The sequence below is a fragment of the Mycobacterium palustre genome (assembly GCF_002101785.1).
GTDB lineage: Bacteria > Actinomycetota > Actinomycetes > Mycobacteriales > Mycobacteriaceae > Mycobacterium > Mycobacterium palustre.
Genome location: NZ_LQPJ01000024.1, coordinates 1 through 56,477 on the forward strand (window position 1 = coordinate 1; position 56,477 = coordinate 56,477).

Genomic DNA, 56,477 nt, shown 5'->3' on the forward strand with positions numbered 1-56,477 from the left:
AAAATCCCAACGCACCGCGAAGGGGGGGCCAAAACTAGCCGTCACACTGGGGCCACTTCAAGTTGACATTGCCACCCGTGCGGGCGGTGGCGATCACCATGGCCACATCCTGAGCCACCAGTTGATGCACCACTAACGCCGACAGGTCGTCGAGCAGGTGGGCGTCGTCGATCACGACCAGCAGCGGCGCGCTGCCCGCACCGCCGCGCAACGCTTTCAGGACCTGGCGCGCCATGGCCAGCGGGGTGGCGTCGAAGTCATCGATCCACGCGGCGAACGCGCCCAGCGGCACCGCTTGCCCGATCGCCGTTGCGGCCACCCGGCTAACCGCCCAACCCGACGCGGCCATCACGTCAGCGGCCTCACGGGCCAGCCTGGTCTTACCTACGCCGGGTCGGCCGGCGATGACCACCCCCTTGCGCTCACCATCGGTGAGCGCTTCACGGATCATCCGTAGCTCTTCCCCCCGGCCCGTCAGGAGCCAGCGGTCGCCCATGGCCGAAATGTTAGCCAGACCCGCCAGTCGGAAGTTACGGCTTGGGGAATTTCTGTAGTTCTGCGTCCAACTTCTGTCTGGCCAATTCCAGCACGCTGTCGAGACCCTCCGGTTCGATCTGCAGGTACTGGCAGATCACCTCATCGGCGACACCGGCCCCGCGCAGCCGCAAAGCCAGCGAATGCGCATCGGGAAGCCGGCGCAACGCCGCCTCATAGCGCAGTGCGGCGTCGTCGAAAGCGCTCATGGCTGCCCTCGCCGGTTCGTTCGACCGCCGCCCGACTGCGTCATGGCGCGCACACCGTCGTCGCCCCCGACTCACCGACGTCACCGCCGCGATGCCGTGGCGACCACCGCGTCTGCCCGGCGATCGTGTCGTCCCGCAGCCGACACGCCTTCATCGCCGTGTCACCGTGTGCGCCCGCGTTGGTCATGTCGGTGCGCGGTAGGTCAATGTCGGCCTCCTTTGGCCGTGCGGTCGTCGCTTGACTCGCCGCGCCGGCGCAGACCCACCGCCGCGGCCACAAGCCATTCTGGGCGGCCCGGCGGTGCGCGGTACCCGTGTTCGACTACCTGATTCGGGCAACCAACCTCAACCGACTACGCGCGATCCGACCGCTTGCGCGCTCCCGCTACGCACACGCGCAGTCGCGGCCGACCACGGCGGCCACGGGCCGACACGAATTCTTTTAACTCCCTCGTGTTCGTTGGTGATCCGATCGCTTCGGGCGATCCGTTGGTTCGGGCGCCGGGTCGTTGTGGGTAGTTGCGGCGCGGCGCTGAGTAATCGGCGCGACCGTCGCGCCGAATTGCAGGTAGTACAGCACGGGTCCCGCACCAGCTCGGCGGGCCGACGATAGCCCTAAGCAGGGTGGCCGCCCCGCGCACCACCTTCGCCCCGCGACCTTTAGCGCAAACCTGTATGGGAGGAGTCTCATGCGAGCTATCAGTCGTCCACAACGCCCCGTTATCCGCGTGGCGGCCGCCGCAGCGGCGGGCGCGCTGGCTATCGGGATGGCCCCCGTCGCACGTGCCGACGACACCTGGGGCGCCATCGCCATCTCACCAGACAGCACGCGGTGGGGATTGTCGAATGGGCAACAAGACCAGGGATCGGCCAGAACCGTTGCAGCGTACAAGTGTATGGGCAACGGCCCGGGCTGCAACGGAAACGTCACCACCTTCACCGACTGTGGTGTGCTGTTCCGAAACGGCAACAGCCTGTTCACCGCGACCGGGGCCACCAAAGAGGACGCCGAATCCGCGGCCCAGAAGCAAACACCCGGCAGCACCGAAGTCAGCTGGGCATGCAACAACCCGCCGGCCTCGGGCCCGACCAGCTACCGGGGTTGACACCGCCAGTGATCGGCGGCCAGCCTGACACCCGGTTCACGGCCGGACAAATGCTCGGGCGCCCAGCAACGGTTCCAGCCTGGCCTGCGTCCTCAGCGGTTTTTGGCGACGACGTTCACAGCATCGGCTGACTCGAATATCAACCTGTCAGGAGGACCTACCCCCATGGCTATTGGACGGGCGGTTACCGTCGTCGCCATTTCTGCCGCCGTCGCCGTCGGAATAGCCGGTTGCGCGCGGGCCGGCGGCCCCCGGAATCCCGGGGCAGCCTCTCCGCCCGGCGGAACATCACCGGCCGTGGTGACCGCGAACCAGATGAGCGGCCGCTTCACGGCTGTCGAACAAGGGGATCCACCCGCGGTGTGGACGTTCACTTCGTGTGGCAATGGATGCGCCGAAGTCAAGTTCGCGGACGGCCGAACCGCGGTGGCAACCCTGGACAACGGCCAATGGACACTGGACGAACTCGACAACCCCACGGCAATTAAGTGCACCGCCGACGGCTCCGAGAAGCCCGGCACCGCCCACTATTCCTGGGATCCGACCACTTTGACCGGCCAAACCTGGGCCACCGACGACAGCGGAGCATGCGGGGCGGTGCGCGGAATCGACACGGCCGGCGTGCCATTCAGCTTGACACCGGTGAGGTGATCAATCCAGGTTGTGGTGGCGCGATTGAGTCCATCAGGAAACGCACCCGGATTATTGCGAAACATCGTGGGCCCGATTCCCGCCGGGAAGCTCCCCGGTCGTGGCGGAAATGCAAACTCGCACAAGAGCGTACAAGCGGCGGGCGGCGCCTTTTCGAAACACTGCGGCTTTCACCGGCTGGGCCCAAGCCTGCGAAGCTAGCTGAGGCGAAAGCTGCTGTAGTCGTTTGGTGCTCGGTGAGGGTCAGGTCGTCAGGATCGTCGCCGCCGCGGTGCCCGGCGCCCCGTAGAGCTGGGTGAAGCCGACCTTCGGATTGCCGGGGACCTGCCGGTCGCCCGCCTCGCCGCGGAGTTGACGAACGATTTCGTGAATCTGGCGCAGGCCGGACGCACCGATCGGCTCACCGTTGGCGATCAGTCCCCCGTCGGTGTTGACCGGCATCGCGCCGCCGATCTCGGTGGCGCCGTCGGCCAGCAGCTTCTCCTGGTCGCCGTGCGCGCAGAACCCGCATTCGGCCATGTGGATGATCTCGGCGCCCGCGTCGGTGTCCTGGAGCTGGATCACGTCGACGTCGTCGGGCGCCACCCCGGCCCTTTCGAATGCGGCTCGCGCGGCGTACACGGTCGGCGCGACGTCCTCGTCGACCGGCGCGAAGGTGGTGTTCACCTCGTAGGCGCCGTAGCGGCGGGTGCGGACCTCGACCGCCCGCAGGTAGACGGGCTTGGAGGTGTAGCGGTGTGCGATATCGGCCCTGCACATCACCGCGGCCGCGGCGCCCTCGTCGGGTGCGCAGAACATGTACTGGGTCAGCGGGTAGTTGAGCACCGGCGAATTCAAAATCTGGTCCTCGGGGATCGTCTTGCGGCGGAACGCGTTCGGATTCAGCGAACCGTTTCGGAAGTTCTTCGCGGCAACTTTGGCGAGCGTCGCGGTGGAGATGTTGTGCTCGTGCAGATAGCGATTCGCCTTCATGCCGAAAAACTTGGTGGTCAAATACTGCCCGTTCTCCGCATACCAGCTCGGCATGCCCACCAGCGCCGGGTCTTCGGTGAAAGCCCCGCGCGGGTGCTTGTCCAGGCCGATGGCGATGCCAATGTCATAGTCGCCCAACCGGATTCCGTCGGCACCGGCCTTGACCGCGCTGGCCGCGGTCGCGCACGCGTTGAACACGTTGGTAAACGGGATGCCCGTCAGGCCCACCATGCCGACGATCGCGTCGGGGTTGGCCACCGTCCAGCTGCCACCGGTGGCGAATTGGATGTCCTGCCACGCGACACCGGCGTCGGCGACCGCGGCGAAGATCGCGTCGACGCCCATCTGCATCGCCGACTTGCCCTCGAAGCGGCCGAACGGGTGCAGACCCACCCCGATGATGGCGACGTCGTTGGTCATCGGTCTGTCTCCTTGTTCTCGGGCGGCGCTAACGCCGGCGCACCAGCTGTGCCCGCCGAAGGGCCGCAGGTCGGTGTTGATCCTGGTGTCGCCGCGTGGCGAGCAGCGCTCCGCGGCGCGCGTTGGCGGCGCCGATACCGGTGCCGGTCAAGCGACGGCCCCCGAGTCCTTCAGCTCGGCGATGCGGTCCCAGTCCATGCCGAGCTCCATCAGCACGACCTCGGTGTGCTCGCTGGCCTGCGGCGCGCGGGTGGTCACCAGCGGCTCGTGATTGAACTGGACGGGGCCGCGCACCACGCGGAACGGCTTTCCGCCGCTCGCCAGCTCGACCTCGGCGATCATGTCGTTGGCGATGGCCTGCTCGTCGTCGACGAGATCGAGGAGGCTCTGGAAGGGCGCCCACTGGCCCTTCATCGTCTTGAGGTGCTGGCGCCAGTACGCAAAGGGCTTGGCAGCGAACGCCTTCGCGATCAGTTCGGCTGCCGCGTCTGCGTTTTGGATCAGCGAGAGCACGTCGGAAAAGCGGGGGTCGTCGGCGGCCTCGGGGATGCCGAGGTGCTCGAAGGTGTCGCGGATCAAGCCGGTCGGGCTGATGATGCAGAGGTTGATGGTGCCGCCGTCGGAGGTTTCGTAATTGCCCATGAACGGATTTACCGACGGGTTCCCCGAACCCGGCATCGGCGTGCGCATCACCTCTCCGGTCTCCATGCCCTGGGTGAGGCTGGCCCCCGCCGCCCACCATGCCGTGCTCAGCAACGACACATCGAGCTCGACGGCTTCGCCGGTGCGCTCGCGGTGCAGCAACGCGGCCGAGATGCCGCCGGCGATGAACATGCCACCGATGGAATCACCGAACGCCGGGATGCCCTGTCCCAGTGCGCCGCCCAGCTCCTCCGGTGTCAGCGCATAGCCGATGCCGCTGCGCGTCCAGAACGCCGTCCCGTCGTAGCCGCCGACGTCACGCTCGGCACCCTTGTCGCCGTACGCCGAACCCCGCGCGTAGACGATGTTCGGGTTCACCTCGCGGATGTGCTCCACGTCGAACTTGTGCTTCTGCCGCTGCGCGGGCAGGTAGTTGGTCAAGAACACGTCCGAGACCTTGGCCAGTTCGTAGATCACCTCCTGGCCGCCGGGTGTGGACACGTCGATCCCGACGCTGCGCTTGCCGCGGTTGGGATGCTCCATCAGCGGGTGCCGGTCCGGATCGACCTGGATGCCGCCCATGTTGAGGAAGCCGCGTTGGGTGTCACCGCGCAGCGGGTGCTCGACCTTGATGACGTCGGCGCCCCAATCGGCGAGGATGGCCCCGGCCGCGGGGACGAACGTGAACTGCGCGAGCTCGAGGACGCGAAAGCCCTCCATTACCTTGATCATTTTCGGACCCTACTTCTCGTCGAACGTCACCGGAAGCGCCGTCGGCGAACGGAACGGCTGCCCGTGGATGTGCGGATCTTGGACGTCTCCGTCCATCTCCAGCCGGAGGTTGGTCAACCGTTTGATCAGGCATTCGAGGGCGACCCGGGTTTCCAGCCGGGCCAGGTGTAGGCCCAGGCAGGTGTGCTCACCGGCGGCGAAGGAGATGTGCGGCAGGTGCTTGCGGAAGATGTCGAATTCTTCCGAACGCTCCCAGCGCCGTTCGTCCCGGTTGGCCGAGCCGATGCACACCCCGACCACCGAACGGGCCGGAATCTCAACGCCTTCCAGCTCGGTGTCCTCGGTCGTGAAGCGCTGCACCGTCGTCAGCGGTGTCTCGAAGCGCAGGCCCTCCTCGATCGCAGGACCGATCAGCCCGGGGTCTGCCTGCACGGCGGCGAACTGGTCGGCATGCGTGAGCAGCAGGTAAAGCAGGTTGCCCGACGACCGATAGGTCGTCTCCAGGCCGGCGGGCAGCAGCAGCCGCAGGAACGAGTAAATCGCCTCGTCGCTGAGCTTTTCGCCGTCGATCTCCGCGGTGACCAGGTCACCGATGATGTCCTGGGTCGGCTTGGATCGGCGCTGCTCGATCTGCTCGAGGAAGTAGTCTTTGAGCGCCGCCGACGCCTCGAAGGCGCGCTCGTAGTTGATGTGGTAGCTGATCAGCTCCTCGGCGCGCTTGCGGAACAGCGGCAGGTCGTCGGCCGGCAGTCCCAACAATCGGGCGATGATGCGGGTGGGGAATTCGAACGTGAATTGCCGGACCAAATCGGCGTGCCCGCTGCCGATGAACTCGTCGATCAACGCGTCGCAGACCGGCCGCACGATGGTGGGTTCCCACCGCGTCAGCGCCTTGGACTTGAACGCCGCCGACACCAGGTTGCGATGGTCGCGGTGCTGCTGCCCCTGCATCGCGAGGATCGTTGGCCCCATGAACAGCCCGATCGTTTGGTCGTAGGGCTTGGAGCTGAACACCCGCCCGTCGCGGAACACCTTGTTGACCGCGTCGAAGGACATCGCGGAGTACTCGCGCTTGGGCACCAGGGACTCCGGTGTCTTGGAGTAGTCCATGACCGACCCGCGAAACGCGCCCGACTGTCGGCGCTTGCGGGCGAAGAACGGGTAAGGGTCGCGCAGATCGACGGCCTGGTCGCCGGTGTGCACATCGGTCGTCACCTAGGCCTCCAGCATCGTCGGCGAAACGGGGCGGTCCTCGCGTAAGATCGTACTGTAATTCTTACAGTAGACAACATGGTCGCGAGGTCGCGGCCGCGCGGCTCAGCGACCGGCGTCGACGGTGGTCACCCGTTGACCGCCTGCTCGCGGGCCCACCGGTAGTCGGCCTTGCCCGATGGGCTGCGCTCGATGGCGCTGCGGAATACGACCGCCTTGGGAAGCTTGTAACGGGCCAACGATTTCGCGGCGTGCGCGACCAGCTCGTCGGCGTCCGCGTGGGCCCCAACCGCGAGCGCGACCACCGCGACCACCTCCTGGCCCCAGCGTTCGCTCGGCCGCCCGGCGACCACCACGTCGGCCACCGCGGGGTGCGAGGCGATCGCCGTCTCGACCTCCTCGACGAAAATCTTCTCCCCGCCCGAATTGATGGTCACCGAGTCACGGCCCAGCAATTCGATGACGCCGTCGGCGCGGTGGCGCGCGCGGTCGCCGGGCACGGCGTAGCGCACCCCGTCGATCACCGGAAATGTCTTGGCGGTCTTGGCCGCATCGCCCTTGTAGCCCAAGGGGACATAGCCCCGTTGCGCCAGCCAGCCCATCCCGTCGTGACCCGGTTGCAGGATGGCGCTCAAATCCTCGGATGCCACGAAGGTATCGGGTCCGGCGTTGAAGGTGCCGGTGGACACCGCCCCCGGCGTCGACATGTGGTGCATCTGCGCGCCCGTCTCCGACGAGCCGACGCCGTCGACGACGACGGCGTGGGGCAGGGCTTCTATCAAGCGTTGCTTCACGTGCGGGGTGAGCAGGGCGCCGCCGTTGGCGACCACGCCCACGGACGACACGTCGGCGACACCCTTTTCGATCGCCGCGAGCAGGGGGCGGGCCATCGCATCGCCGACCACGGTCACCACCGGCACCCGCTCCCGCTCGATCGTGCGCACCACGTCCTCGGCGTCCAGGTGGTCGACGACGGAAGGAAAGACGACCGACTGCCCGGTGGTGATCGCGGTCATCACGCTCCACTGTGCCGCGCCGTGGATCAGCGGCGGCAGGATCAGCACTTTGGCGCCGGGTCCGGCCGGCAACCTCGCGACGATTTCCTCGACGGAGCCGGACGGCTCGCCGGTCATCAGGTTCCGCCCACCGAAGGACGTCATGAAGATGTCGTGCTGGCGCCACAGCACGCCCTTCGGCATCCCCGTGGTGCCGCCGGTGTACAGGACGTACAAGTCGTCGGGCGAGTGCCGCACCGGCGGTGGTTGCGGCGCGCTGGAGGCCAGGACCGTCTCGTAATCGACCGCGCCGTAAAGCAAGTCGTGGCCCGAGTCGTCGGCGATCTGGATCAGCACGCGCAGTCGCGGCAGGTCCGGCAGGATTTCGGCCACCCGCGGCGCGAAGGCTGCGTGGTAGACCAGGGCGGTCGCCCCGGCGTCCTTGAGCAGGTATTGCAGCTCGCTCTTGACATAGCGGAAGTTGACGTTGAAGGGCGCGACGCGCGCCAGGAAGCTGCCGAGCAGCGCCTCGACGAATTCGTTGCCGTTGTAGGCGTAGAGGCCCAGCAGGTCCTGGCCCACCTCGTGCCCGGCCAGTCCCGAGCGTTCGGTGTGACACCCGAGGCCCCGCGAGTGCAGGTACGCGGCGAGCCGGTTGGATCGCTCGAGGATTTGGGCGTAGCTGTAGCGCTTGTCGCCACGGATCACCAGTTCGCGGTCGGGGATCGCGGCGGCGACGGCCGTCGCGACCTCGGGAACGGTGAATTGCTTTGCGCTGTTCACTCTTTCCTTTCCGCCAACGGGGTGGGCGTCACGGTGCCGTCGGTAGCGGTCATGGTAGCGCCCACGCCCGGATCAGGTCGTCGGTGGTGGTGATGGTCGCGAGCAGCGACAGCGTGTTGGCGATGACGGCCTCTCCGTACTCGGTGGGTACGCCGGCGACGGCGTCGCGCGGCACGACGACACGATAGGCCGCGTTGACCGCGTCCATCACGACGTTGGGGATGGCGATGTTCAGCGAGACCCCCACCACCACGATGGTCGAGATCCCGAGGTTGCGCAGCACGGCGTCGAGGTCCGTGCCGCCCATCGGCCCGACGCCGTGCCAGCGGCTCAGCACCACATCGGTTGGCTCCGGGCCTAATTCGGGCAGCAGGGCCGCGCCCGCAGACCCCGGGGCGATGTCGACGGCACCGCCACCGATGGCGAAGATCTTTGCGTTGTGGTTGGAACCCAGGCCGTCGGGGCGTCGGTGCACCAGGCAGTGGACCACGCGCACGCCGGCCGTCCGCGCCGCCGGCAGCAGCCGCAAAATGTTGGGCAGCGCGACCCGACGCGCCTCTTCGGCGAGCACCGCCAGCCCCGCGTGCGGGCCGACGACCGCGCCCTGGCACTCCTGGGTGACTATCGCGGTGTGCGCGGGGGCCGCGAGGTTTTCGAGTGCCGTCACGCCGGCACTTCGTAGAACTGGGTGGCCCACTTACGCAGGGCCATATAGCCTTTCGCGTCGATCTTGGACAGCGGCGGATGCTCCACGTACTTCTGGTAGCGCCAGATCTCCAGGTCGTCGAACACGGTGGATAGGAACTGCTTTTCGATGCGCTCGCGCAGTTCGCCGGGCGGCACGTCCGAGTCGTCTCCGGGGATGCGCGGCCACCAGATGGAGTAGAACAGGTCCGAGCATTCGTCGTCGACCGGCGTGCAGGTGAAGATCAGCCGATGGTTCTGCGCGCCCTCGAAGACGCTGATCGCCCCGCCCAGGCCGAAGAGGTGGCTGTGAAAGCGCAAGGCGAGGTCCTCGGGGTCGTCGCTGCGCGCGTCGGGCCAGCCGGCGACGAATCGCCATTCGTGGCCGACGATCTTCCAGTCCAGCACCCGCGGGGTCACCGTGGCGCGGTGGACGTACTCGAAATGCGCGCTGTCGGGGGCGTTTTCCGCCACGATCTGCGGGTGCACCGGTTCGCGCTCCGCACGCCGGGAGAACTCCGGGTAGGCGCGGTAGTAGGCCGCCGGGTCCGTCTGGAACTGGGGGAACTTCGTGAAGATGTCCGGCATCTCCCAGTGCGGCTCCCTGCCATCCGGCTGATGCCAGACGAACACGCAGTCGTACTGCTCGCGCACCGGGTACACGCGCAGCCGCAGGACGCGGTTGGGCCGGTCGGGTTGGTAGGGGATGTAGCGATTGGTGCCGTCGGGTCCCCAGCGCCAGCCATGGAATGGGCACTGGACGCAGTCGCCCTGCACCTTCCCGCCGTGGCCGAGGTGGGCGCCGAGGTGCTTGCAGTGCGCTTCCAGCACGTGCAGCTCGCCGGACTCGTCGCGGTAGGCGACCAGGTCCTCACCGAAGTACCGCAACGGCCGGACCTCGCCGACGGGGAACTCGGGCGACCATCCGACCATGAACCACCCGGTTACCTTCCAGGTGAAAGGCACTTTCACGGTGAGGCCTCCGGCGATCGTTGATACTAAGCGCGTTACAGTATAGATTTCAGCAGTTCGGTCGGTGCGCGGCAAGGAGCTTTATGGGTCCAGGGCCCGTTGGGGCGACCGACACCGCAGCGCCCCACTTCGACGCATTGGTCATCGGCGCGGGGTTTTCCGGCCTCTACATGCTGCACCGGCTGCGCCAGCTCGGGCTCCGTGCCCGGGTGCTGGAGCGGGCCGAAAACGTCGGCGGCACCTGGTTGTTCAACCGCTACCCGGGCGCGCGATGCGACATCGAAAGCATCGAGTACTCCTACAGCTTCTCCGAGGAGATCCAGCAGGAATGGGTGTGGACGGAGTCGATGCCGGCCCAGCCCGAGATCGAGGCCTACCTGAACTTCGTCGCGGACCGGCTCGAGCTTCGCCGTGATATCCAGTTCGGCACCGAGGTCGTCGCGATGACCTTCGACGAGCAGGCCGGGGCCTGGGTGGTGCGCACCCATACGGGCGAGTCGCTGGTCGCCCAGTTCGTCGTCCGAGCACATGGGATTCGACGAGCTGATCGATCCCCGCGAGACGCGTGACGCCCTGCTCGCGTCGCTGCGCCGGGGCCTGTCGAGTAGGCAGGCCCCGGCCGAACCGGTGGCGCGGACCGTCATCATGCCCTAGCGCCATGGCCCCCGCGACCGTGCGTGTGTGTACGCGACACCCCGTTTGAATGCGGCATTCTGCGCACGCTCGCGGCGCTACGCGGTGGCGCGGTAAGCCGCCACCACCGGCTCGAGCTCGTCGGGCGTCGCGCCGTGCATGATGACCGCGTCGGCGCCGTAGTCGAACTCCTTGCGGATGCGCTCCACACACTGCCGCGCCGACCCGGTCGCCGACGGTTCCAGCCACTCGTCGGGAATCAACGTCGCGATGTGCTCGATCTGCTCGGGGGTGGCCTTGTGGTCGATCCCGCCCGCGATCGACCTCACCACCGGATCTTCCCGAAAGCGTTGCAGGACAGCGGGATCCCAATCGTTGGTGCGAACCATCAGGTCGCCGTAGCCCTGCAGGTAGGTGGCCAGGCGCGCGACGGTCTTCTTCAGCCGCAACGGCTCGGGCAGATGGTCGCCGACCGTGGCGAAACACGACCACACCCGCACGTCGGCGGGATCGCGGCCCGCCTGCTCCGCGGCGGACTTGACGGTCGCCACGCAGCGCCGCAGTGTCTCCGGCGTGAAGTAGGTGTGCAGTATGACGTCGTCGAACGCCCGGCCCCCGAGCGCGAGCGTCTGCGGCCCGAACGCCACCAGCGCCAGGCGAATGTCCTCGTCGAAGTCGGGGTCCAAAAAGAGGATGGGGTACCTGCCCATCGGGCCGTCGTGGTTGAGGATCACCTCGCCGCGCCAGAGGCGGCGCATGACCTGCGCCCAGTCCTCCATCTGCGCGGTGGTGACCGCGGGGATGCCGAACGCGCCGTAGATCGCGGCGATGCCGCGGCCGATGCCCAGCGTGAACCGCCCACCGGAGAGCCGGTGCATCGTGGTGGCCCACGAGCCGGTGATCAGCGGATGGCGGGTGTTGTGATTGGTTGCGGCGGTGGCGATCTGCATCCGGGTGGTCACCGCGCAGGCCGCCCCGACGAGCGACGACGCCTCCTTGACGTTCCAGCGCTCGGAGATGAACGCGGTGCCAAAGCCCAACTCCTCGCCGCGGCGCGCCTCGTCCATCAGGGTCGCCGGGCCCGCGCCGCCGGCGCCGGCCAGCAGGTAGTAACCCAACTCGTCAAGCGCGCGCTCGCTCACTTCCGGATCCCTCGCCGGTGGCCGCACTTTGACGCCTGGGCGTTGGTGTCAGTGCCGTGCTCGTGGGTGCGCGCGACCATCAGCCCGCCACCTCGCGCAGGAAGCGTTCGGTCACCTTGAGCACGCGCCGGGAGAAAATGTGGCCGACGTGGCCGCCGTCGTACCAGAACAGCCGGCCGCCCCACCGCTCGTGCAACGCGATCGCGGGTTCGCGCATCGCCATCCGGTCGTGCCAGGCCCCGACGATGAGGCGGCGATGCGGCGGCGGCGCCGGGTCCACCGCCAACGGGTCGATCACCGCGGTGAGCTTCGCGACCTCCGGCGATCCGAGCAGTTCGGCCAGCCCCGCCCGGGACTGGCCCCAGCGCTTCAGGTGTCGCGCGATCATCGCGTTGAGCCCCAGGATGGGCGTGTACAGCGCCACCGCGTCGACCCGGCGCTCCAGGTGGGAGACCAGCGCGGCGACCGGGGTGCCCATCGAAATCCCCGCCACCGCAACGGCGGTGGCCTGCGGCCGCACCCACCGGACGACCGCGCGCACTTCCGACACCGACCGCATCATGCCCGCGACGTTGCCCAGCGGATCGACGTCCGGGTAGGCCGGCCACTCGCGGCGCCGGGAGCCGTGGCCGGGCTGCACCGGCATCGCGACGTTGAACCCGAGCCCGTGGTGGATGCGGCCGATCCGGGACAACAGCAGGTCCTCGGTGCCGCCCTGACCGGCGCCGTGCACCCACACCAGCCAGGGCCTCGGGTCGCCGCGGTGCCGGCACACGTGCACCACCGCCCGCGCCGGGCCGCCGAGGCCGTCGGCTTCCAGTGTCGCCGGCAGCCTCGGATCGTGTTCGAACGTCATCCGTTCGTACGCCAATCCCGCGATGCGCCGCCGGCGCACCGACGTCGGCCGCAGGGCCGGCGGGTCGGCGTGCGCACCGTCGATGCCCAGCGCGGACAGTTCCTTTGCTGCGGCGGTGCACCCGGCCAACGACCGGGTCACCGGGGGGCCGCCGTTCAGGAGCGAAAAGCCGCTCAGCACAAGCTCGTCCAGCATCACCTCGCCGAACTGGCGCAGCCCACGCGGCGACGTGGGTACCCAGCCGGTCGATTCGTTGAGGCCGGCCACGGTGCGCGGCAGCAGCATCCCGAGCTCGCGGGCCAGCTCGCCGGTGAAGCCCAGCCCGCGCGTTGCCCACGACATGCCCCGCGCCTATCCGAGCTTGAATCCGGTGTAGCCGCCGGCCGCGATCTCGTCGCAGCGGCGCCGATATTCGGGGATTCCGCCGGTGTAGCCCATATACATCCGCTTCTTGCCGGGCACGTTGCCGCCGTTGTACCAAGAATTGCACGACGGGTGCACCAGCACCGTCGGCGCGACGAGCGCGGCGGCGTGGTCCATCCACTCCTGCTGCGCGCCGGCCAGCGCCTCGATGGTGGAAATGCCGTTGGCGCGCAGGTATACGAGGCAGTCGCCGATCCACTCCACGTGCTGCTCCAGGGCGGCGACGAAGTTGGTGGCGGCGCTCGGGCTGCCCGGGCCCTGGATGGTGAACAGGTTGGGAAAGCCGGCGACCGCCAGGCCCAGATAGGACAGCGGCCCCTGGCCGGCCCAGAATTCCGCGAGCGACATACCGCCGCGGCCGCGGATGTCGATGCGGCTGAGCGCCCCCGTCATGGCGTCGAAGCCGGTGGCGTAGACGATCACGTCGAGGTCGTACGCGCGGTGCTCGGTGCGGATCCCGGCCGGTGTGACCTCGCGGATCGGCCCTCGGCGGAGGTCGACGAGGGTGACGTTGTCCCGGTTGAACGTCTCGTAGTAACCGTCGTCGATGATCGGTCGCTTGCACGCGAAGGGGTGGTCGGGCACCAAGGCGGCCGCCGTGTCGGGGTCCTTGACGATCCGGGCCACCGCCTCGCCGTAGAGCTTGGCCGCCATCCTGTTGGCTTCGATGTCGAAGAAGAGGTCGCCCCAATTCAGCGCCCCCAGCACGCCCTCGTCCTCGATGGCGCGCAGTTGCTCGGCGCGGGTCGCGGACTTCAGCGGCGGCCGGTGCAGCATCTCGAGGAGCACCGAGAACGCGCTCAGCCGCGCGGCGCCGACCGGGTGGGCCCGCTGGGCCGCTCGGATTTCCGGGTAGCGCGCCTTCAGCTCCTCCAGCTCGCCCGGTTCGAATCGGCGCACCCGCCACGGCAGGGTGTAGGCCGGCGAGCGCTGGAAGACAAAGAGCTGCAAAGCTTCCCGGGCCACCACCGGGATGAGCTGAACGCCGGTCGAGCCGGTGCCGATGACGCCGACACGCTTGCCGGCGAGATCGAAACCGTCCTTGGGCCAGCGGCTGGTAAACAGCGACGCACCGGCGAAGCTCGTCATGCCCGGGATATCGGGCTGCAGCGGTACCGACAGGATGCCGGTGGCGGCGGCCGACCGATACGACGCCTGCAACTCGGCGTTGCGCAGCTTGGCGGAGAGGTCCTCGCCGGCGTTTGACGCGCGACTGAGCGCGGCGGCGCTCATCGCACCCATCGTCGCACCGGGGTAGGCGAACGTCGCCACTTGGTGGTCAAAACCCAACAGCGACATCACCATCGAGCCGAACCCGTACGCCTTGTGCAGGGTGAGATGCAGCTTCAGCGTGGTGGCCGCGGTCTGGGCGGCGAACATCCGCGCGCCGGCGCGCAGCACGCCGCTGCGCTCGGAGCGGCTGCCGGGCAGCATGCCGGGGTTGTCGGCGAGGAAGACGATGGGCAGGTGAAACGAGTCGGCCACGGTGATGAAGTGCGCCGCCTTGTCGGCCGCCTCCGCGTCGATGGAACCCGCGATCACCTTCGGCTGGTTGGCCACCACCGCCACCGGGTGGCCCCCCAGGTGGGCCAGCGCGCAGATGATCGCGCGCCCGAACTGCGGTTGCACCTCGAACCAGTCGGGACCGTCGAAGACAACGTCGAGCACGTCGCGCATGTCGTAGACGCGGCGGTTGTCCCGGGACACGATGTCGAACAGCTCCGGGGTCGGGCGCGGCGCCGAAGATTCGGAGGCCGGCAGCGACGGCGGGTAGGACCACGCGCTCGACGGAAAGTAGGACAGGTAGCGGCGTATCTCATCGATCACCGTTTCGTCGTCCTGGGCGACGTTGTGGATCACCCCGCTGGCCAACGCGACGTCCGGCCCTCCGAGGTCCTCCTTCGAGATGTCTTCTCCCGTCGACTCTTTGACGACGGGCGGCCCGGCGGTGAAGATGGCGCCCTGGGCGCTCATGATCCGGAAGTCGCAGACCGGCGCCACCAGCGCGCCATGTCCGGCCGAGGGGCCGAGGACGGCGGCCACGGTGGGGACGCGACCCGAGCACTGCGTCTGGGCGAGCAGGTCGGTGGGGCTGCGTCCGTAGTGCCCACCGGTGGGACGAAAGCCGGCGCCCTCGAGCATCATCACGAGCGGAATCTTGTCCCGCAGCGCCAGTTCGGCGATGCGGTATCGCTTGGAGTTGCCGCCGGGGCCGATGCTGCCGGCCATGGTGGTGAAGTCCTCGGCGCCCAGCATCACCGGCGAGCCGTTGACCTCACCGGAGCCGACGACCAGCCCGTCGGCGGCGACGTCGCCGCCGACCAGGGTGCCTAACTCGCGAAACGTGCCCGGGTCCACCAGCCGCTCGATGCGCGCGCGGGCGTCGAGCTTGCCCTTGCCGCGGTGCTTGTCGAGACGCTCGGGGCCGCCCATGGCCCACGCGTGCCGGCGGCGGCGCTCGAGGTCGTCGAGCGTTTCCCCCCAGTCCTCGGCCTTGGTCATCCTTCTGTCCTACCTCATCGGGCCGCCTCACGGGGCCGCAGCGGCACGCTTGGTCGAAGAGCAGGGTCACATACTGGATTGCTTACTGTAAAGTTACCCGCATGCCAAGTCCCGCCCGTCTCAAGGTCGACGGGGGCATTCCCAATCGGCTCGCGGAGGTGCCCGAGGCGGCGCGCGCCCTGGAACACGAAGGGTACGACGGCGGCTGGGCCTTCGAGACCAATCACGACCCGTTTCTGCCGCTGCTGTTGGCCGCCGAACACACCTCCCGGCTGGAGCTGGGCACCAACATCGCGGTGGCGTTCGCGCGAAATCCGATGATCGTCGCCAACGTCGGCTGGGACCTGCAGGCGTATTCGCGGGGCCGGTTCATCCTCGGGCTGGGCACCCAGATCCGGCCGCACATCGAGAAGCGATTCAGCATGCCATGGAGCCATCCGGCCCGCCGAATGCGCGAGTTCGTCGCCGCGCTGCACGCGATCTGGTCGGCGTGGCGGGACGGCACCAAGCTCCGGTTCGAGGGCGAGTTCTACACGCACAAGATCATGACGCCGATGTTCACGCCCGAGCCCCAACCCTATTCGGCGCCGAGGGTTTTTCTCGCCGCGGTCGGCGAGGCGATGACCGAGATGTGCGGGGAGGTCGCCGACGGCCACCTCGGTCACCCCATGGTCTCGAAGCGCTACCTCGACGAGGTGACCCTGCCGGCACTGCGTCGCGGCATGCGGCGTTCCGGCCGCGATCGCGGCGACTTCGAGGTGGCATCGGAAGTGATGGTCGCGACCGGTCAGAGCGACTCCGAACTGGCCGCCGCGGTTGCCGCCGTGCGCAAACAGATCGCGTTCTACGGCTCCACGCCCGCGTACCGGCCCGTCCTCGACCTGCACGGGTGGGGCGACCTGCATACCGAACTGCACCGCCTCTCGCTGCAGGGCCAGTGGGACACGATGGGCTCGCTCATCGACGACGACATGCTGGCCGCTTTCGCCGTCGTCGGCCCCGTCGACACCGTCGCCGCGGCCCTGCGCAGTCGCTGCCAGGGCGCGGTCGACCGGGTCCTGCCGATCTTCCCGGCCGCAACCAAAGCCTGTGTCAGCGCCGCACTGAAGGAGTTCCGCCAGTGAGCACACCGACGATCGACGAGGCCGCCCGCCTGTTGGCCGACCCGTTGGCGTACACCGACGAGCGGCGGCTGCACGGGGCGCTGGCCCACCTGCGGGCCCACGCGCCGGTGTCGTGGGTCGACGTGCCCGACTACCGGCCGTTCTGGGCGATCACCAAGCACGCCGACATCATGGACATCGAACGCGACAACATGTTGTTCACCAACTGGCCGCGCCCCGTGTTGGCGACCCGCGAGGGCGACGACATGCAGGCCAACGTGGGCGTCCGCACGTTGATTCACATGGACGACCCGCAGCACCGGGTGGTGCGGGCGATCGGTTCGGATTGGTTTCGCCCGAAGGCGATGCGCGCGTTGAAGGTTCGCGTCGACGAACTGGCCAAGAAATACGTCGACAAGATGTTGGCCGTCGGCCCCGAGTGCGACTTCGTCCAGCAGGTGGCGGTCAATTACCCGCTCTACGTGATCATGTCGCTGCTCGGGCTGCCCGAGGCGGACTTTCCGCGCATGCTCACGCTGACCCAGGAGCTGTTCGGCGCCGACGACTCGGAGTTCAAGCGCGGCACCACCAACGAGGATCAGCTGCCCGCGCTGCTCGACATGTTCGGTTACTTCAACGCAGTGACCGAGTCGCGCCGCGAACACCCGACCGAGGATCTCGCGTCGGCGATCGCCAACGCGCGCGTCGACGGCGAGCCGCTGTCCGACATCGACACCGTGTCCTATTACCTCATCGTCGCCACCGCCGGCCACGACACCACCAGCGCGACGATCTCGGGTGGGCTGCAGGCGCTCATCGAGAACCCCGACCAGCTCCAGCGGCTGCGCGACAACCCGGACCTGATGCCGCTGGCCACCGAGGAGATGATCCGCTGGGTCACCCCCGTCAAGGAGTTCATGCGCACCGCGGCCAAGGACACCACCGTGCGTGGAATCCCCATCGCCGCAGGCGAATCCGTGCTGCTGTCGTACGTGTCGGCCAACCGCGACGAGGAGGTCTTCGACGAGCCCTTCCGCTTCGATGTCGGGCGCGACCCCAACAAGCATCTGGCCTTCGGCTACGGCGTGCACTTCTGCATGGGGGCCGCCCTGGCTCGCATGGAGGTCAACAGCTTCTTCTCGGAGTTGCTACCGAGGCTCAAATCCATTGAGCTGGCCGGCGATCCGCAGCTGACGGCGACCGTCTTCGTCGGCGGCCTCAAACACCTGCCGGTCCGCTATACGCTGACCTGAGCGGGAGGGTCTAGGTGGCGGCAGAGATCTGCCTGAGCAGTTCGGGGCCGTGAGCATCGGCGAGCACCGCCGGCTCGTCCTTGTCCCAGTAGCCGTTGGCCAGGATGGCGACGCCCAGCGGCTCCTGGTCCGGTCCTTCGGGAGTAAAGCCGATCCAGCACGAGCAGCCGCCCAACGACGTCAGGCCGTCCTTCCAAATGATCTGCGGCGGGCCGGGTTCCACCTGCCAGGCCAGGCCCATGTGCGCCGGCCCGCGCTTGGCTTGCCCGCAGACGTCCACCGACAGGGGCGCTGGCCGCGTCGTCTCGGCCAAACCCGCCATCAGGGTCGGGGGCCCGTGCACGGCCCCCAGCTGGGCCAGCAGCCAGGTGTGCATGTCGGCGGCCGACGACTTGATATCGGAGGCGGCGCCGGCGGACACCTCGTGGCCGTTCGGATGGGCCCGTGCCAGCGGGGCGCCGTCGGGGACGATGGTCGTGGTGTCCGGCATGTTCAGCGGCCCGGTGATCTGATCGCGCAGGATGCCCGCGTACGACGCGCCCGCGCCCGCTCGCCGATACCCGGCGACGGCGGCGAAGCCCAAGGTGATGAAGCCAAGGTTGGAATACGCCCAGCAGCTGCCCGGCGGCGGGTCGCCGTGGCTCCGCCAGGCGTCGAGCAGGCGGGGCGGCGGCGCGGAAGGGTCTGTGAGAAACAGCCCGACGCCATCCTGCGGGCCGGTGGAGTCGCGGGCCAAGCCCGATGTGTGCCTGGCGAGCATCCGGGGGGTGATGCGCCGCATCGTCGGGCTGAGATCGCCGCCGCCGCCAAGGTACCCGCGCAGATATCGGTCGAGTCCCGCGTCCCAGTCAAAGCAGTCCGGCCGCATCGCCGCGCCGTTCGCGAACAGCGCCGCGGTGAATGTCTTGGTGATCGACCCGATCGCGAAGACCGTCCTGGGGGTGGGTGGGCTGTTGTCGGCGACGCCGCCATACAAATAGAAGCGCTCGAAGTCGTGGCCGGGATAGGCGAAGGCCACCGCCACCGCATAATTCGCCCCGGGCGCCCTGGCACGCAGATTGCCCAGCAGCGTGCGGGCGTGGTCTCCGATGATCCGGTTCAGGTCGGCCTGGGTGAGTTTGACCGGCCGGCCGCGCCTCGGCGGCCCGGGTTTTGGCGTCGGGCCCGCCGGGCCGGGGGTCGCGGCCTGCCGGGCGGGCGGTGCCGGCGGCGTACCGCAGCCGACCAGGCTTGCGGCGAGGCCGACCGCGCCCGCTTGCGCGGCGAGCCGCCCGAATTCGCGGCGCGAAATGCCGCCCATCCGACCGCCTTTCCGCTCGGCTCGTTGAGCGATCCGCTTATCAGCTGCCAGTGATCAACGGTTGCCAATCGGCCGCCCATAAGTCAATACCGCCCGTTACACTCCCCGTGGAGGACTACGCAATGACGCATAGGACGATCGTCATCACCGGTGCCAGCGACGGCATCGGCGCCGCGGCGGCGCGTCGATTACGGCGCGGTGGTGAGAACGTCGTGGTGGTCGGGCGGTCGCAGACGAAGACCGCGGCCGTGGCGGCGGAATTGGACGCCGATTACTTCGTGGCCGACTTCGCCGATTTGTCTCAGGTGCGCGCCCTGGCGGACAAGCTCCGATCGGAATACCCGCGCATCGACGTGTTGGCCAACAACGCCGGCGGCATGGCGAGGGAAATCCAAATGACCGCCGACGGCCTCGAGAAGACATATCAGGTCAACTATTTGGCGCCGTTCCTGCTGACCACTCAGCTGATGGAAGTCCTCGTCGACTCGCGGGCCACCGTCGTCAACACCACCAGCTCTTCGCAGCGGCTGCTTCCCCGGGCCACCGTCACCGACCTGGAAAACACCCAGCGCCGCCGCCCCAGCATCGCCTATGCCCTCACCAAGCTAGCAATCGTCTTGTTCACCAAAGAATTACATCGCCGCTACCACGCCAGCGGGTTATCGGCCGCGACCTTTCACCCGGGCTACGTCAACTCCAACTTCGGCGACGCCTCGGGATCACGAATGCTGCTGTTCATGAAGAACTACGTGCCGATAACGGCCCGATTCACGTCCACCGCCGACGAAGGAGCCGAACAGTTGGTGTGGTTGTCCTCCAGCACGCCCGGGGCGGATTGGACGCCCGGCGAGTACTACTCGAAGGGCAAGATCGCCCGGGCCAACCGCGCGGCCTACGATCCCGATCTCGCGCGCGAGTTGTGGGATCGCACGCTGGCGAAAATCACCTGAACGCCGGTCTCGATTCGGATCGTTTGTCCGGCGGTTATCGAATGCCGAGCCGCAATGGCGGATCGCGCCAATTTCGCTGCGTGAAGTAAGACCCGGACAACGCGGCGCCCGGCCACTGGGCCTGCGGGCCCGGTGCGGGGGCTAGCATTGCACCTCGTGCCAAATGTTCAGCATTGCCCAACCTGCCCAGCGACGTCGAGCGATCGTTTCAAGGCGGCGATATGAGTTCGTCGACCGCCTTGGTGACCGGCGGGGCGTCGGGCATCGGTCTTGAGGTCGTCGGGTTGCTGCGCGACGCCGGCCATCGCGTCGTCGCGTGGGACCTGTCCGGCGCCGATATTGATTGCGACGTCAGCGATCCCGATTCCGTCGCAGCGGCGATGGAACAAACCGTGCGCGAGCATGGGGTTCCCACCCGGGTGGTGGCATCCGCCGGCATCGGGTCGTCGGGCCCGACGGGGCTGTTGTTGAAGCAAGCGCCCGCCGATTGGGAGCGGGTGCTCGCGGTGAACCTCACCGGCACCTGGCTGACCCTGCGCGCGGCCGCGCAGGCCATGGTCGACGCGGAGGTCGAGGGTTCGATCGTCGCGGTCTCCAGCATCAGCGGCACCGTGGCGGACCGGGACATGGGCGCTTACTGCGTGTCCAAGGCGGGCATCGACATGTTAGTCAAGGTCGCCGCGGTGGAGTGGGGAAGGCACGGCATCCGGGTCAACGCCGTAGGCCCCGGGGTGACGCGCACACCGATGCTGCCCAATCCGGACGCGTGGCCCGGCTGGGCCGACGGCGTCTCCCGGCGGACGGCGCTCGGCCGGCTGGGCGAGGCCGGCGACGTCGCCGGCGCCATCGTGGGTGTCCTCGAGCTGCCGTGGGTGACGGGGCAGGTGGTGCACGCCGACGGCGGCCTGGCCCTGCACAGCCCGATCGATGCCTACGGTCAACTGGAAAAGCTGCTGCGTCTGAAGAGACTGCGGGAGATCCGAGACCGGCGAGAGAAGGTCAACGAGGCCTAGTCGATGCCGAAATCGATGACGCCCCTTATGATTTTGCCGTTCAGCAGGTCGGCGTAGGCGTCGTTGATGTCGTCGAGGCGGTACCGCCTGGTGATCATCTCGTCGAGCTGCAGCTGCCCGGTCGCGTACAGCTTGGCCAGCCGGGCGATGTCGGCCTTGGGGTTGCACGAGCCGAAAATCGTGCCGGCCAGCGTCTTGTTCATCAAGATGAAGTCTTGCAGGTCGATCTTGACCGACCGGGTCAGCTGCGAGGTCATGCCGGTGAGCACACACGTCCCGCCCTTGCGGGTGAGCTGCACCGCGTCGCGGACGTCGTCGGGGGTGATCAGGGACGGCGACACCACCACGGCGTCGGCCATTACCCCAAAAGTCAAGCCCCGCACCAGGTCCAGCGCCTCGGCGACCGTTGCGGCGGTGTGCGTCGCACCGAACCGCAGCGCCGATTTCTGTTTGAACTCCACCGGATCGACCGCCACGATCTGCGCGGCCCCGTTGATCCGGGCGCCCTGGATCGCGCCCGTGCCGATCCCGCCGACGCCGATCACCACGACGGTGTCCCCGGCCCGCATGTTGGACCGGTTGGCCACCGAGCCGTATCCGGTGGGAATGGCGCACGACAGCAGCGCGCTGGGCGCCAGTGGCAGGTGCGGGTCGATTTTGACCAGCGAATTCGTTGACACCACGGTGTGTTCGGCGAACGCGCCGACCTTGGCCAGGTGGCCCAGATTCCGGCCGTCGGCGGTGTGGTGGCGGAAGGTGCCGTCGGTGGGCATTCCGGGGATCATGGTGCCGATGCCGACGTCGCAGAGGTACTCGATTCCGCTTGCACACCAACGACATTGGCCGCACACTGCGACAAACGACATCACGACGTGGTCGCCGGGAGCGAAATCCGTGACGCCGTCGCCGACCTCGCGCACGACGCCGGCGCCCTCGTGGCCGCCGACCGTCGGGAACATGGTGGGCAGCCCCAGCGACCGCATCACCTCGTTGGGCGCCGACATGTCGCCCTTGAGGATGTGATCGTCGGAGTGGCACAGCCCGGCGGCGGCCATCTGGACCAAAACCTCCCCGGCGCGGGGGGAGTCGAGCTCGAATTCCTCGACAGACCAGGGCCCGCCGACGTCGTGCAGGATCGCCCCTCTGGTTTTCATGCGGCCGGGGTGAACGTGACCGGGAGCTTGTTGGGGGAGCGGAAGGTGAGCCCGACGATCTTGGATGCCTCACCGGTTCCGTCGTCGGGAACGAGCGCCAGATCCTTGACCCGGTCGAACAGGCTGTTCAGCATGACCCGCGTCTCCAGCCGCGCCAGGTGCATGCCGAGGCACATGTGGATGCCCCCGGCGAACGCGATGTGGGCCTGCCTTGGGCGGCTGATGTCGAAGACGTTGGGATCGCTCCAGCGGCTTTCGTCGCGGTTCGCCGAACCCATGCACAGGTCGATCTGCGCACCGGCCGGGATCGTCTTGCCGCCGATCTCGACCTCCCGGGTCGTGGTGCGCATGACCATGGTCAGGGGTGTTTCGAACCGCAAACCCTCTTCGATCGCGCTGGGGATCAGGGAGCGGTCCCGGTAGACCATCGCCAGCTGCTCGGGGTGGGTCAGCAGCAGGTAGAGCAGGTTGCCCGACGAGCGATACGTGGTCTCCAGGCCGGCGGGCAGCAGCAGGCGCAGGAACGCGATGATGGCCTCGTCGGTGAGCTTCTCGCCGTCGATCTCGGTGGCCACCAGGTCGCCGATGATGTCGTTGGTGATCTTGCGGCGCCGCTGCTCGACCTGTTCGAGGAAGTAGCCGTGCAGCTCGGCCGCGGCGTTGAGCCCGGCCACGATGTCGGTCGGGATCGAGATCAGATCGAGCGACAACCGCCGAAACAGGTCGAGGTCTTCCGGGGGAAGGCCGAGCAGGGTGGAGATGATCCGGGTCGGAAACTCGAACGTCACCGCCTGCACCAGGTCGGCGTGGCCGTCGTGTTTGATCTCGTCCACCAGCTGATCGCAGACCGGCCCGATGACCGACGGCTCCCACCGTTCCAGCGCCGTGGCTCGAAAGGCCTTGGCCACCAGGTTGCGGTGGTCGTGATGCTCCTTGCCGCCCATCGCCAGGATGGTATGGCCCATCACCAGGCCGATCGTCTTGTCGTAGGCCGCCGACGTGAAGGTCTTGTCGTCGCGGAACGCCTGGAACACGCCGTCGTAGCCGAACAGCACCCACTCGTCCTCCGGGCGCAGCTCCTCGGGCATCTGTGAGTGATCCGCCAGGGAGCCGTGCCACACCGGGTCGGTCCGCCGCATGTATTCGAAGAAGGGGTACGGGCTGGTCTCACCGGTGAGGTCGAGCGTGACGGGGGGCTGTGCACCGCGATCCAAGTGGTCGGTCCTGAGCGTCATCAGCGCTCCTCCTGGGCAGCCGGTATTGCGGGGGTGGCGGTGGATTGTCGCTATCATAGTATAAATAGCAACGAAGCCCAACGGGTTGTGGGGGTTACCGTAACGGGTTCAGTATGGATGGCGCGGTGCTCAGAGGCGGTGATTTTCGGTGCCCCAGCGGCGATTCGTGTCCTCGCTCCACGGACTACCCGCACTGGAGCTACGACGCGCCGACCCACGCGATCAACCGGTTCCGGCCGATCAGCGCGAGCGGGTCATGCGCGGTAATGCGACGGCGCTGTACGGTTTACCATCGACCGTCGAGGCCCTCCCCGGAGAACAGTGACGCGGGCGGCTGACCGCGCGGCCCACCTGGAGAGGCCCTGGAGAGGTAATGACACAAACGAATTTGGTTCGGCCGCAGGGCCTCAACCGCATCGACCCGGTGCTGCGCGAGGCCGCGACGGGGCTGGGCGTCGTCGAATTCCGTGCCGAGACCCTGCCCGCCGAGCGGGAGCGCGCGAACTGGCTGGCCGCCCAGCGCGCCGCGGTCGTCGACACCGACGGCGTCGCGGTCGAATCGGTTTCGATAGCCGGCCCCGACGGCGACCGGCTGCGTCTACGCCTGTATCGCGGCCGCACCGGGTCGCCGGCGCCGCTGGTGGTGTATGCGCACGGCGGTGCCTTCGTCACGGGCAACCTGGACACCGATCACGCGCAGTGCGTGGAGCTGGCGCGCTCCGCCGGCTGTCTGCTGGTGTCGGTCGACTACCGGCTCGCCCCGGAACATCCCTGCCCGGCGGCGCCGGCCGACGTGGAGGCGGCGTTCCGCTACGTCGTCGCCCATGCCGCCGAGCTGGACGCCGACTCCAGCCGCATCGCGGTGATGGGCCGCGACGCCGGCGCGGCGCTGGTCGCGGGGCTGAGCCAGCGCATGTTCGACCAGGAGGGCCCGCCGATCCTGATGCAGGTGCTGCACCAGCCGATGCTCGATTCCGACGCCACGCCGTCGCGGCGCGAGTTTCAGCGCACGCCGGGCCTCAACGGTCCCGCGGTGAGCCGGGCGTGGGGTCACTACCTTGGCCACGCGACCGCCAGCGGTCAGCTCGTCCCCGCGCACCGCGCGAACCTGGAGGGCCTACCGCCTACGTTCATCAGCTGCTCGGAGATCGACCCGTGCCGCGACGAAGCCATCGACTATGCCAACCGGCTGCTGCATGCCTACGTGCACACCGAATTGCACGTCATCGCAGCAACTTTCAACGGCTTCGATTCGTCGGTCCCCGATTGGATTGTGTCCCAAGAAAATCGGGCGCTGCACGCGCAGTCGCTGCGCCGTGTGTTCGCCATGTAGCGGCCGGTGTGGCTATACCGGCGTGAACTTGGTGATTTTCCAGCTGCCGGTGATCCGGGACAGGTGCACCAACACGCTGTTGACGGCGACGGACGGTTGGGGGCTGTCCTTGGTCGTGGTGACCTGATCGACGAAGACCAGAACGACGGCCGAGTCGGGATGTAATTCCGAGACCGCCGCGCCCGACACCTTGGCCGTGGTTTTCATCGACTTCTGCCTGGCCATCGGGGCCACGGTGTGCTGGCTGAATTGGTCGAAATAGGACAAGAATTCGCCCCCCAGGTGCGTTCGGGCCGCGGCGAAGTCCCTGTCGAGCGAATCGGCCGAATACGACAGCAGCGCCACCGTTCCGTCGGTGGCGGCGCCGACCACCGCGGTGGAAACACTGGCGTCGGTCTGTTGATCGGGTCGGTACTGCTTGAAGTACAGCCAGGTGGCCACCGCGCCGGAGGTCAGCAGGAGCACGGCCAGGATCGCGAAGATGGCCTTGCGCACCCGGGGCGGCAGGCGGCGGCGCCGGCGCTCGCGGGCGGAGTCGGCGTCGGCGTAGTCGGGCGCCTCTGCCTCGTCGAGTGCCTCGTCGCCCGCGGCCTCATCGGGCATCGGGTCGTCGACTTCGGTGTATGCGGTTGCGCCAGAATTGTTCTCGCCCGCTACGTCGGTGGTGTCGCGCACATCGTCGGTCACGGCACGTACTCAACTTTCGACATCTTGTACTTGCTCCCGACGTCGTCAATGGTCACCCTGAGCCGCCACATCCGGGGCGGTTCGTCCTTGCCGGGCGGCGAATTGGTGATTTGCGAGGTCGCCGAGACCAGGACCACCGCCGAGTTCCCGTGGACGGACTCGAGCGCGGCCGCGTTCACCCGTCCCTCGGTCACCGCCTTGGACTGCGTGACCACCGAAATGAGGTCCTTGGCCTGGCGCTGAAAGTCATCTTTGAACTGACCGGTGGAATTGTCGATCACCCGCTGGACGTCTTGGTTGGCCTTGTTGAAGTCCAGCGAGATCATGTAGGTGACGTCCTGCTTGGCCCCGGCGACGAACGCAGCCTCCCGCTGCCGGTGCTGGGTGTTGTCGCGGTGCTGGAGCGTCATGTAGACGCTGACGCCGATGAAGGCGCAGCTCAGAACGAACGCGCCGACCGCGGCAAGGGCGGGCAACCGGCGTCGCCAGGCCGGCGGCTCGGTCGGCTCGCCGGCCTCGGAGTAGTAATACTCCTCGTAATCCTCGTGCTCGTAGTCCTCGTCGTAATCCTCGTCGTCGGTCTCGTCGTACTCTTCGTCGCCGTCCTCGTCATACTCGTCGTGACCCAGCACCTCGGCGGGGTCGGGCAGGCCCAGCGCTTCCCGCCGCAACCGCGCGGCGCGGGCGCGCGCCCGGGCCGCGGCGGCCGCCGCTTCGGCCGCGGCGGCCTCGGCCTCGACCTCTTCGAGCAGAGCCCTCGTGTCGGCATCCGACCCGAGCGAACCCTCGCGCGGTTCGTCGGTGTCAGCCATCGCGTTTACCGCTCGTCACCGTCATTATCGACTGAACTCCGGTATCTCTTACCGTATTGCCCATTGCTAACATCGAAATCCCCAGCGAACCCCGACGAGAACCGACCAGGCGGATGATCACCCACCCCTACCTCTAAGGAACCTTCCGGCATCATGACCGCTGTCGACTCTCCCGAAAAGATACTATTCGCTTCGACCACCCAGGCCTTTCTGCAAAAAGAAGCGTCGCTGCGCCGTGTCCGCGAATTGCACGCCGAAGGGTTGTCGTTCGATCCGGCCTGGTGGCAGCGCGCGGCGGAACTGGGGTGGACGGCGCTGCTGGTTCCCGAGGACATGGGTGGCGGCAGTGTCTCCGGCAGCGGGGTCGAAGACCTGGCGATGGTCGCCGAACAGCTTGGCAAGACGGTAGCGCCCGGACCGCTGTATCCGGTCAGTGTCGTGCTTTCGGCCCTGGTCGACTGCGCGGACTCGCAATCGCACGCCGACACGATCGAGGCGCTGGTCTCCGGTGAAACGGTTGCGTCGTGGGCGGTTTCGGAACCGGGCCGGGGGTGGGCGCCGCTGGACGCGTCGGTGACCGCCACCGAAACCGAGGCCGGCTTCCGCATCGACGGCACCAAGGACCGGGTCGAGGCGGGCGCGCAGAGTGCGGTGTTGCTGGTGGTGGCTCGCTGTGGCGACGGGATCGGTCAGTTTCTGGTCCCGACGGACGCGCCGGGCGTCGACATCGCACCCCAGCAGTCGGTGGACCTGGTCAAGCAGTTTGCCCGCGTGCGGTTCGACGGCGTCGTCGTGGGCCGCTCGGCGGCCGTCGGCACCGCCGCCGAGACGCCCGGCCTGATCGACCGGCAGAGCCAGATCGCCCAGGTGCTGCAGTGCGCCGAGGTGGTCGGCATTCTGCAGACGGTGTTCGACTTCACCACCGCCTGGGCGCTGGACCGGCACACCTTTGGCCGCCCGCTGGCCTCCTACCAGGCGCTCAAACACAAGTTCGCCGATATGAAACTGTGGCTGGAAGCGTGCCGCGCCACCACGGCGGCGGCGGTCGCCGATGTCGCTGCCCGCGCCCCGCGAGCCGGGCTGTCGGCCAGCATCGCCAAGTCCTACGTCGGCGAGATGGCCGGGCGCATCGTCCAGGACTGCGTCCAAATGCACGGCGGCATCGGTGTCACCTGGGAGCACGACCTGCACCTTTACCTGAGACGAGTTACGTTGTACCGCTCGATGTTTGGCACGCCCGAGGAGCACAACCTCAAGGTGTACGAGGCGGAGAAAGCGGCCCGCTCGATGGCCAACGCCGGATGACGCCCACCGAATCCGTCACGGAGTTCGCCGACCGGGCCCGGGCGTGGCTGGCGGACAACATGCCCGCCATCGACCCCGAATCGCCGCCCGCCGCCCCACGCGACGACGAGCGGTCCTGGAAGAGGGCCCGAGAGCTGCAAAAGCGGCTCTACGAAGGGGGATTCGCCGGCATCTGCTTCCCGCGCGAGTACGGCGGCCTGGGTCTGGACTACTCGTATCAGAAGGCGTTCGACGCCGAATCTTTCGGCTACGAAATGCCGTTGATTCTCAACACCCCGACGTTCACGATCTGCTGCGCCACGCTGCTCGACACCGGTAGCGAGGAGCAGAAGAGGCAGCACATCGCCGCCGCCCTGCGCGGCGACGAAGTGCTGGTGCAGCTGCTGTCCGAACCCAGCGGTGGATCGGACCTGGCCGGCGTCATCACCCGCGCGGAACGCCGCGGCGACCGCTGGGTGCTCAACGGCGCCAAAACCTGGAGCACCAGCGCCTTCGCCGCCGACTACGGGCTGTGCCTGGCGCGGACCGACTGGGATGTGCCCAAGCACGAGGGCCTGACCATGTTTCTGGTTCCCATCACTCATCCGGGAATCACCTTGCGGCGCATCACCATGCTGAGCGGCTCCACCGAGTTCTGCGAGGAGTTTCTAGACGAGGTGGACGTCGGCGACGACGCGGTCGTCGGCGAGGTCAACGGCGGCTGGGCGGTGGCCTCGCGGCAGCTGTATCACGAGCGTCGGGCGGTGGGTCAGGGCTCGGAGTTCGCCAGCGGCAGTGGCAGCGAGGGCGGCCGCTCGAATCCCGTTGACTACGTTGCACTTGCGGAGAAGACCGGCCAGGCCGACAACGAGCGTGTGCGCGACATGGCCGGCCGGGTGCTGGTGCAGCGCGCGGTGGCCGAGCAGCTGATCGACCACGTGTATCGCAATGTCCGCGATGGCACGCTGCCGCCGGCCGCGGGAACGCTGATCAGGCTTTTCCATTCGGAGACCGTGACCCTGGACATGGATACGGCGCTGGCAATCGCCGGAAGCGCCGGTGTGGTGGGCGAAATCGGCGAGGGCCTCGAGGCGGGCCTGCGCTACCTGTCCCGGCAGACCGTCGCCATCGGCGGCGGCACCACGGAGATGGCCCGCAACGTCATCGGCGAGCGGGTGCTGGGCTTTCCCCGCGAGCACGCCGCCGACCGCGGTGTGCCGTTCAACCAGGTGCGCCACGGGCGGGGGCGCGGGCCCTCGGCCTAGTCCTCGGCCAAAACGTTCGCGGTGTCGCCGCTGTTGCAGGGCATCTGGGCCAAAGACAAGACGTGATGCGCCGCGGTGCCGGGCGGCGCTATCAGCACGCACTTGCCGCCCTGCCTGCGGGCCCGGTCCCGTGCGGCGGCCAGCGCGCTGACGCCCGCCGATCCGAGATAGGTGACGCCGGTCAGGTCGATCGTCAACGGTGCTATGCCCGAACGGCTTTCGATGGCGATCTGGCGGTCCAGGGTGGACGCCGTGGTGGCGTCGACGTCGCCGCTGACCAGGATGCGCCCGTCGTCGCCGACCATGCAGACGAATTCGGCGTCGACGGGCCGCGGCCGGGTCGACCGGCCGATGACCGTACCGGTGACGAAGTTTGCCGGTCGCGACAGGCGATGGGTGAGGGTGGCGGTCGTCCCGCCCGCGTCATGGGTGACCTGCGCCTCGGACACCAGCGCCTCGGCCATCGCAAGGCCGCGGCCCCGGCCGCGTTCTCCGTCGCGGTAGTCCTTCCACCGTCCGTGGTCGATCACCGAGGCGTGCAGGCTGCCGTCACCGGTCAGCGTGGCCTCGACCGTCACCCCGTCGGTGACCTCCGCCGCATACCCGTGCTCGACCGCGTTTTCGACGTACTCGGAGATGGCGTGCACGACGTCGCAGATGTCGTCGGCGTCGGCGCCGATGTCGGCGAGCCACTCGCGCAGCCGGGCGCGCACCGTGCGGGCCGCCTGAACCGTCGCGTCCAAGGTGATGCGCAGCGGTGGCGGAGGCGTACGACGTTGCGCCGCAAGCAATGTGACGTCGTCCTGGCAGCCGCCCGACCGGAGCAGCAACTCCAGCGTCTCCGAACAGAGGCGGTCGATCGGCCGGCTCGGGGCGTCGATCACGAACCCGCCGCTGCCGGCCGCGATGTTCGCGGCCAACTCGGCGAATTCCGCGGTGCGGGCGGCCATCGGGCGGCCGGGGCGTTCGACCAGTCCGTCGGAATAGAGCAGCACGCAGTCACCCACCTCGAGCACCTCGGTGCGCACCGGAAACCCGGTGCCGCTGCCGAGCGGACCCGCGCCGGACGGTTCGGCGTACCGTGCGTTGGCGCCGGCACTCACCAGCAGCGGCGGTGGGTGCCCGGCCGTGCAGTAGCGGAACTCGCCGGTGCTGAAGTCGAGCGAGCCGATGCACACCGTGGCCGACTTCGAACCCGGAACGTGCTCGTGGAACCGGTCGAGCGCCTCGAGCGCTTCGCCGATGGTGTGGCCCGCCGAGATCTGCATCCGCAAGATGGTGCGCAGCTGCGACATCACCGCCGCGGCTTCGACGCCGTGACCGACCACGTCGCCGACGATGAGGACCAGGCGATCCCCCAGGGCGATCGCGTCGAACCAGTCGCCGCCGGCCGCCGTGTCCTGCGCCGCGACCAGGTATTCCGCGGCGATGTCGGCGCCCGGCACGACGGGCACGGACCGGGCGAGCAGCGCCTGCTGCATGACGATCGCCGAATCGCGCACTTCGCGGTATCGCGTCGAAAGCTCCTCCGTGCGCGCTTCGGCGGCCATCCGGCCCCGCACCCGCTCGGTGACGTCGTCGAAGAGGATCTGCACGCCCTCGACCGACCCGTCGTCTCCGCGGCGCGGGGTGACGACGAAGTCGAAGAAGCGTTCCTCGACGCCCGACCCGTCGTAATCTGCCTGCAGCCGCCACTCGCTTCCGGAATGGGGTTCGCCGGTCGCATAAACCCGGTCGAACATCTGAAGAATCAGCTGGCCCTCTAGCTCGGGAAAGACCTCGCGGGCAAGCTTTCCGATCGGGTTGCCCGTCGGATTGAAACGGCGGTAGGCGGCGTTGACGGCGACGAAGCGATGATCGGGGCCCTGCAGACCAACCAGCATCGCGGGAACGTTTTCGAAGGTGCGGCGGACGACGTCGGCCGCACCAACGGTTTTGTCCCAGTCGTTTTCGGCGACCATCCGGCCGTACCTCCTGCGGAAACCAATTATGGAGTCACATAACCGGCCAAAATGCATGGCGCGCCCACGCACCGCCACCAGATTAGCAACCGGCGCCACGTTGTGAACGCATCGATTCGCTAACGACCGTTACCGGTTCGAGACCGGACCGAACGCGCGATCGCCGCTTGGCGCTCCGGGCGGTCCGGCCAAGCCCGCGAGGGTTGCCGGCCCGCGGGCCGCCGCGCCGGCCTGGCTGGTGAATTGCCTCGCGGCTGAACGGCTATCGAAGGAGGATAGTCAGGCCGAGACCGGTTTCTTCGAGGGTTCGGACACCTTCATCAGCTTCATCAGGTTGCCGCCCATGATCTTTGCGACGTCTTCCTGCTCGAAATCGGTGAGCTCGTCGACGAAGGAGATCGGGTCCTTCAGCCCTTCGGGATGCGGCCAGTCGGAGCCGAACAGCACCCGGTCGGTGCCGACCATCTTGACGATGTCGCTGAACCGGTCCTCCCAGAACGGGGTGATGTACACGCAACGCTTGAACGCCTCGACCGGGTCCTCGCTGAACGACTGCGGCATTTTCTTGTAGACGCCCTTGAGGCCCTTGAAAAGGTCGGGCACCCAGTCCGCGCCGTTTTCGATCGACAGGATCCGCAGCTCGGGGTTGCGGGACAGCGCGCCGTGGCAGACCAGCGCGCCCATCGCGTCCAGGATCGGCCGATGGCCCATCGCGAAGCTGCGGAAGGCGGTCGGCTTGAACGGCAGGAACTCGTCGCCAGGCTCCCACACGTTGGCGAACTCGGAGTAACCGCTGTCCGAGGCGTGCATCGAGACGGGGATCTGGGCCTTGATGCAGGCCTGCCAGAACGGGTCGAATTCCTCGAAGCCGAACGACCGGCTGCCGCGGTAACCGGGCACCGGCGCCGGGCGGACCAGCACCGTGCGGGCACCGCGCTCCAGGCACCACTGGAGTTCTTCGAGCGCGCGCTCGACGATCGGCAGGGTGATCACCGGGGTGGCGAAGATGCGGTCGGAGTAGTTGAACGACCACTGCTCGTACATCCACTGGTTGAGGGCGTGGATGACGTCGTGGGTCATCTCCGGGTCGTCCTTCATGCGCTCCTCGACCAGGCTGGCCAGCGTCGGAAACATCAGCGCGTAATCGATGCCGAGCTCGTCCATGACCTCGAGCCGGGCGCCGGGTTCGCGGAAGGCGGGGATGGCCTTCATCGGCTCGCCGAGGATCTCGCGGTAGCTCTTGCCCTGCGCGCCGTGGCGGAAGTACTCCTCCTGGGCGCCCGGCCGGGCCACCACCTCGAACGTCGGGTTCGGGATGTATTCGCTGATGCGCCCGCGCACCACGATCTTGGTGCGGCCGCGCACCTGCACGTAGTCGATGACGTGCTTGCGGTTGTCCGGCAGGAACTTGGTCAGCGCCTCCTGCGGCTCGTACATGTGATTGTCGGCGTCGAAGACGGGGAAGGGAAGCTCGCGAGACGGCATGGCGATCTCCTAGCGGAAGTTCGGGTTCTCGATATGCGGTAATGACGTTACCACTTATGTCGTGCGAGGTGTACTGGCTACGGATCTACCCGCGGGATCGTCGGTGTCGTTCCGTTGATGACCGCGAAATTCACCGTCGCCGTCGCGGCCAGTTCTTCGCCGTCGCCGTAAATGTCGACCTGCATGACCATCGCGCGCCGGCCGGACCGCAGCATCCGTGGCACCGCCAGCGCCGAGCCCTGCCGGATCGGCCGCAGGTACCGGATGAACAGGTCGGCGGTCGTCATCGTGGTGCCCGGCCGCAGATACTCGAGGCCGAATTGTCCGCCCGCCACGTCCACCAGCGTGGCGATCAAGCCGCCCTGCAGCGCGCCGGAGGTGTTGACCACGTGCGGGCTGACCGGCATCGTCATCGCGAACTCGCCGTGGTGGGTCCCCGGCCGCATGCCGATCTGGGCGAACAGCTCGGCCAGGGAGGGCTGGGTCGACTCGTCGGCGGTGTCCCGGATGCCCAGGGCGCGGCAGCAGAAGTCGTACAGCTGGCCGGCGTCGATCGGCGCGCCGTTCAGTTCGGTGCCGAGCCAGCGCAATCGCTGCGCGCCCACGATCGTTTGCATGACGATCGCGGCGGCCGGCCCGACGTCCAGGCCGGGATTGAAGACGCCCTCGGTGATGCCCTGCCCGACGATGTCGCGGATCAGTTGGTGCATCGGGGAGAGCACGCGCGCGTACTCGCGGGGCCGGGTCTCGGCCAGGTACTGGTTGTAGAGGCCCAGCGCCCGGTTGAGGCTGTCCTGGGTGCTTGTTTCGGGTTGCTGGCTGAGCCGGTCGATCAGCAGCTTGAGGGCCGCGGTGCTGTCCAGCCCGGTGGTTTCGGCGCGCCAGGCCCGGACCGACTGCGCGATGGTGCGGTCGAACAGCGCGAGCAGCAGTTCGTCCTTGCTGCTGAAATGTTGGTAGAAGGCCCGCAGCGAGGTCTTCGAGCGCGCGACGACCTCCTGCACGGTGAAGTCGGTTCGCCCGGTTTCGCCGAGTATCGCAACGGCGGTCTTGATGAAGCGCTCGGCGCGCGTCACTTCGGCTTCCTCGCTGGCGTCGGCCATGAGAATGAGGTTACCGCGCGTCGTTGCCGGCAAAGCGGCAGGACGCAGCGTCAAGTGGATTCTCAGGAACACGCAACCGCCGGTACGCATAACCGCGCGGGTGTCTGGGTACGCGCCGGGTGAACAGTTGTACGCCGCGGCGCGACCGGGTTGCGCCCCGCGGATCGATTGGTTCATCGCACAGGAGCAAAGAAGAACCGACGGGGCGCAGCCCGCCGGCGGGAGGGAGCTTTCGATGCCCGAAGTCCAACTTCATCACGAGGGACATCCGAAATATCGCAGGATGGTCCGGTTCGACTGGTCCGGCACGCCGCTGCACTGGGTGCCCGGCGACCCGTTCTCGACGCACATGATGAACGTCCTGCACCTGCTGCTGCCCGAAGGGGAGCGGCACTTCATCAAGGCCGTCCTCGAGGCGTCGTCGCTGGTCGACGACCCCGAGTTGGAGGCGGCGATCAAGCCCTTCATCCAGCAGGAGTCCTGGCACGCCTGGGCGCACCAGGTGGTGCTCGACCACCTGGCCGAGCAGGGGATCGACACCAAGCCCTATACCGACCGGCTGGGCAAGACGTTGTCGGTCACCCTGGGTGACCCGCCCCGGTTCTTCCCGCCCGCGGTGAAGAGGTGGTGGCTGTACCGGCGGCTGGCCGACGTGGCCGCGCTCGAACATTTCACGGCGATGCTGGGCCAGTGGGTGCTGTCCAACCGCGGCCTCGACTACGCGCGCACCGACCCGATGATGCTGGACCTGCTGCGCTGGCACGGCGCCGAGGAGGTCGAGCACCGCTCGCTGGTGTTCGACGTCTACCAGCACGTCTGCGGGAGCTACCTGATCAGGGCGGCGTCGATGTTGTTCACCGCGCCGCTGTTCGTCGGCTGGTGGATCGCGGGGGCGCGGTACCTGATGGCGCAGGACCCGACCATCGACCGCAAGTGGCGCTTTCGGGACTGGCTGTGGGCCGCCCGTGAGTACCGGCTCCCCGGCCCGTGGAAGCTTCTGGTGACGACCCCCGTCCGGTACATGCGGCCCAGCCACCACCCCAACGACGAGGCGAACACCCAGATGGCCGTCGATTACCTGAACTACTCGCCGGCGGCCAAGGCCGCGAAAGAGCGGGCGCACCCGCAGGGCAAGTCGGGCGGATCTGACGGCTCCCGAGGCGTTTTCGGCGTAGCGGTGGAAAGGGCTGATGTCCGATGAAGGTTTCGGTGGATCTTGACACCTGCGACGGCAACGGCGTTTGCATGAGCATCTGCCACGAGGTGTTCGACGTCCGAGAAGACGGGCTGCACGTGCTGCAGGCCGAGCCGCGAGAGGAGTTGCGCCAGCAGTTGATCGGCGCCGAGGTGTCCTGCCCGACCCGGGCCATCAAGGTGGAGGACTGAGCCCATGTCGAGTCCTCAGCTCAAAGACGTTGTCGTCGTGGGCGCCGGCGTGGCGGGCACGCGCGCGGCCGAGACCCTGCGCCGGGAGGGCTACGACGGCGCCCTGACCATCGTGGGTGCCGAGCGGCACGCCCCCTACCATCGCCCGCCGCTGTCGAAAAAATTGCTCACCGGCGAGGTGCACCGGGCGGGCGTCGACCTGGCGCCGCAATTCGACGTCGAGGCGCGGGTTCTGCGTGAGGCGTCGGCGATCAAGCTGGACATGTCCGCGCGGGTCGTGCATGTGCGCGACGAGGGCCAGGACCTGGCCTTGCGGTTCGACGGCCTGGTGATCGCCAGCGGCGCGGCCCCACGCCCATGGCCCGGCGGGCCGGTGCCGGACGGGGTGCTCATGCTGCGCACCGTGGAGGACTGCCTGGCCATCCGGCAGCGATTGGCCGCCCGGCCCCGGGTCGCCGTGGTCGGCGGTGGGTTCATCGGCTCGGAGGTGGCCGCGAGTTGCCGGTTGCTGGGCCTGGACGTGGTGCTGATCGAGAAGGCGGCCTGCCCGCTGCTGGCGGCGCTGGGCAAGGAGCTCGCGCCGCGCTGGGCGGACCTGCACCGCGGATACGGGGTCGACCTGCGCCTGGGCGTGGGAGTCGACGGTTTCGTCGGCTCCGGTGGCCGGGTGGAGGCGGTTCGCCTCAGCGACGGTTCGCGGGTCCCCGCGGATCTCGTCGTCGTCGGGCTGGGCGTGACTCCGGCCACCGACTGGCTCGAGGGCTCGGGACTTCGTGTGGACGACGGGGTGCTCTGCGATGCCAGCGGCGCCGCCGAGGGAGGCGTCGCGGACGCCCCGGTCGTGGCCGCCGGGGACGTGGCGCGCTGGTGGCACCCGCTCTACGAGCGCCACCTGCGCACCGAGCACTGGGAGGACGCCGGAGGTCAGGGGGCGGCGGCCGCCCGGACCCTGTTGGCCGGCCGTGGCAACGCGGAGCCCCACGACGACATCCCCTACTTCTGGTCCGACCAGTACGACGTGAAGGTGCAAATGCTCGGTGTGCCAACGGATTACGACGCGGTGGAAGTGGTCGAAGGCGACCCCGACGGCTGGGAGTTCGTCGCGGCCTACGGGCGCGGCGGTCGCACGATCGCGGCGCTGAGCACGATTCCGGGCCGGGTGGATGCCTATCGCGACGCCATCGGGGCGCGCGCCGCGTTTCCGCCGGCGCCGCCGGGTTAGCCGCCGCGGGCCGCGATCATCGCCGACCGGTTGACCTTGGTGGCCGCGGTGCGGGGGATGGCGTCGACGAACTCGACCGTCTTGGGCGCCTTGTAAGGCGCGAGCCGGGTCTTGGCGTACTCGATCACCTGCTCCTCGGTCAGCGTCGCGCCGCCGGCGGGCTCGACGACGGCGTGTACGCGGCGGCCCCACTGCGGGTCGGAGAGCCCGATGACCACCACGTCGGCGATGCCCGGGTGGCCCGCGAGCGCCGACTCGACCTCGGCCGGGAAGACGTTGGCGCCGCCGGTGATGATCATGTCGACGCGGCGGTCCACGATGTAGAGGTAGCCGTCCTCGTCGAGGTATCCGATGTCGCCGGCGGAACGAAAGCCGTCCTCGGTCGACGGCAGCGGCGGCGCGCCGCCCAAATATTTCGATCCCGCGCTCATCGGTGCGCGCAGGTAGATTTCGCCGTGCTCGCCGGGGCCCAGAGCCGTCCCGCCGGCGTCTAAGATCCGGATCTCGGTGTCGCGGAAGCCGCGGCCGACGCTGCCGGGGTGGGCCAGCCACTCGTCGCCACGCAGCGCGGTGAGTCCGAGGTTTTCCGTCATGCCGTAGGCGGTCACGATCCGCTCCGGGCCGAGCAGCTCGAACCAGGTGTGCATCAGCGACGGCGGCATCACCGCGGCGCCCTGCAGGATGAACACGATGCTGGACAGGTCTCGCTGCCGGACGTCGGGGCGGGCCGCGATGCGCGACAGCATCGTGGGCGTGGCGGTGAAGTTCGTGATCCGGAACCGTTCGATCACGTCCAAAACCAATGCGGCGTCGAACTTTTCGAGTATCACCAGGTGGTCGCCGGCCAGCAGGAAGAAGAAGGTGGCAAAGCCGTTGGTGTGATACATCGGCGCGGGCACCATGATCGTCTGCGGCTGGGCCACCGGCGTCCAGTTCGCCAAAAACGGCTCACCGTGCTGCGCCGTCCACAACGAGGGCGCCAGGCTGAGGATCACCTTGGGCACGCCGGTCGACCCGCTGCTGCAGATGCCGTTGACGTTGGGGGAGACCGCGGCCGGGAGCGGGGTTTCCGGCTCGGCGTCGGCGCGGGCCTCCAATTTCCAGCGGGTCGTCTCGTCGACGACCACGGCCGGGTCGATCACCTCGCGCACCCGGTTGCGCTCCCACTCGGGCAGGTCCCAGTGCATGGGAACGGGAACCGCGCCGATCTTCCAGCACCCCAGCGCCGCGAGCACCAGGTGCCGCGAATTCGGGATGGCAAGCGCCACAAGCGAACCCGTCTCGGCGCCGCTGGCGGCCAGCGCCCGCCCCCACCGGTTGGCGCGGGCGTCGAGCTCGCCGAAGGTCAGCGATTCCGCGGTGCCGTCCAGCGCGACGATGGTCGCGGCCGGCTGGTCGCGCCGTTGTTCGGCCAGTTCCTTCAGCTTGATCCCGAACGGGATTCCGTCCTCGAGCGGATTGGTCGCCACCCCCGATACGACCGGCTGGCTGCTCATGCCGGGACCGGCCCGGAAAACAGCGTCTCCAAGTGGCCGTCGCGGACGTCGGGGATCAGCCGCAGCGCGAGCGCCTCGGCGCCCAGCGGCAACCGGATCAGCGGCTGCGTGTGCCGGTCGAGCACGCTGATGTCGGACTCGTCGCAAAATCCCAGGGCGCCCAGCAGCTGATGGGAGGTGCGCAGCACCTGCCGCGCCGTGTCGGCCGCCTTGTACCGCAGCACGAGCGCGTCGGCCGAACGCACTTGGCCGGGTAGCGATTCCGGCCGGCAGATGGTGTACTTCGCGAGCTCGTACAGCCCGCGCACCGCCACCGAGGCGTCCGCGACGGCAAACCGGACGGCCTGGAAGTCGGCCAGCGGCTTGCCGAACTGGACCCGGGCGCGCACGTGCTCGGTGACGATGTGCAACGACTGCTGCATCGCTCCCAGAATCCGCCATGATCCGAGCATGAGATGAAGGTTGACGTCGGCGGCCGGGACGGTTCCCTCGGGTGGGCTCAACGTGGCCGGCACCAAAAACGGCCCCAGCTTGGCCCCGGTTCGCGCGGCCGGCAGCGCTCGATACCGGTTGCCGTCGAGGTCGGCGGCGACCCACTCGCCGGCCAGGTCGCCGTGGTCGATGCGCGGTGCCCCCGGATTGACGAGGGCCAGCCGGGCGCCGTCGACGGCCAGCATCTCCTCGACGACGGGGTAGGGCAGCGCCGCCGCGCCGGCGGCCCGGCACAGCACCGCCGCGGCCAGCAGGTCGTCGGGCGCCGATCGGACGTCCAGCTCGAACGCACCGACGTCGGTCAGGGCGGTGCGCGCCGCGTCCCGGACGCCGTCGTCGGTCTCGGCGCGCAGCGCCGCCGGCGGGCCGCCCAGCCGGGCGAACCGTTTGGCGGCGACCGCCGCGAAGTCGCTGATGTCTTGTGGCAGTTCGGTTTTCACCGGTGCCCTCCCAGGACGTCGCGGGCCACCAGCATGCGCTGCACCTCGATGGTGCCCGATGCGACGGTGGCCGCCTGCGCGTAACGCCAATGGTCTTCGATCGCGCCGTGCAGGGGCGCCGACACGCCGCTGTCCAGCGCGGCGGGACCCAGCACGTCGAAGAGCAGCTCGGCGACCTGTTGGTCGCAGGTGGTGGTGGCGATGCGGGCGGCGCTGGCCGCCGCCCCGGCCGACGGGTCGTCCTGCAGCGAGATGGCCCGGTACGCCAGCAGCCGGGCCACGCGCAGGTCGGCGAGCGCCTTGACCCACCGGGCGCGGATGGTCTCGGGCAGCTGATCCCAGTCGTCGCCGAGCTGAGTGCGCATCCGGTCCAGCAGCGATTCGCACCGGGCGTAGCGCGCGATGCCGACCCGCTCGAACGCCAACGCCTCGCGCATGACCCGCCACCCGTCGCCGGGCTCGCCGAGGACGTCGCCGGGATAGGCCGGCACGTCGTCGAGGAACATCTCGTTGAGGTGATGGGGCCCCAGCATCGACCCGATCGGGCGGACGGTGAAGCCCGGCCGGTCCATCGGAAGCAGAAACAGGGTGAGCCGCTGCGACTTTGGCGCGTCGGGATGGGTGCAGGCGGCCAGCACGCACCACGACGCCATCAGCGCATACGACGTCCACACCTTCTGGCCGGTGATGCGCCAGCCGTCCCCGTCGGGGACGGCGCGGGTGCGCAGCGAGGCGAGGTCGGTGCCGGCTTCGGGCTCGGAAAACCCTTGGCACCAGATCACGTCCCCCGACGCGATGGCCGCCAGGTGCTTGGCCTTCTGCTCTTCCGTGCCGTAGCGCATCAGGGCCGGGCCCACCCAGTTGATCCCCATGTACTGCGGGCCGCGGGGCTCGTGCTGGGCCCACATCTCCTCGCGCAGCACGGTCTGCTGCCAGATCGAGCCGCCGCCGCCGCCATGCTCTTTGGGCCACGCCAGCGCCAGCAGCCCCTCGGCGGCCAATAGCTTGCAGAACGTCTCGGTGGTGGCCAGGTCGCGCGGGTCGTCGGTGCAGGCGCCGAGGAAGTCGGGCGGAATGTGGTGGGATATCAACTCGCGCAGATGCGTTCGTAGCTGTCCGGCGTCCTCGCCGAGGTCGTAATCCATCCTCGTCATCCCTTCGGCAGCCCGAGCAGGCGCTCGGCGACGATGTTGCGCTGGACTTCCGACGTTCCGCCGTAGATGGTCGCGGCGAGCGCGTCCTGGCGTTCGAAGAGCAGGTCGGGATCGCTGACCGAGCCCTGTCCCTTCGCGACTGCGGCTAGTTCCCAAACCCGTTGCAGCGTAACCGATCCCAGCAGCTTGAGAATGTCGCCCTCCGGGCTGGGTCGGCCGGCGAGCTCGTTGTTCAGGGCGCGATACCCGGTGGCCCGCAGCGCCTCGGCGTCGGCGAGCAAACAGCCGAGCTCGGCGCAGATGTCGTCGGTCGGCAGCGCGCCGCGGACCGCGTCGAGTCCGCGCTTGATCTCGACCCAGTTCATGATCCAGATCATCTGGCGTTCGTGGTGCAGCGAGGCCAGGGCGACGTTCCAGCCGCCGTTGAGCGGCCCGAGCAGGTTCTCCGCGGGCACCTCGACGTCGTCGAGGAACACCTCGCAGAACGTTTCGTCGGAGATCGACGCCATGCGGATGGGTTCGACCCGCACGCCGGGCGACCGCAGGTCGAGGATCAGGCAGGAAATGCCGCGGTGTTTCGGTGCGGCCGGATCGGTGCGGACATAAAGCGTGCACCACCGAGATTCGTGGGCCTGAGTGGTCCAGATCTTGTGGCCGTTCACCCGGAACACGTCTTTGTCACGCTCGGCGCGCGTGCGCAGTCCGGCGAAGTCGGAACCCGCCTCCGGCTCCGACATGCCCAGGGCCCACCATTCGTCGCCGCGCAGCAGCGGGACCAGCAGCCGCTTGATCTGGGCCGGCGTGCCGAACTGACGGATGCCGGGTGCGGCGACGTTGGGGCCGGCGATGTTGGGCAGCTTGGGCGCGGACCGCATCGCCGCCTCGAGCCGGACCTCCATCGCGTCGCGCAACCCCAGCGACCGGCCGCCGTGCTCGCGCGGCCAGGTGGGCTGTATCCAGCCGCCCTCGAACGCCGCCCGCTGATAATCGCGCCGCAGCGCGAGGTCCCAGCGGTACTCGCGGTAGTTCTCGTAGTAGTCCGCGGGCAGGAAGTCGCTGAGCCAGGCGCCGAATTCCTCGACCGCCGCGCTGACGCCGGCGGTCATCGCGCGGCCCCCGCGAAGCGGCGGCCCACCTCGTGGTAGAGCGCGCGGCTGTCGCCCAGCGTCGCGGCGCCCTGCCAGGCGCGCCGGACATAGAGGTGGGCGTCGTGCTCCCAGGTCTGCCCCAGGGCGCCGTGCACCTGCACCGCGGTGCGCGCGCAGGTGGCCGCCGCGTCGCCCGCCGCCGCCTTGGCCAGGGCCGCCGCCGTCCAGGCGGCCGCGGGTTCGGCACCGGGTTCGGTCAGGCGCGCCGCCGCGGCGTAGGTGAGGCTGCGGGCCCGCTCCACGGCGACGTGGTTGTCGGCCAGCGCGTGCTTGACGCCCTGGAACGCGCCGATCGGGGCGCCGAACTGGCGGCGCGTCTTCGCATGCTCGACCGAGCGGTGCAGGGCCGCGGCCGCCACGCCGACCAGGTCGGCCGCCGCGGCCAGCATCGGCGCCGCCAGCGCCGATTCCAGGTCGACCGGCGCGGTGGCCAGCGGTTCGGCGTCGATCTCGACGTCGGCGACGGGCTGCGCGGGGTCGGTGGACTCGCCCGCCAGGACGGTCACCCCACCGGCGGCATCGCAGCGGGCGACCGCCGCGACCACGCCGTCGTCGGACCCCGCCAGCGTGACGATCAGCTCCGCGCGGGGCAGGTTCGGGACGGCGACCGCCCGCCCGCGCAGGCGCCCCCGACGCAGCGTCATCGGTGCGCCGGGTAGCCGAGATCCCTTCGAGTGGACCGCCAGGGTGGCGACGACGCCGCCGGCGATGTCGCCGAGCACCGAGTCGAGACCGGCGGCGCGCAGGGCGCCGGCGGCCAGACCGACGCTGCTGAGCAACGGGATCGGCGCGAGGGCCGCGCCGCACTCCTCGAGGACGACGACTGAGTCGACCGGCCCATACTCGGTGTCGGGGGCCGCGAGCTCGGTCCAGCCGAGGTCGACGACCGTCTTCCACAGGGTGCGCCAGCGCTCGGGGTCGGTGATCGCCTGGCGCGCGGCATCGGGCGGGCATTCGGCGCGCAGGATGGAGCGCACGGTGTCGCGCAGCGACAGCTGTTCCGCGCTCAGACCGATGTCCATAAGACCCCTAACATAATAAAAATAGTAAACTAGCGGACCCGTTGCAATCGGCACGAGCCCAGGTGGTCGCATGGTCGAGTGGTATCTGTTCCTCCCGCAGGTGCGGCTGTCGGCCGCGGACATCGCCGAGCGGGCCCGCCGCGCCGAGGCCAGCGGTTTCGACGGCATGGCGTTCATCGATCACCTCGAGGCGCCCGGCCTGCCCGACGAAAGCATTTGGGAGGCAATGGGGATCGCGACCTGGGTGGCGGCCAAGACCGAGCGGCTGCGGATCGGCCACCTCGTTTTGTGCGACGCCTTTCGGCACCCGGCCGTGCTCGCCAAGCAAGCCGTCACGCTGTCGGAGGCGTCGGGCGGCAGGTTCGAGCTGGGCCTCGGCGCGGGATCCTGGCCGGCGGAGTTGGCCCGCTTCGAGGTCGGCGAGCGGGATGCGGTGGCCAGGGTCGAGCGACTCGGCCGCCACCTCGACCTGATCAGGCAGTACTGGGGGGACGACGAGGGCGGGGCGGCCCCGCAGTCGCCGCGCCGGTCCCATCCGATACCGCTGGTCCTGGGCGGCAGCGGGCCGCGGATGATGGAACTCGTTCGCAGGCATGCGGATTGGTGGAACCTGCAGGCCAACCATCTCGACAGGTTGCCCAAGCTCGCCCCGGCCGCGGGGCGCGCCCGGGTGTCGGTCCAGCAGATGGTGGGCTTCGTCCGCTCGGGCGCCGATCCGGACGCCGTGCGCGAGGTGAGTACCCGGCGGTTCGGCAACCTGGGGTCCGGTCTGGTCTGCGGGGCCGCCGACGAGTTGGTGCGGCACTTCGCCGGCCTGGCGGACCGGGGCGTCGAGCGGTTCTACGTGTGGTTCGCTGATTTCGCCGTGCCGGACTCCCTGCAGGAGTTCGGCGAATCGGTGATCACGGCGTTCCCTGGCGCCTCCGACGGGCCTCGGTAGGCACGACGGGCGGCCGCGCGAAGGGGCCGCGCTGCACGGCGCCGAGCCGGATTTCCGGCAGGTCGACCGACGAGTCGACGGTGTCCAACCAGGCGACGGCATCGGCGACGTCGGAAACCTGGATCGCGTACATCTCGAAGGGAACGTCTTGGAGCATCTCGGTTTCCACCGGGCCCGGCGTGACGATGTGCACGCTGATGCCGTCGCGGTCGACCTCGAGCGCCAGGGCGCGGGCGAATGCGTTCATGCCGGCCTTCGACGCCGAGTACGCGGTGCGCGCGGGCATCGGCTCGTGCGCCGCCGACGACGAGATGAACACGAACCGTGAGCCCGCCCGCATCCGCGGCAACGCGGCGGCGGTCAGCACGAAGCACGAATCCAGGTTGGCCGACATGATGGTTCGCCACTGGTCGAAGGTCTGCTTGCGGGCGTAGGTTCCGCCCAGGGCGCCGGCCGCGTGCACGACGAGATCAATCGTCTCCAAACCGCTTATGGCGGCGGGGAATCCGTCGGGATCGGAGGCGTCGGCCACGATATGGCGCGCGCCGATCTCCTCGGCGGCCGCCCGCAGCGGACCCTCGCGGCGCGCCGTCAGCACCACGTCGTAGCCCAGCTCGCTCAGCTTGCGCCCGCATCCTTTCCCGATGCCGCCGCTGCCGCCGGTGACTAATGCGGTCCGCATCGATGTCGAAGGCATCGAATTCCTATTGGAATCAAGGGCGCCGGGCGTCGCGCGGGCGGGCCAGCGCCTGTGGCGACAGCGCATGGATACGTTGATCGGGGTTGCCCATCAGCACGTAGGTCTGGGTGTCGGCGAGGTGGCGGCCCGCGATGCGGCGAGCGCGGTCGACGTCACCCTCGGCGATGGTTTCGGCCAGCTTGATGTGCGTCGCGAGGACCGCGCGCCGCTTGGCCAGCGAGGGGTAGGTGCCGCGCGCGGCGCTCTCGTCTGCCCACTGGCGCTCGTGGCTGGTCCACAGCGTCTCCAGGCTGCCGACCACCGCGATGATGGTGTGGTTTCCGCAGCCCCGGACGATCAGATCGTGGAATTCGCGGCCGATTTCGGTGAACCGCCGGCCGTCCTCGAGGTTTTCGGCCATCGTATCGTTGACCCGCTTGAGCTCGGGAACCAGGGTGTCGGCGCGGTCGGGGCGCTGGGCGGCCAGCGCGGCGCAGGCGGGTTCGAGTTCCTGTAACGCCATGCCCAGGTCGGCGACGGCCACCGACTCGCTCTGCAGCAACAGGCCGAGCATGTAGGCCGCGCTGGTCTTCGCGGGCGCGTGCACGACGGCGCCGCCGCGGTTGCCCCGCCGGACCGAGACCAGCCCCTCGGTTTCCAAGATCCGCAGCGCCTCCCGCAGTGAGACCAGGCTGACGTTGAACTGTTCGACGAGCACCTCCTGACGCGGCAGGAGGTCACCGTCGGCGAGCTCGCCGTCGATGATCTGGCGGCGCAGCTCGTCGGCTACGATTTCGGCGATCCTCGGCGCCGACAGCCGGCGGCGGGCGTCGTGGCCAATTCCCAGGGCGGTCATCCAATCCTCGTGAAACACAACGGGAGAGCGCGCGTGGACGTGACCGCGTGCTCGACTGGCTTAGCTATTTTAGCAGTAATGGTATAAATAGCCGGGTGAGCCGCGGATCCGACACCCGGCCGACACCGCTGCGAGACCTGCGTGTCGTCGAGATCAGTGACCGGATCGCCGGCAGCTATTGCGGCAAGTTGCTGGTCGACGCCGGGGCGCAGGTGCGCAAAATCGAGCCTCCCCAAGGGGATTGGCTGCGCCGCTACTCGGCCACCTGCGCACCGGTGCCCGACGGCGCCACGTCGCCGTTCTTCAGCTACCTCAACGCCGGGAAGCGCAGCCTCACCGTGGCCGAGGGTTCGGGACGCCTCGAGGCCGAACTGGCCGGCGCCGACGTGATCATCGTCACCGCCGGTCGGGCGCGGGCCGCGCGGCTCGGCGTCGACCCGCAACGGCTGCTGGCGGAGTCGCCGCGGGCGGTGCTGGTCACGATCTCCGACTTCGGCTGGACCGGGCCGTACGCCGAGCGCGCCGCCAGCGAGTTCACCCTGCAGGCATGGGCGGGCTCGCCCGGCTTTCGCGGCGACCCGTCGGGGCCGCCGATCTCGATCGGCGGCGACCTGGGGGAGTACATGGGCGGGGTGTATGCGGCGTTTGGGGCGCTGGCGGTGCGCCGCCGCGTCGAGCGCGGCGGCCCCGGCGAGCACCTCGACCTGTCGATGCTCGAGGCGATGACCGCCATGCAGAGCAGCGAATGGCTGCACTCGGCGCTGCTGCGCGTCCCGCCGGTCCGCCGCACCCTCGAAGTGCCCTCCATCGAGCCGGCCAAGGACGGCTACGTCGGGATCACCATGGTCACGGGGCAACAATGGCTGGACTTCTGCGCGATGGTGGAGTGCCCGCAGCTAGAGGAGATCGAGCAGCTGCGTTTCCAGATCGGCCGTTGGGAATACCGCGACCTGATCCGCGACCAGATCCGCCCGTGGCTGGCCGAACGGACCGTCGCCGAGATCGTCGAGCTGGGGCAGCTGTTCCGGCTGCCGATCGCCGCGCTGGGCAACGGTTCCACGATCCGGGGGATGGAGTACGCCACCGAGCGTGGGGTGTTCGTCGGCAACCCCGCCGGCTTTCACCAACCCCGCCCGCCGTGGCTGATGTCCGCGTGCGCGCCCGCCCCGCCGGGCCGCACCCCCGCGTTGGGCGACGCCGACCACGAATCACCTTGGCGCAGAAACGAAGTCGAGCGCGAACCGGCATCGCCACGGGCGCCGCTGGACGGGTTGCGCATCGTCGACCTGACGGCGTTTTGGGCCGGGCCCGCCGCCACCCATCTGTTGGCCGCGTTCGGCGCCGACGTGATCAAGGTGGAGTCGATCCAGCGGCCCGACGGAATCCGGTACTCGGGGGCGATGCGCACCGACGTCGACGACTGGTGGGAGTACGGCTGGGTGTTCCAGGCGATGAACACCAACAAGCGTTCCGTCACACTGGATTTGGGCTCCGACGAGGGGCGGCGCCTGTTTCTGGGCCTCGCGGCCGGCGCCGACGTCGTGATCGAAAACTTCTCCCCGCGGGTGATGGACCAGTTCGGTCTCACCGCCGACGTCCTGCTGCGGGCCAACCCGAAGCTCGTCGTGGCACGGATGCCGGCCTTCGGGCTGGACGGTCCGTGGCGCGATCGGGTCGGGTTCGCCCCCACGATGGAACAGATCGCCGGCCTGGCCTGGGTGACCGGGCTGCCGGAGGCTCCGCCGGTGGTGCCCCGCGGGCCCTGCGATCCGCTGGCCGGCGTGCACGCCGCGTTCGCCGTGCTGGCCGCGCTACAGTTCGCCGAACGCACCGGCAAAGGCCAGCTCGTCGAGCTGCCGATGCTCGAAACGGTCCTCAACGCCACCGCGATCCAGTCGATCGAGTCCGAGGTCTTTGGACGGACGCTGGGCCGGCGAGGCAACCGCGGTCACCCCGACTCGACCCAGAACCTGTATCGCTGCGCCGGGGAGGACGACTGGATCGCGGTCACGGTGCGCGACGACGAACAGTGGCGCGCCCTGGTCGACCTGATGGGCGGGCCGGCCTGGTGTGACGAGAGCCTGGCCACCGTGGCCGGGCGGCGGGACCGAGCCGACGACATCGATCGCCACCTGGCCGAGTGGTTCGCCGGACAGGCGCTCGATGCGGCCGTGGAGCGATTGGCCGCCAGCGGCATTCCCGCCGCGCCCGTGGTGTCGCCGTCGCTGGTCACCGACAACAGGCAACTCCGAGACCGCGGCTTCTTCGAGACCCTGCAGCATCCCAGCTCCGGCGCGGCGCTCTATCCGTGCCCGCCGTTCGCGAAGCTCGCGGGCCAGGATCGATGGCTGCTGCGCCCGCCGCCCAGGCTGGGCGAGCACAATGAGGAAATACTGAGGGATCGCTGCGGGGTGACCGACGAGGAACTGACGTCCCTCGCCGCCGCCGGGGTGATCGGGACCCGGCCCAAGGGCCTGTAAGAGAAGTGGAGGGCAGCTGATGCGCGTGACGGTCGACGAGGACCTGTGCGAGGCCAACGGCTTCTGCGAATCGCTTGCACCGGATGTGTTCGAACTCGGCGAGGCCGACGTCGTGCAGATCGCCGACGGCCCCGTGCCGCCGCGGCTGGAGATCGACGTGCGCGCCGCGGTGGACCAATGTCCCAAGGCGGCGCTGCGGCTACACGAGTGATCGGTCCCGCCGTTCGGTGAGCGCCGGGACGGCACGAGTAGAGAGCGGCGCGGTCAGGCCCCTCGCCGTTCGGTGAGCGAGATCGCCATCTCGTCGTAGATCGACATGTTGGTGGTCAGGTTCGGGTGAGCCACCTTGGGCGGACCGAGTTCGATGTCGTCGCAGCGCAACAGCAGTTCGTCGAACACCGCGCGCAGTTCGGCGCGCGCGAGCATGGCGCCCAGGCAGTGGTGCGGCCCGCCGCCGCCGAACGCCACGTGGGGATTCGGGTGGCGCCCGATGTCGAAGGTGAATGGCGCGGTGAACACCTCCTCGTCGCGGTTGGCCGAGCGCAGCGTCGACACCACCCGCTGGCCCGCCGGGATGCGCTCGCCATCCATCTCGACGTCGACCTTGGTGGTGCGCGTCCAATACGCGACCGGTGTGGCCCAGCGCAACACCTCCTCGACCGCGCCGGCCCGCACCGCCTCCTCGGCCCGATAGCGCTCGAGCTGCTCGGGGTTTTCGACGAACGCCCGCACCCCGACGGCCAGCGCGTTCTTGGTGGTGTCGCTGCCGGCGAACGTCAGCACGAAGAAGAAGAACTCGAGTTCGTTGGCGGGCAGGCTGAACCGCTCGCCGTCCTCGCCGGTGATCACGGCGGTCGCCAGCGTGCTCCAGATGTCGTCGGTCGGGTTGCGCCGCTTCTGGGCGGTCAGCTCCATCGCGTACCCGAAAATCGTTGCGTAGAGCTCGGTGTAGTCCTGCCACCTCGGCCGCGCCCCCGGCGCGTTGGCCTTCAGGATGGCGTCCAGGGAGTCGAAGATCCGTGGCCGGTCGGATTCCGGGATGCCGATGATGTCGCCGATGACCGTCATCGGGAGGGCGTCGGCGACGTCGGCGATCCAGTCGCCGCCGCCCGCTGACAGCAGGCCGTCGATCATCCGCGCGGCACGCGCCCGGATGCCGTCCTCCAGCTTGGCGATCGCCCTCGGATTGAACGCGCTCGAGATGAGCTTGCGGCGCTTGTTCAGCTCCGGGGGGTCCATGTTGATGATCGTCGGGTACGACGCGAACATGCCGACCGGCTGGATGAGCGGGCCGTCGACGGCCGTGAACGCGTCGGTATCGCGGTGCAGCCTGACCGCGTGCCGGTGCTTGGTCGCGATCCAGAACTCCCGCTGGACGGTCCCGGAAAAGAGCCGAGCGACGCCGGGGGTGAGCTCGTGGCGGAAAAGCGGGCGGGTCCGGCGCAACTCGGCGAACAGCTCGTCGGGAAATCCATTGCGCCACACGGCAAAATCGGAAAGATCCACTGCCGCAGCCGTCATCTTCAACCCCGCTCCGTCCGACCCGCCTGGCTCCGCGTTGACGTTCTATGCCTAAAATAGTAAAAATAGACGCGTCGTCAAAACCGCGGGAACCGGGGGCGGCCCAGTCGCTGTGGTCCAGGCGGGATATGGAGTGCTCGTGACTCAAACAGTTTCGGACCCGGCGTCGGACGCGGCCGGCGACCCGTCGGAACGCGAATTCGGACAGTCCGGCATCGCGCTGTCCACCTACCGGTACCCGACGGGCTGGTTCATCGTCGCCTTCGGCTCCGACCTGGCCGCCGGCCAGGTGAAGCGGGCCCACTACTTCGGCGAAGAACTCGTCATCTTCCGCACCGAGTCCGGCCAGGTGCACGTGATGGACGCCTACTGCCAGCACCTGGGCGCCAACCTGGGCGTCGGCGGCACCGTGGAAGGCGAGAACATCGTCTGCCCGTGGCACGGCTGGCGCTGGCGCGGCGACGGCAGCAACGCCCTGATTCCGTACAGCAAGATCGGCTGCAAGAACAACGTCCGCATCCGCACCTACCCGAGCATGGAGTGGTACGGCTTCGTCCTGGCCTGGCACGAACGCCACGGCCGCGCCCCGTACTGGCAGCCGCCGGTGCTGCCCGAGCTGGAAACCGGCGAGTACTACCCGCTGCACCCGCACACCCAGATGCTCAACCGGGTCAAGGTGCACCCGCAGATGATCATCGAGAACGCCGCGGATCCCTACCACGTGCAGTACGTGCACAAGGCGGCGAACCCCGCCACCACCGCGTCGTTCGAGGTGTCCGGCTACCACCTGCACGCCACCGTCAACGCGCATTTCGGTGGCGGCCGCGCGTCGACCTGGCTGACCCCGAACGGGCCCGTCGACGCCAAGATCATCTACGACAACTACTCGTTGGGCCTGGGGCTGGTCCGCTTCCCCAGCGAACTGGTGGCCACCCTGCAGGTCACCGGCCAGACGCCGGTGGACGAGGACTACACCGACTACTTCTACACCCAGGCGTCCGTCCGCGAGCCCGGCGACACCGGCGACGTGCCGACCGGGCGCGCCGCGCGGTTCCTGGCGCTGCAGCGAGAGGTCATCAAGCAGGACTTCTTCACGTGGGAGAACATGAAATACCTCGAGAAGCCCAACCTGGCACCCGAAGAGGCGCGCGACTACGCCGCCCTTCGTCGCTGGGCGCACCGCTTCTACCCGGGCCCGCAGCCCTCACCCGCCGACTTCGGCTACACCGCCGACGGTGAGCCCGACCCGGCGGCCTCCCAAGCCTGATGTACCCCTTGGGCCCCAACGACTTCGGGGTCGACGAGTTCACCGTGCCGGCCGTGCTGGATCGCCGGGCCGAGCAGTACCCCGACCGGGTCATGATGTCGATCGCCGGCGTCGACGTGACGTTCGAGCAGATGCGCCGGCGCTCCTGCGCGGCGGCGAACCTGCTGTCCGATCTGGGCGTCCGCCGCGGCGACTCGGTGGCGCTGTTCACGGCGACGTCCCCGCAATGGGTCTATCTCTGGCTGGGCGCGGCACGCATCGGCGCGGTGAGCGCGGCGGTCAACGCCGCGAACAAGGGCGACTTCCTGCTGCACACGCTTCGGTTGTCGCGGGCCAAAATCATCTTCACCGACGCCGAACGACGGCCCCGCGTCGACGAGGTGGCCGGCGGGCTGGAGACGCTGAGCGACATTGTCGTCCAAGATGATTCGCTTCGGGCCGCCTTGGACCGCGGCGCCGACCGGCCCGCGGCGGGCGGCCCGGCCGGGGCGTTCGAGGTGGGCTGCCTGTTCTACACGTCGGGCACCACGGGCCCGTCCAAAGCGGTCGCCACGACGTGGCATTACCTGTTCTCGGTGGCCGCGACCGTGGCCTCGGCCTGGGAGTTTCGGGCGGGGGAGGTGTTGTGGACGGCGATGCCGCTGTTTCACCTGAGCGCGGCCCCCAGCGTGCTGGCGCCCATGCTCGTCGGGGGAACCACGGTGCTGGCCGAGGCGTTTCATCCCACCGAGGTGTGGGACGACATCCGCGCCCACGGCGCCATCGGCTTCGCCGGCGCCGGCGCCATGGTCTCGATGCTGCAGAACCTGCCGCCGGATCCGCGGGACGCGCAGCTGCCGCTGCGGTTCATTTCCGCGGCCCCCATCGCCGCCGACGCCTACCACGCGATCGAAAAGCGTTACGGCTGCACGGTTGTCACCATGTACGGGATGACCGAGGCGTTTCCGATCGCCGTCAAGGGCGTGGCCGACGCGGGTGTTCCGGGGGCGTCGGGCCGGCCGAACCCCAACTTCGACGTGCGCATCGTCGACGAGCATGGGGGTGCATTGCCGGCCGGCGTCGTCGGGGAGATCGCTTGCCGCGCCAGGCACCCGCACGTGATGAGCGAGGGCTACGTCGGTGCGGGGTCGCGCGTGCAGCCGCACCCGGAGTGGTTCCGCACCGGCGACCTGGGGCGGCTCGATCCGGACGAAAACGGGGGTCAAAACCTGACATATGTGGACCGAATCAAGGACGCGTTGCGCAGGCGGGGCGAAAACGTCTCGTCGGTCGAAGTGGAGACCGTCGTAATGCGCCATCCCGCGGTTGCCGAGGCCGCGGCGGTCGGGGTGCCAAGCGACGTGGGCGAGGACGACATCCTGGTGGTCGTCACGTTGCGCCCCGGGGCCGCTTTGGATTGCGCCGAGCTGCTCGACTTCTGCGCGGCCCGAATGCCCTATTTCTGCGTACCGAGATTCGTCCGGACGGTCGATGAACTCCCGAAGAACGGCATCGGGCGAATACGTAAAGATTTGCTGCGCGCTCAGGGCTTAAATGACGACACTTGGGATCGCGAACAATACGGTTATGTCGTTAACCGCTAAGTTACGTTAGTGTTGCATGAGCCATTGTTCCAGCCATTTTCGAAAGAAAGGCCGGCGTGCCACGATGAGCCTGACCTACCAGGAAGAGCAATTCCTCCAAGCCGCGGTTGGCCGGGGGGCGATCCTCGACCTCGATGCCCGGCACAACCGGGCCTATTCCGAGGGTGACCGCGACCGCTGGATCGCCACCTTCCGCCATTCCGGCGCCAGTTACAGCCGCGACGGCGAAGTGTTCACCGATCTGCGCGCGGCCTTCGACGGCGGGGACGGGCAGCGCTTGGTCACGCTCGATCACGAAATCAGCATCGACGGGATAAACGCCACCCAGCGTTGTGTCGCCGTGCTTTTCGCGGCCATGTTCGGCGAGACCGCCCTGCGGGCGACCGGCACGTACCGGGACACGCTGATCTATGAGCGCGGCGGCTGGTACTTCACTTCCCGTGTGCTCAAGTGGGATTCGGTGCCCAGCCGGCATCCCCTCGTGATGTGAGCCGCGCCGGTACGTGGCTCGCGACCTCAGCTATCAGCTGACCTTCGGCACCTACGAAGACGCGCTGCGAATGGTCGGCGCGACCGGTGAGCCGCGGACCGCGGCGACACCGGTCAGCGGCGCGCGCATCCAATTGTTCGCCGCGATGGTCCACGACGCCAATCGCTCCTATTGGGATGCCGAATTCGCCCGCGCGAAATGGGGCGGTCTGCTCGCCCCGCCGGGCCTTTTGATGGGGTGGCTGATACCGCCGCCGTGGCAGCCGGACGGTAGGCCGCCGGCGGCCTCGCTGGTGCTGCGGGTCCCGTTGCCGGGCACCACGTTCATCAACGCGGCCAACGACGTCGAGTTCCCGGAGCCCATCGTCGAGGGCGACGTGCTCACCGTCGTCGAGGAGTTGGTGTCGGTGTCGCCGGAAAAGCGGACCCGGCTCGGGGTCGGTCATTTCGTCGAAACCCTGGAAACCTATCGCCGCCAAGACGGCACCGTCGTGGCGAGATGCCGAAACACCTTGTTCCGCTTCACACCTGACGGCGCGACGTGAGCGCGGAGGACCTCGACTGGAACCAGATCGACGTTCCCGTCGACCTGCCCGAGGTCGTCGACCACATCAGCTATCAGCGCGTGGTGGAAAACGCCGGGGCGACGTGGGACTATTTCCCGGGCCACTTCGACCCGGCCTACGCCCAAAGCCAGGGCAACCCAACGATTTACGTCAACACCATGCACCTCGCCGGGTTCGCCGACCGCGTCGCGACCGATTGGGCGGGCCCGAGCAGCCGCGTGGTGCGCCGCTCGATGCGGTTGGCGGGCCCGGTGTATGCCGGCGACACCATGGTCGGCCGCGGGCGCGCGGTGGCCAAACGCCGGGATACCTCGGTCGACCCGCCCCGCCGCCTGGTCGACGTCCAGATCGAGGTGACCAACCAGCACGGCGCGCTGTGCTGCCCGGTCGAGATCACGCTGCAGTTCCGGTGATGGATGACGCAGCCCAGCTGCACCTGGCGGTGTGCCGGCGGTTCGGCGAGGCCGTCGGGGCGGCGCACGGCAACTGGGACCGTCGCTCCCCGTGCGACGCGTGGGACGCCCGCGGGGTGCTCGAGCACGTCATCGGTTTTCATGACGTGCTTTGGTTGCGCCCGGCGGGGCTGAAGCCCGACCGGCCGCGCGAAGATCCGCGGGCGCGTTGGCAATTGACCTACGCCGCGCTGGTTGATGCCCTCGAATCGGGCGCGGTGGCACGCCTAAAGGCGCGCGTCCTGATGCCCAACCTGACCCGCGACGTCCTGGTACACACCTGGGACCTCGCCCGCGCCGTGGGGGCCGACGACCGGCTGGACCCGGCTTGGTGCGAACTGTGCTACGCCGGGCTGCCCGCCGACCCGCGGGCCTTGGCGCAGTCGGGAATGTTCAGCGCCCCGTTGCCGGTGGGCGACGAAAGCGAGCCGCAGGCAAGGCTTCTCGCGCGGCTCGGCCGGGATCCGGCCTGGCGGCCGTGACATTCACAGCGGGGGCAATTTGCCCTTGCTGATCACCGTCTGCAGCTCGACGTACTCGTGGAGTCCCTCGGGGCCGAACTCGCGCCCGATGCCCGACTGCTTGAAGCCCCCGAACGGGGCGCCGATGTCGAGGGTGTACATGTTGATGCCGTAGGTGCCCGTGCGAACCCCGGCGGCGATTTCCAGACCGTGGGCGACGTCCGAGGTCCACACCGAACCGGCCAGGCCGTAGTCGCTCTCGTTGGCGATCCGGATCGCGTCGTCCTCGTCGCGGTAGCGCAGCACGGTCAACACCGGGCCGAATATCTCTTCCCGTGCGATGCGCATGCCGTTGGTGGCTTCGGTGAACAGCGTCGGCCGCACGTACCAGCCGCGCTCGGCCGGGCTGTCCTCGCCGCCGAGGACGATGCGGGCTCCCTCCTGCTGTCCGGACCGGATGTAGTCCTGGACCCGGCGCTGTTGCCGTTGGGCGACAAGGGGTCCGACGTCGGTCGCCTCGTCGGCCGGGTCCCCGACGTTGAGGCCCGACATCATGCCGGCCAGCGCGTCGACCACCTCGTCGTGGCGCCGCTCGCTGACCAGGATGCGGGTCTGGGCGACACACGCCTGGCCGTTGTTCATCAGCCCGGCGGTCTTCAGGCCGGCCACGGTCTTGTCGATGTCGGCGTCGTCGAGGATGATCGCCGCCGACTTGCCGCCCAGCTCCAGGCTCACTCGCTTCAGCTGCTCGCCGCACAGGGCGGCGATGCGTCGCCCGACGGCGCTGGAACCGGTGAACGCGATCTTGTCCACACCGGGGTGGCGCACCAGCGCCTCGCCGACGTCGGGCCCGCCGGGCAGCACCGACACCACCCCCTCGGGCAGCCCGATCTGTTCGATCATTTCGGCCAACCACAAAGCGTCCAAAGGGGTTTCGGGTGCCGGCTTGACGATCACCGTGCAGCCCGCGATCAGGGCCGGGATCAGCTTCGGCATGATCAAGAACTGCGGCACGTTCCACGGCACGATCGCGCCGACCACGCCGACGGGCGCCCGGCGCAGGTGCACTTCGCCGAGCACACCCTGGCGCCGTTCGGCCCAGGGAAAGTCGCGGGCGGCCGCCAGCGACAGGTGGATCAGCGATGCCGCGGCCGGCGCCTGGCCCAGCCGGCTGAAACTGCGCGGCGACCCCATCTCGTCGGTGATCAGCTTGGCCATCTCGTCGAGGTGCCCGGCGTAGATCCCGGCCAGCTGCTCGACTTTGGCCATCCGCTCCGCGGGAGTCATCCGTGGCCAGGGACCGCGGTCGAAGGCCTGCCGCGCCGCGGCGACGGCCGCGTCGACGTCCTCGGGACCGGCCGCCGGGGCCTGGCCGACCGGTTCCTCGGAGTGCGGGGAGATCACCGTGAGCCGCTGGGGGTTGGCGGGCTTGCGCCACTGCCCCCCGATGAACAGTTCGGCGTAGCAACGATGGTCGGAATTCTGTGTCATCGGGACACTTCCTCGGGGGTCAGGGCGGAACGCTGACGGTAACTTCGCTATCGACGCTAACATAGCGAAGAAAGCAGTTTGCGCCGTCAGCCGAGGAGACGAAGCGCGACATGAGTAGCGACTGGCGCAGGTACCCCTTCCGCTTGGTGCCCGGCGATCCCCAGCTCGATTTCCCGGCCGCCGAGGGCGAGCACCCCGACCAGGAATCGGACACCTGGTTCGTCGCGAGCCGGCTCGACGCCACCGCGACGGACCGCTCGTTTGCGTTCTTGACCATCTTCAACAAGAACCGGCCGGGCGGCACGGTGGTGGCCGACTTCTACACCATGGCGCTGTTCGATCTCGACACCGGCGACTACGGCACCTACACGGATTACGACATGCCGCCGGCCAATTTGAAACCCGGCGCCCAGCGCAAGCTGGACATGGCCCTGGGGTATCTCGACCTCGCCTATCACAGCGGCGCCGGCACCGCCTCGTGGACCACCTGTCGGGACGGTGACGGAAAATTGCTGCCGTATACCTACCGCGTCAGCCTGGTGGGTGAGGACCGCTCCGGGCGGCCGATGCGGCTCGACCTGGCCGTGACACCCACGCGCGCGCCGACACCGGTGGGGGCGTCCAGCTACAACGGGAAGATCGTCTGCTTCGGCCAGAGCGACACCTATTCGTATTTCCAGACCGGGATGGCGATGACCGGAACGCTGCGCTGGGGCGACGTGGTCGAGCAGGTTTGCGGTAACGGCGGTCACGTCGACCGGCAGTGGTTTCCCAGATACGCCGGAGGCGGCGGAGCCGGCGGGGACCCGCGGGCCCGCTCGCACGAATGGCGCACGATCAACTTCGACAACGGCGTGGATTTGAGCATCTGGCGGCAGTTCGACCGCACCAAAGGCAATGCGCTGCAACCGTTCACCGGTGTGACGACCAGCCATCCCGACCCGGCGGTGCCGCCGCAGTGCGCCGAGGACGTCGAGGTCACCGTCAGCAGCTACGTCCGCTGGCCCGAGACCGTGCGACCGCTGGTGCCGCCGGTCGCCTCCGCGAGATACCTGCCCGACCGGCACCGGATCACCTGCGCCACACTCCAACTCGACATCAGCGGGGAGCCGCTGGTGCCGGCGCCGGCGCACGGCCTGCCCATCGAATACATGGAGGGGCCGTACCGCTACCGGGGAACGCTGTGGGGCCAGCCCGTGACCGGGTTCGCGTTCAACGAGCGCTCGCTGGCGCTGCACCGGGATTGGGAGCTGGTCGAGGTGCTGGCCACCACCGTCGCCAACGCCGAGGGCGTCGCACCGGAACTGCGCGCGGCCACCGAACGGCTGAACCCATTGATCGAAGCGGGCCGCCGCGGGGAGGCCGTTGAGCTGTTGAGAGGGCTGCCACCCCTCGAAAACGCCTCGCTGGCAACGATTGTCGCGGACCTGACCGCGGTGCTGTCGGGGCCGGGCTCAGACGGCTGACGGTGCCTGCGCCAGCGCCCGGGCCCATTCGATGTGGCGATGCTGCAGGCCCGGCTCGTTGCGCCCGAATATCAGGTGGTCGCGCGCACCCGATTCGAGGTTGGCCTGCAGTCCCTCGACCAGCCGGTAGTCCTCGTCGCGCACCGTGGCGTGGGCGTATTCGAAGACCGCCTGGGCGCCGGCGGCCACCGATTCCTCGGATACGTCCAAAGGAGTGGAGTTCTGGTGCACGGTGATCGACCTGCCCGGCCGGTCTCCAGGGTAGATCCGGAACAGCTCGCCGTTGGCAATGGTCACCGACAGCACGATGTTGGGAAACAGCGCGTAGATCACGACTATGTTGTGGAACGGGTCCCACTGCGCTTCGGGAACGTTGTCGAGTTCCAGGATCGTGTTGAGCGGGAAGATCAATCGGTGATGGGGCCCGTACGCGTCGAACACCGTGCAATTGCTGCGGGCG

General features: G+C 68.7%; 51 protein-coding genes and 2 pseudogenes (1 of these 53 running past the window's edge). 23 read left to right on the forward strand and 30 right to left on the reverse strand.

The genetic code is table 11. From position 1 onward, the window contains the following. Positions 1-34: 34 nt before the first annotated feature. Both AWC19_RS02395 and AWC19_RS02400 read right to left on the reverse strand, forming a co-directional pair. Positions 35-496: an ATP-binding protein gene (locus AWC19_RS02395; RefSeq protein WP_085076507.1), complete on the reverse strand. Its 462-nt coding sequence runs from the start codon at positions 494-496 to the stop codon at positions 35-37. A 34-nt stretch (positions 497-530) separates the two neighbouring features. Continuing rightward, positions 531-743: a hypothetical protein gene (locus tag AWC19_RS02400; protein ID WP_085076508.1), complete on the reverse strand. Its 213-nt coding sequence runs from the start codon at positions 741-743 to the stop codon at positions 531-533. Positions 744-1,510: 767 nt separating this feature from the next. On the opposite strand from AWC19_RS02400, the gene AWC19_RS02405 reads away from it, so the two are divergent. Then, the gene (locus tag AWC19_RS02405) at positions 1,511-1,849 is read left to right on the forward strand and encodes a DUF4189 domain-containing protein (protein ID WP_245848661.1); all 339 of its coding nucleotides are present in this window, start codon (positions 1,511-1,513) and stop codon (positions 1,847-1,849) included. A 297-nt stretch (positions 1,850-2,146) separates the two neighbouring features. After that, complete coding sequence (locus AWC19_RS02410; protein WP_085076510.1) at positions 2,147-2,500, forward strand: hypothetical protein; 354 nt, start codon at positions 2,147-2,149, stop codon at positions 2,498-2,500. A gap of 243 nt (positions 2,501-2,743) precedes the next feature. Here AWC19_RS02410 and AWC19_RS02415 read toward each other — a convergent pair whose 3' ends face one another. From AWC19_RS02415 to AWC19_RS02440, 6 genes are all read right to left on the reverse strand, one after another. After that, on the reverse strand, positions 2,744-3,892 hold the full coding sequence (locus tag AWC19_RS02415; RefSeq protein ID WP_085076511.1) for a thiolase family protein: 1,149 nt from the start codon (positions 3,890-3,892) through the stop codon (positions 2,744-2,746). 147 nt (positions 3,893-4,039) lie between these two features. Continuing rightward, a complete protein-coding gene (locus AWC19_RS02420; protein WP_085076588.1) occupies positions 4,040-5,254 on the reverse strand; it encodes a CaiB/BaiF CoA transferase family protein in 1,215 nt (404 codons plus the stop codon). Positions 5,255-5,275: 21 nt separating this feature from the next. Next, complete coding sequence (locus AWC19_RS02425) at positions 5,276-6,481, reverse strand: cytochrome P450 (protein WP_085076512.1); 1,206 nt, start codon at positions 6,479-6,481, stop codon at positions 5,276-5,278. 125 nt (positions 6,482-6,606) lie between these two features. Further along, positions 6,607-8,256, reverse strand: coding sequence for an acyl-CoA synthetase (locus AWC19_RS02430; protein ID WP_085076513.1), 1,650 nt, complete (start codon positions 8,254-8,256; stop codon positions 6,607-6,609). Positions 8,257-8,305: 49 nt separating this feature from the next. Next, the gene (locus AWC19_RS02435) at positions 8,306-8,923 is read right to left on the reverse strand and encodes a cysteine hydrolase family protein (protein ID WP_085076514.1); all 618 of its coding nucleotides are present in this window, start codon (positions 8,921-8,923) and stop codon (positions 8,306-8,308) included. Beyond that, on the reverse strand, positions 8,920-9,912 hold the full coding sequence (locus tag AWC19_RS02440; protein ID WP_085076515.1) for a Rieske 2Fe-2S domain-containing protein: 993 nt from the start codon (positions 9,910-9,912) through the stop codon (positions 8,920-8,922). Before AWC19_RS02440 ends, AWC19_RS02435 begins: the two co-directional genes overlap by 4 nt. 83 nt (positions 9,913-9,995) lie before the next feature. Between AWC19_RS02440 and AWC19_RS02445 the strand changes: the two are divergent. Then, positions 9,996-10,469: pseudogene (locus AWC19_RS02445) on the forward strand (flavin-containing monooxygenase); the annotation flags it as partial. Between the two features lie 174 nt (positions 10,470-10,643). On the opposite strand, the gene AWC19_RS02450 reads toward AWC19_RS02445, so the two are convergent. The 3 genes from AWC19_RS02450 to AWC19_RS31495 all read right to left on the reverse strand — a co-directional run bounded on the left by AWC19_RS02450 (position 10,644) and on the right by AWC19_RS31495 (position 15,468). Next, on the reverse strand, positions 10,644-11,687 hold the full coding sequence (locus AWC19_RS02450) for a TIGR03857 family LLM class F420-dependent oxidoreductase (RefSeq protein WP_085076516.1): 1,044 nt from the start codon (positions 11,685-11,687) through the stop codon (positions 10,644-10,646). A gap of 79 nt (positions 11,688-11,766) precedes the next feature. Then, positions 11,767-12,885: an alpha/beta fold hydrolase gene (locus AWC19_RS02455; protein WP_085076517.1), complete on the reverse strand. Its 1,119-nt coding sequence runs from the start codon at positions 12,883-12,885 to the stop codon at positions 11,767-11,769. Positions 12,886-12,894: 9 nt separating this feature from the next. Next, on the reverse strand, positions 12,895-15,468 hold the full coding sequence (locus AWC19_RS31495) for a carboxyl transferase domain-containing protein (protein WP_085076518.1): 2,574 nt from the start codon (positions 15,466-15,468) through the stop codon (positions 12,895-12,897). Positions 15,469-15,569: 101 nt separating this feature from the next. On the opposite strand from AWC19_RS31495, the gene AWC19_RS02465 reads away from it, so the two are divergent. Together AWC19_RS02465 and AWC19_RS02470 are read left to right on the forward strand one after the other, a co-directional pair. Next, entirely contained in the window at positions 15,570-16,592 is a 1,023-nt protein-coding gene (locus AWC19_RS02465; RefSeq protein WP_085076519.1) for an LLM class F420-dependent oxidoreductase, read from the forward strand. 11 nt (positions 16,593-16,603) lie between these two features. Beyond that, positions 16,604-17,824 (forward strand): cytochrome P450, encoded by a 1,221-nt coding sequence (locus AWC19_RS02470; RefSeq protein WP_085076589.1) that lies wholly within the window; start codon positions 16,604-16,606, stop codon positions 17,822-17,824. Between the two features lie 10 nt (positions 17,825-17,834). Here the strand turns inward: AWC19_RS02470 and AWC19_RS02475 are convergent, their stop codons facing one another. Beyond that, positions 17,835-19,124: a serine hydrolase domain-containing protein gene (locus AWC19_RS02475; protein ID WP_085076520.1), complete on the reverse strand. Its 1,290-nt coding sequence runs from the start codon at positions 19,122-19,124 to the stop codon at positions 17,835-17,837. Positions 19,125-19,246: 122 nt separating this feature from the next. Here AWC19_RS02475 and AWC19_RS02480 point away from each other — a divergent pair, with 122 nt between their 5' ends. Continuing rightward, on the forward strand, positions 19,247-20,074 hold the full coding sequence (locus AWC19_RS02480; RefSeq protein ID WP_085076590.1) for an SDR family NAD(P)-dependent oxidoreductase: 828 nt from the start codon (positions 19,247-19,249) through the stop codon (positions 20,072-20,074). A gap of 221 nt (positions 20,075-20,295) precedes the next feature. Then, the gene (locus AWC19_RS02485) at positions 20,296-21,087 is read left to right on the forward strand and encodes an SDR family NAD(P)-dependent oxidoreductase (RefSeq protein WP_085076591.1); all 792 of its coding nucleotides are present in this window, start codon (positions 20,296-20,298) and stop codon (positions 21,085-21,087) included. Here AWC19_RS02485 and AWC19_RS02490 read toward each other — a convergent pair. Together AWC19_RS02490 and AWC19_RS02495 are read right to left on the reverse strand one after the other, a co-directional pair. After that, entirely contained in the window at positions 21,084-22,241 is a 1,158-nt protein-coding gene (locus AWC19_RS02490; protein WP_085076521.1) for a Zn-dependent alcohol dehydrogenase, read from the reverse strand. The two genes, AWC19_RS02485 and AWC19_RS02490, sit on opposite strands and share 4 nt — an antisense overlap. Then, positions 22,238-23,476: a cytochrome P450 gene (locus AWC19_RS02495; RefSeq protein WP_085076522.1), complete on the reverse strand. Its 1,239-nt coding sequence runs from the start codon at positions 23,474-23,476 to the stop codon at positions 22,238-22,240. The genes AWC19_RS02490 and AWC19_RS02495 overlap by 4 nt, the downstream gene beginning before the upstream one ends. 373 nt (positions 23,477-23,849) lie before the next feature. Here AWC19_RS02495 and AWC19_RS02500 point away from each other — a divergent pair, with 373 nt between their 5' ends. Next, entirely contained in the window at positions 23,850-24,809 is a 960-nt protein-coding gene (locus tag AWC19_RS02500) for an alpha/beta hydrolase (RefSeq protein ID WP_085076523.1), read from the forward strand. A 12-nt stretch (positions 24,810-24,821) separates the two neighbouring features. On the opposite strand, the gene AWC19_RS02505 is transcribed toward AWC19_RS02500, so the two are convergent. Beyond that, positions 24,822-25,496 carry a hypothetical protein gene (locus AWC19_RS02505; RefSeq protein WP_372508633.1) on the reverse strand — a complete coding sequence of 225 codons (675 nt, stop codon included), beginning with the start codon at positions 25,494-25,496 and terminating at the stop codon, positions 24,822-24,824. Next, the gene (locus AWC19_RS02510) at positions 25,493-26,308 is read right to left on the reverse strand and encodes a hypothetical protein (protein WP_085076524.1); all 816 of its coding nucleotides are present in this window, start codon (positions 26,306-26,308) and stop codon (positions 25,493-25,495) included. The genes AWC19_RS02505 and AWC19_RS02510 overlap by 4 nt, the downstream gene beginning before the upstream one ends. A 153-nt stretch (positions 26,309-26,461) precedes the next feature. On the opposite strand from AWC19_RS02510, the gene AWC19_RS02515 reads away from it, so the two are divergent. Both AWC19_RS02515 and AWC19_RS02520 read left to right on the forward strand, forming a co-directional pair. Then, positions 26,462-27,613, forward strand: a complete 1,152-nt coding sequence (locus tag AWC19_RS02515; protein WP_085076525.1) for an acyl-CoA dehydrogenase family protein — start codon at positions 26,462-26,464, stop codon at positions 27,611-27,613. Then, positions 27,610-28,857, forward strand: a complete 1,248-nt coding sequence (locus AWC19_RS02520) for an acyl-CoA dehydrogenase family protein (protein WP_085076526.1) — start codon at positions 27,610-27,612, stop codon at positions 28,855-28,857. The genes AWC19_RS02515 and AWC19_RS02520 overlap by 4 nt, the downstream gene beginning before the upstream one ends. Here AWC19_RS02520 and AWC19_RS02525 read toward each other — a convergent pair. From AWC19_RS02525 to AWC19_RS02535, 3 genes are all read right to left on the reverse strand, one after another. Beyond that, positions 28,854-30,818 carry a SpoIIE family protein phosphatase gene (locus AWC19_RS02525; protein WP_085076527.1) on the reverse strand — a complete coding sequence of 655 codons (1,965 nt, stop codon included), beginning with the start codon at positions 30,816-30,818 and terminating at the stop codon, positions 28,854-28,856. The genes AWC19_RS02520 and AWC19_RS02525 overlap by 4 nt on opposite strands. Positions 30,819-31,097: 279 nt before the next feature. Continuing rightward, complete coding sequence (locus tag AWC19_RS02530; protein ID WP_085076528.1) at positions 31,098-32,303, reverse strand: amidohydrolase family protein; 1,206 nt, start codon at positions 32,301-32,303, stop codon at positions 31,098-31,100. 77 nt (positions 32,304-32,380) lie between these two features. Then, positions 32,381-33,406 carry a hotdog fold thioesterase gene (locus tag AWC19_RS02535; protein WP_085076529.1) on the reverse strand — a complete coding sequence of 342 codons (1,026 nt, stop codon included), beginning with the start codon at positions 33,404-33,406 and terminating at the stop codon, positions 32,381-32,383. A gap of 235 nt (positions 33,407-33,641) precedes the next feature. On the opposite strand from AWC19_RS02535, the gene AWC19_RS02540 reads away from it, so the two are divergent. Genes AWC19_RS02540 through AWC19_RS02550 form a run of 3 tightly spaced genes read left to right on the forward strand, consistent with a single transcriptional unit; the run spans position 33,642 to position 36,014 of the window. After that, the gene (locus tag AWC19_RS02540) at positions 33,642-34,607 is read left to right on the forward strand and encodes a metal-dependent hydrolase (protein WP_085076530.1); all 966 of its coding nucleotides are present in this window, start codon (positions 33,642-33,644) and stop codon (positions 34,605-34,607) included. Positions 34,608-34,615: 8 nt separating this feature from the next. Then, the gene (locus tag AWC19_RS02545) at positions 34,616-34,792 is read left to right on the forward strand and encodes a ferredoxin (RefSeq protein WP_245848657.1); all 177 of its coding nucleotides are present in this window, start codon (positions 34,616-34,618) and stop codon (positions 34,790-34,792) included. Between the two features lie 4 nt (positions 34,793-34,796). Then, entirely contained in the window at positions 34,797-36,014 is a 1,218-nt protein-coding gene (locus AWC19_RS02550; RefSeq protein WP_085076532.1) for an NAD(P)/FAD-dependent oxidoreductase, read from the forward strand. Here the strand turns inward: AWC19_RS02550 and AWC19_RS02555 are convergent. The 6 genes and pseudogenes from AWC19_RS02555 to AWC19_RS02575 form a co-directional block, all read right to left on the reverse strand. Further along, positions 36,011-37,510 carry a class I adenylate-forming enzyme family protein gene (locus AWC19_RS02555; protein ID WP_085076533.1) on the reverse strand — a complete coding sequence of 500 codons (1,500 nt, stop codon included), beginning with the start codon at positions 37,508-37,510 and terminating at the stop codon, positions 36,011-36,013. The two genes, AWC19_RS02550 and AWC19_RS02555, sit on opposite strands and share 4 nt — an antisense overlap. Beyond that, complete coding sequence (locus tag AWC19_RS02560; protein WP_085076534.1) at positions 37,507-38,442, reverse strand: acyl-CoA dehydrogenase family protein; 936 nt, start codon at positions 38,440-38,442, stop codon at positions 37,507-37,509. The genes AWC19_RS02555 and AWC19_RS02560 overlap by 4 nt, the downstream gene beginning before the upstream one ends. Next, entirely contained in the window at positions 38,439-39,596 is a 1,158-nt protein-coding gene (locus AWC19_RS02565; protein WP_211284825.1) for an acyl-CoA dehydrogenase family protein, read from the reverse strand. The genes AWC19_RS02560 and AWC19_RS02565 overlap by 4 nt, the downstream gene beginning before the upstream one ends. Next, positions 39,593-40,072, reverse strand: a complete 480-nt coding sequence (locus tag AWC19_RS31500) for an acyl-CoA dehydrogenase family protein (protein WP_425436867.1) — start codon at positions 40,070-40,072, stop codon at positions 39,593-39,595. The genes AWC19_RS02565 and AWC19_RS31500 overlap by 4 nt, the downstream gene beginning before the upstream one ends. After that, positions 40,067-40,702: pseudogene (locus tag AWC19_RS31505) on the reverse strand (acyl-CoA dehydrogenase family protein); the annotation flags it as partial. The pseudogene AWC19_RS31505 and the gene AWC19_RS31500, both read right to left, overlap by 6 nt. Then, entirely contained in the window at positions 40,699-41,766 is a 1,068-nt protein-coding gene (locus AWC19_RS02575; protein WP_085076537.1) for an acyl-CoA dehydrogenase family protein, read from the reverse strand. The gene AWC19_RS02575 and the pseudogene AWC19_RS31505, both read right to left, overlap by 4 nt. Before the next feature lie 70 nt (positions 41,767-41,836). On the opposite strand from AWC19_RS02575, the gene AWC19_RS02580 reads away from it, so the two are divergent. Then, complete coding sequence (locus AWC19_RS02580; protein ID WP_085076538.1) at positions 41,837-42,706, forward strand: LLM class flavin-dependent oxidoreductase; 870 nt, start codon at positions 41,837-41,839, stop codon at positions 42,704-42,706. On the opposite strand, the gene AWC19_RS02585 is transcribed toward AWC19_RS02580, so the two are convergent. Beyond that, positions 42,669-43,388 (reverse strand): SDR family oxidoreductase, encoded by a 720-nt coding sequence (locus AWC19_RS02585; protein ID WP_085076539.1) that lies wholly within the window; start codon positions 43,386-43,388, stop codon positions 42,669-42,671. The two genes, AWC19_RS02580 and AWC19_RS02585, sit on opposite strands and share 38 nt — an antisense overlap. A 31-nt stretch (positions 43,389-43,419) precedes the next feature. Next, the gene (locus AWC19_RS02590) at positions 43,420-44,241 is read right to left on the reverse strand and encodes a FadR/GntR family transcriptional regulator (protein WP_085076593.1); all 822 of its coding nucleotides are present in this window, start codon (positions 44,239-44,241) and stop codon (positions 43,420-43,422) included. A 95-nt stretch (positions 44,242-44,336) separates the two neighbouring features. On the opposite strand from AWC19_RS02590, the gene AWC19_RS02595 reads away from it, so the two are divergent. Together AWC19_RS02595 and AWC19_RS02600 are read left to right on the forward strand one after the other, a co-directional pair. After that, positions 44,337-46,721 (forward strand): CaiB/BaiF CoA-transferase family protein, encoded by a 2,385-nt coding sequence (locus AWC19_RS02595; protein ID WP_372508545.1) that lies wholly within the window; start codon positions 44,337-44,339, stop codon positions 46,719-46,721. 19 nt (positions 46,722-46,740) lie between these two features. Then, positions 46,741-46,932 (forward strand): ferredoxin, encoded by a 192-nt coding sequence (locus AWC19_RS02600; RefSeq protein WP_085076540.1) that lies wholly within the window; start codon positions 46,741-46,743, stop codon positions 46,930-46,932. A 53-nt stretch (positions 46,933-46,985) separates the two neighbouring features. Here the strand turns inward: AWC19_RS02600 and AWC19_RS02605 are convergent, their stop codons facing one another. Then, positions 46,986-48,242: a cytochrome P450 gene (locus AWC19_RS02605; protein ID WP_085076541.1), complete on the reverse strand. Its 1,257-nt coding sequence runs from the start codon at positions 48,240-48,242 to the stop codon at positions 46,986-46,988. Between the two features lie 139 nt (positions 48,243-48,381). Here AWC19_RS02605 and AWC19_RS02610 point away from each other — a divergent pair, with 139 nt between their 5' ends. From AWC19_RS02610 to AWC19_RS02635, 6 genes are all read left to right on the forward strand, one after another. Continuing rightward, a complete protein-coding gene (locus AWC19_RS02610) occupies positions 48,382-49,509 on the forward strand; it encodes an aromatic ring-hydroxylating oxygenase subunit alpha (protein ID WP_211284826.1) in 1,128 nt (375 codons plus the stop codon). Further along, entirely contained in the window at positions 49,509-51,092 is a 1,584-nt protein-coding gene (locus AWC19_RS02615; RefSeq protein WP_085076543.1) for an AMP-binding protein, read from the forward strand. Before AWC19_RS02610 ends, AWC19_RS02615 begins: the two co-directional genes overlap by 1 nt. Positions 51,093-51,156: 64 nt before the next feature. Then, complete coding sequence (locus AWC19_RS02620; RefSeq protein WP_085076544.1) at positions 51,157-51,582, forward strand: nuclear transport factor 2 family protein; 426 nt, start codon at positions 51,157-51,159, stop codon at positions 51,580-51,582. A 70-nt stretch (positions 51,583-51,652) separates the two neighbouring features. Continuing rightward, on the forward strand, positions 51,653-52,126 hold the full coding sequence (locus AWC19_RS02625) for a MaoC family dehydratase (RefSeq protein WP_142280928.1): 474 nt from the start codon (positions 51,653-51,655) through the stop codon (positions 52,124-52,126). Then, positions 52,123-52,560, forward strand: coding sequence for a MaoC family dehydratase (locus AWC19_RS02630; RefSeq protein ID WP_085076546.1), 438 nt, complete (start codon positions 52,123-52,125; stop codon positions 52,558-52,560). Before AWC19_RS02625 ends, AWC19_RS02630 begins: the two co-directional genes overlap by 4 nt. Next, positions 52,560-53,081, forward strand: coding sequence for a maleylpyruvate isomerase family mycothiol-dependent enzyme (locus AWC19_RS02635; protein ID WP_085076547.1), 522 nt, complete (start codon positions 52,560-52,562; stop codon positions 53,079-53,081). Before AWC19_RS02630 ends, AWC19_RS02635 begins: the two co-directional genes overlap by 1 nt. 3 nt (positions 53,082-53,084) lie before the next feature. Here AWC19_RS02635 and AWC19_RS02640 read toward each other — a convergent pair whose 3' ends face one another. Then, complete coding sequence (locus tag AWC19_RS02640; RefSeq protein ID WP_085076548.1) at positions 53,085-54,551, reverse strand: aldehyde dehydrogenase; 1,467 nt, start codon at positions 54,549-54,551, stop codon at positions 53,085-53,087. Positions 54,552-54,661: 110 nt separating this feature from the next. Here AWC19_RS02640 and AWC19_RS02645 point away from each other — a divergent pair, with 110 nt between their 5' ends. After that, entirely contained in the window at positions 54,662-56,017 is a 1,356-nt protein-coding gene (locus AWC19_RS02645) for a secreted hydrolase (RefSeq protein WP_085076549.1), read from the forward strand. On the opposite strand, the gene AWC19_RS02650 is transcribed toward AWC19_RS02645, so the two are convergent. Beyond that, positions 56,006-56,477, reverse strand: partial view of an aromatic ring-hydroxylating oxygenase subunit alpha gene (locus AWC19_RS02650; RefSeq protein ID WP_085076550.1) — the 3' portion only. Its footprint extends 704 nt past the window's final position; the window shows 472 of its 1,176 coding nt (coding positions 705-1,176); its start codon lies beyond the right edge, outside the window; it ends in the stop codon at positions 56,006-56,008. The two genes, AWC19_RS02645 and AWC19_RS02650, sit on opposite strands and share 12 nt — an antisense overlap.

What these genes read in the sequence shown, in the direction of transcription:
- AWC19_RS02620 (WP_085076544.1), top strand. Translation starts at nt 51,157, where the DNA reads ATGAGCCTGACCTACCAGGAAGAGCAATTCCTCCAAGCCGCGGTTGGC.
- AWC19_RS02480 (WP_085076590.1), top strand. Translation starts at nt 19,247, where the DNA reads ATGACGCATAGGACGATCGTCATCACCGGTGCCAGCGACGGCATCGGC.
- AWC19_RS02520 (WP_085076526.1), top strand. Translation starts at nt 27,610, where the DNA reads ATGACGCCCACCGAATCCGTCACGGAGTTCGCCGACCGGGCCCGGGCG.
- AWC19_RS02625 (WP_142280928.1), top strand. Translation starts at nt 51,653, where the DNA reads ATGGTCGGCGCGACCGGTGAGCCGCGGACCGCGGCGACACCGGTCAGC.
- AWC19_RS31495 (WP_085076518.1), bottom strand. Translation starts at nt 15,468, where the DNA reads ATGACCAAGGCCGAGGACTGGGGGGAAACGCTCGACGACCTCGAGCGC.
- AWC19_RS02475 (WP_085076520.1), bottom strand. Translation starts at nt 19,124, where the DNA reads ATGGGCGGCATTTCGCGCCGCGAATTCGGGCGGCTCGCCGCGCAAGCG.
- AWC19_RS02580 (WP_085076538.1), top strand. Translation starts at nt 41,837, where the DNA reads ATGGTCGAGTGGTATCTGTTCCTCCCGCAGGTGCGGCTGTCGGCCGCG.
- AWC19_RS02635 (WP_085076547.1), top strand. Translation starts at nt 52,560, where the DNA reads ATGGATGACGCAGCCCAGCTGCACCTGGCGGTGTGCCGGCGGTTCGGC.
- AWC19_RS02495 (WP_085076522.1), bottom strand. Translation starts at nt 23,476, where the DNA reads ATGACGCTCAGGACCGACCACTTGGATCGCGGTGCACAGCCCCCCGTC.
- AWC19_RS02455 (WP_085076517.1), bottom strand. Translation starts at nt 12,885, where the DNA reads ATGTCGTGGGCAACGCGCGGGCTGGGCTTCACCGGCGAGCTGGCCCGC.
- AWC19_RS02585 (WP_085076539.1), bottom strand. Translation starts at nt 43,388, where the DNA reads ATGCGGACCGCATTAGTCACCGGCGGCAGCGGCGGCATCGGGAAAGGA.
- AWC19_RS02395 (WP_085076507.1), bottom strand. Translation starts at nt 496, where the DNA reads ATGGGCGACCGCTGGCTCCTGACGGGCCGGGGGGAAGAGCTACGGATG.
- AWC19_RS02485 (WP_085076591.1), top strand. Translation starts at nt 20,296, where the DNA reads ATGAGTTCGTCGACCGCCTTGGTGACCGGCGGGGCGTCGGGCATCGGT.
- AWC19_RS02530 (WP_085076528.1), bottom strand. Translation starts at nt 32,303, where the DNA reads ATGCCGTCTCGCGAGCTTCCCTTCCCCGTCTTCGACGCCGACAATCAC.
- AWC19_RS02490 (WP_085076521.1), bottom strand. Translation starts at nt 22,241, where the DNA reads ATGAAAACCAGAGGGGCGATCCTGCACGACGTCGGCGGGCCCTGGTCT.
- AWC19_RS02420 (WP_085076588.1), bottom strand. Translation starts at nt 5,254, where the DNA reads ATGGAGGGCTTTCGCGTCCTCGAGCTCGCGCAGTTCACGTTCGTCCCC.
- AWC19_RS02415 (WP_085076511.1), bottom strand. Translation starts at nt 3,892, where the DNA reads ATGACCAACGACGTCGCCATCATCGGGGTGGGTCTGCACCCGTTCGGC.
- AWC19_RS02605 (WP_085076541.1), bottom strand. Translation starts at nt 48,242, where the DNA reads ATGACGGCTGCGGCAGTGGATCTTTCCGATTTTGCCGTGTGGCGCAAT.
- AWC19_RS02575 (WP_085076537.1), bottom strand. Translation starts at nt 41,766, where the DNA reads ATGGACATCGGTCTGAGCGCGGAACAGCTGTCGCTGCGCGACACCGTG.
- AWC19_RS02510 (WP_085076524.1), bottom strand. Translation starts at nt 26,308, where the DNA reads ATGGCTGACACCGACGAACCGCGCGAGGGTTCGCTCGGGTCGGATGCC.
- AWC19_RS02645 (WP_085076549.1), top strand. Translation starts at nt 54,662, where the DNA reads ATGAGTAGCGACTGGCGCAGGTACCCCTTCCGCTTGGTGCCCGGCGAT.
- AWC19_RS02555 (WP_085076533.1), bottom strand. Translation starts at nt 37,510, where the DNA reads ATGAGCAGCCAGCCGGTCGTATCGGGGGTGGCGACCAATCCGCTCGAG.
- AWC19_RS02600 (WP_085076540.1), top strand. Translation starts at nt 46,741, where the DNA reads ATGCGCGTGACGGTCGACGAGGACCTGTGCGAGGCCAACGGCTTCTGC.
- AWC19_RS02550 (WP_085076532.1), top strand. Translation starts at nt 34,797, where the DNA reads ATGTCGAGTCCTCAGCTCAAAGACGTTGTCGTCGTGGGCGCCGGCGTG.
- AWC19_RS02565 (WP_211284825.1), bottom strand. Translation starts at nt 39,596, where the DNA reads ATGACGAGGATGGATTACGACCTCGGCGAGGACGCCGGACAGCTACGA.
- AWC19_RS02640 (WP_085076548.1), bottom strand. Translation starts at nt 54,551, where the DNA reads ATGACACAGAATTCCGACCATCGTTGCTACGCCGAACTGTTCATCGGG.
- AWC19_RS02525 (WP_085076527.1), bottom strand. Translation starts at nt 30,818, where the DNA reads ATGGTCGCCGAAAACGACTGGGACAAAACCGTTGGTGCGGCCGACGTC.
- AWC19_RS02405 (WP_245848661.1), top strand. Translation starts at nt 1,511, where the DNA reads ATGGCCCCCGTCGCACGTGCCGACGACACCTGGGGCGCCATCGCCATC.
- AWC19_RS02535 (WP_085076529.1), bottom strand. Translation starts at nt 33,406, where the DNA reads ATGGCCGACGCCAGCGAGGAAGCCGAAGTGACGCGCGCCGAGCGCTTC.
- AWC19_RS02590 (WP_085076593.1), bottom strand. Translation starts at nt 44,241, where the DNA reads ATGACCGCCCTGGGAATTGGCCACGACGCCCGCCGCCGGCTGTCGGCG.
- AWC19_RS02400 (WP_085076508.1), bottom strand. Translation starts at nt 743, where the DNA reads ATGAGCGCTTTCGACGACGCCGCACTGCGCTATGAGGCGGCGTTGCGC.
- AWC19_RS02515 (WP_085076525.1), top strand. Translation starts at nt 26,462, where the DNA reads ATGACCGCTGTCGACTCTCCCGAAAAGATACTATTCGCTTCGACCACC.
- AWC19_RS02465 (WP_085076519.1), top strand. Translation starts at nt 15,570, where the DNA reads ATGCCAAGTCCCGCCCGTCTCAAGGTCGACGGGGGCATTCCCAATCGG.
- AWC19_RS02615 (WP_085076543.1), top strand. Translation starts at nt 49,509, where the DNA reads ATGTACCCCTTGGGCCCCAACGACTTCGGGGTCGACGAGTTCACCGTG.
- AWC19_RS02540 (WP_085076530.1), top strand. Translation starts at nt 33,642, where the DNA reads ATGCCCGAAGTCCAACTTCATCACGAGGGACATCCGAAATATCGCAGG.
- AWC19_RS02500 (WP_085076523.1), top strand. Translation starts at nt 23,850, where the DNA reads ATGACACAAACGAATTTGGTTCGGCCGCAGGGCCTCAACCGCATCGAC.